The organism is Pseudomonas lopnurensis, assembly GCF_015070855.1.
GTDB classification, from domain to species: domain Bacteria; phylum Pseudomonadota; class Gammaproteobacteria; order Pseudomonadales; family Pseudomonadaceae; genus Stutzerimonas; species Stutzerimonas lopnurensis.
The window spans coordinates 22237-79181 of the sequence record NZ_JADDIX010000008.1 but is presented as its reverse complement, the minus strand read 5'-3'; the positions used below and the strand labels follow the sequence as shown (position 1 = coordinate 79181).

The 56945-nt window shown below is 58.8% G+C and carries 55 protein-coding genes and 1 tRNA gene; 30 read left to right on the top strand and 26 right to left on the bottom strand.

Annotation, left to right across the window (positions count from 1 at the left end; translation table 11 throughout):
* The first annotated feature begins 14 nt into the window (after positions 1 to 14).
* The 3 genes from IN820_RS01615 to IN820_RS01605 all read left to right on the top strand — a co-directional run bounded on the left by IN820_RS01615 (position 15) and on the right by IN820_RS01605 (position 4118).
* Positions 15 to 1286 (top strand): YeaH/YhbH family protein, encoded by a 1272-nt coding sequence (locus tag IN820_RS01615; protein WP_193679301.1) that lies wholly within the window; start codon positions 15 to 17, stop codon positions 1284 to 1286.
* 10 nt (positions 1287 to 1296) lie between these two features.
* Complete coding sequence (locus IN820_RS01610) at positions 1297 to 2841, top strand: SpoVR family protein (protein ID WP_193679300.1); 1545 nt, start codon at positions 1297 to 1299, stop codon at positions 2839 to 2841.
* A 92-nt stretch (positions 2842 to 2933) separates the two neighbouring features.
* A complete protein-coding gene (locus IN820_RS01605; protein ID WP_193679299.1) occupies positions 2934 to 4118 on the top strand; it encodes a multifunctional CCA addition/repair protein in 1185 nt (394 codons plus the stop codon).
* A gap of 19 nt (positions 4119 to 4137) precedes the next feature.
* Here the strand turns inward: IN820_RS01605 and folK are convergent, their stop codons facing one another.
* On the bottom strand, positions 4138 to 4680 hold the full coding sequence (gene folK, locus IN820_RS01600) for a 2-amino-4-hydroxy-6-hydroxymethyldihydropteridine diphosphokinase (protein WP_193679298.1): 543 nt from the start codon (positions 4678 to 4680) through the stop codon (positions 4138 to 4140).
* Positions 4671 to 5024: a dihydroneopterin aldolase gene (folB, locus tag IN820_RS01595; protein ID WP_193679297.1), complete on the bottom strand. Its 354-nt coding sequence runs from the start codon at positions 5022 to 5024 to the stop codon at positions 4671 to 4673. The genes folK and folB overlap by 10 nt, the downstream gene beginning before the upstream one ends.
* Before the next feature lie 75 nt (positions 5025 to 5099).
* Between folB and plsY the strand changes: the two genes are divergently transcribed.
* Complete coding sequence (plsY, locus tag IN820_RS01590) at positions 5100 to 5669, top strand: glycerol-3-phosphate 1-O-acyltransferase PlsY (RefSeq protein WP_193679296.1); 570 nt, start codon at positions 5100 to 5102, stop codon at positions 5667 to 5669.
* Here the strand turns inward: plsY and tsaD are convergent.
* A complete protein-coding gene (tsaD, locus tag IN820_RS01585) occupies positions 5666 to 6706 on the bottom strand; it encodes a tRNA (adenosine(37)-N6)-threonylcarbamoyltransferase complex transferase subunit TsaD (protein ID WP_193679295.1) in 1041 nt (346 codons plus the stop codon). The two genes, plsY and tsaD, sit on opposite strands and share 4 nt — an antisense overlap.
* 198 nt (positions 6707 to 6904) lie before the next feature.
* Between tsaD and rpsU the strand changes: the two genes are divergently transcribed.
* From rpsU to IN820_RS01520, 13 genes are all read left to right on the top strand, one after another.
* Positions 6905 to 7120 carry a 30S ribosomal protein S21 gene (gene rpsU, locus IN820_RS01580; protein WP_003290642.1) on the top strand — a complete coding sequence of 72 codons (216 nt, stop codon included), beginning with the start codon at positions 6905 to 6907 and terminating at the stop codon, positions 7118 to 7120.
* Positions 7121 to 7258: 138 nt separating this feature from the next.
* Positions 7259 to 9202, top strand: a complete 1944-nt coding sequence (dnaG, locus tag IN820_RS01575; protein WP_193679294.1) for a DNA primase — start codon at positions 7259 to 7261, stop codon at positions 9200 to 9202.
* 67 nt (positions 9203 to 9269) lie between these two features.
* Positions 9270 to 11123, top strand: coding sequence for an RNA polymerase sigma factor RpoD (gene rpoD / locus IN820_RS01570; RefSeq protein ID WP_193679293.1), 1854 nt, complete (start codon positions 9270 to 9272; stop codon positions 11121 to 11123).
* Positions 11124 to 11234: 111 nt separating this feature from the next.
* Positions 11235 to 11894: a Crp/Fnr family transcriptional regulator gene (locus IN820_RS01565; protein WP_193679292.1), complete on the top strand. Its 660-nt coding sequence runs from the start codon at positions 11235 to 11237 to the stop codon at positions 11892 to 11894.
* A 74-nt stretch (positions 11895 to 11968) separates the two neighbouring features.
* A complete protein-coding gene (cowN, locus tag IN820_RS01560; protein WP_193679291.1) occupies positions 11969 to 12265 on the top strand; it encodes a N(2)-fixation sustaining protein CowN in 297 nt (98 codons plus the stop codon).
* Positions 12266 to 12323: 58 nt separating this feature from the next.
* Positions 12324 to 12400, top strand: a tRNA-Ile gene (locus tag IN820_RS01555).
* A gap of 181 nt (positions 12401 to 12581) precedes the next feature.
* A complete protein-coding gene (locus IN820_RS01550) occupies positions 12582 to 12992 on the top strand; it encodes a hypothetical protein (RefSeq protein ID WP_193679290.1) in 411 nt (136 codons plus the stop codon).
* A gap of 206 nt (positions 12993 to 13198) precedes the next feature.
* Complete coding sequence (locus IN820_RS01545) at positions 13199 to 13780, top strand: restriction endonuclease subunit S (protein WP_193679289.1); 582 nt, start codon at positions 13199 to 13201, stop codon at positions 13778 to 13780.
* Positions 13773 to 15248: an N-6 DNA methylase gene (locus tag IN820_RS01540; protein WP_207793463.1), complete on the top strand. Its 1476-nt coding sequence runs from the start codon at positions 13773 to 13775 to the stop codon at positions 15246 to 15248. Before IN820_RS01545 ends, IN820_RS01540 begins: the two co-directional genes overlap by 8 nt.
* A 256-nt stretch (positions 15249 to 15504) precedes the next feature.
* Complete coding sequence (locus tag IN820_RS01535; RefSeq protein ID WP_193679288.1) at positions 15505 to 16494, top strand: Abi family protein; 990 nt, start codon at positions 15505 to 15507, stop codon at positions 16492 to 16494.
* 359 nt (positions 16495 to 16853) lie between these two features.
* Entirely contained in the window at positions 16854 to 17909 is a 1056-nt protein-coding gene (locus IN820_RS01530; RefSeq protein ID WP_193679287.1) for a DUF3800 domain-containing protein, read from the top strand.
* Positions 17910 to 17936: 27 nt separating this feature from the next.
* Positions 17937 to 19667, top strand: coding sequence for an ATP-dependent nuclease (locus IN820_RS01525; protein WP_193679286.1), 1731 nt, complete (start codon positions 17937 to 17939; stop codon positions 19665 to 19667).
* Positions 19654 to 21072 (top strand): UvrD-helicase domain-containing protein, encoded by a 1419-nt coding sequence (locus tag IN820_RS01520; protein WP_193679285.1) that lies wholly within the window; start codon positions 19654 to 19656, stop codon positions 21070 to 21072. Before IN820_RS01525 ends, IN820_RS01520 begins: the two co-directional genes overlap by 14 nt.
* Before the next feature lie 96 nt (positions 21073 to 21168).
* On the opposite strand, the gene IN820_RS01515 is transcribed toward IN820_RS01520, so the two are convergent.
* The 8 genes from IN820_RS01515 to IN820_RS01480 all read right to left on the bottom strand — a co-directional run bounded on the left by IN820_RS01515 (position 21169) and on the right by IN820_RS01480 (position 31074).
* Positions 21169 to 22503, bottom strand: coding sequence for a phospholipase D family protein (locus IN820_RS01515; protein WP_235989044.1), 1335 nt, complete (start codon positions 22501 to 22503; stop codon positions 21169 to 21171).
* 9 nt (positions 22504 to 22512) lie between these two features.
* On the bottom strand, positions 22513 to 22971 hold the full coding sequence (locus IN820_RS01510) for a 3'-5' exonuclease family protein (RefSeq protein ID WP_193679284.1): 459 nt from the start codon (positions 22969 to 22971) through the stop codon (positions 22513 to 22515).
* Between the two features lie 97 nt (positions 22972 to 23068).
* Entirely contained in the window at positions 23069 to 24835 is a 1767-nt protein-coding gene (locus IN820_RS01505; RefSeq protein ID WP_193679283.1) for a hypothetical protein, read from the bottom strand.
* A 290-nt stretch (positions 24836 to 25125) separates the two neighbouring features.
* On the bottom strand, positions 25126 to 25374 hold the full coding sequence (locus IN820_RS01500) for a hypothetical protein (protein WP_193679282.1): 249 nt from the start codon (positions 25372 to 25374) through the stop codon (positions 25126 to 25128).
* Positions 25371 to 25784 carry a hypothetical protein gene (locus tag IN820_RS01495; protein WP_193679281.1) on the bottom strand — a complete coding sequence of 138 codons (414 nt, stop codon included), beginning with the start codon at positions 25782 to 25784 and terminating at the stop codon, positions 25371 to 25373. The genes IN820_RS01500 and IN820_RS01495 overlap by 4 nt, the downstream gene beginning before the upstream one ends.
* The gene (locus IN820_RS01490) at positions 25777 to 26481 is read right to left on the bottom strand and encodes a hypothetical protein (RefSeq protein ID WP_193679280.1); all 705 of its coding nucleotides are present in this window, start codon (positions 26479 to 26481) and stop codon (positions 25777 to 25779) included. The genes IN820_RS01495 and IN820_RS01490 overlap by 8 nt, the downstream gene beginning before the upstream one ends.
* A 169-nt stretch (positions 26482 to 26650) precedes the next feature.
* Positions 26651 to 30733 carry a MobF family relaxase gene (gene mobF, locus IN820_RS01485; protein ID WP_193679279.1) on the bottom strand — a complete coding sequence of 1361 codons (4083 nt, stop codon included), beginning with the start codon at positions 30731 to 30733 and terminating at the stop codon, positions 26651 to 26653.
* On the bottom strand, positions 30733 to 31074 hold the full coding sequence (locus tag IN820_RS01480; protein WP_193679278.1) for a hypothetical protein: 342 nt from the start codon (positions 31072 to 31074) through the stop codon (positions 30733 to 30735). Before IN820_RS01480 ends, mobF begins: the two co-directional genes overlap by 1 nt.
* Before the next feature lie 315 nt (positions 31075 to 31389).
* Here IN820_RS01480 and IN820_RS01475 point away from each other — a divergent pair, with 315 nt between their 5' ends.
* From IN820_RS01475 to IN820_RS01460, 4 genes are read left to right on the top strand one after another with little or no spacing between them, the layout of a single operon-like run.
* Positions 31390 to 31890, top strand: a complete 501-nt coding sequence (locus tag IN820_RS01475) for a hypothetical protein (protein WP_193679277.1) — start codon at positions 31390 to 31392, stop codon at positions 31888 to 31890.
* Between the two features lie 9 nt (positions 31891 to 31899).
* Entirely contained in the window at positions 31900 to 32691 is a 792-nt protein-coding gene (locus IN820_RS01470; RefSeq protein ID WP_193679276.1) for a hypothetical protein, read from the top strand.
* Positions 32688 to 33299, top strand: coding sequence for a hypothetical protein (locus IN820_RS01465; RefSeq protein WP_193679275.1), 612 nt, complete (start codon positions 32688 to 32690; stop codon positions 33297 to 33299). Before IN820_RS01470 ends, IN820_RS01465 begins: the two co-directional genes overlap by 4 nt.
* Before the next feature lie 30 nt (positions 33300 to 33329).
* Positions 33330 to 33836, top strand: coding sequence for a hypothetical protein (locus tag IN820_RS01460; RefSeq protein ID WP_193679274.1), 507 nt, complete (start codon positions 33330 to 33332; stop codon positions 33834 to 33836).
* Between the two features lie 48 nt (positions 33837 to 33884).
* Here IN820_RS01460 and IN820_RS01455 read toward each other — a convergent pair whose 3' ends face one another.
* The 5 genes from IN820_RS01455 to IN820_RS01435 form a co-directional block, all read right to left on the bottom strand.
* Entirely contained in the window at positions 33885 to 35036 is a 1152-nt protein-coding gene (locus IN820_RS01455; RefSeq protein WP_193679273.1) for a hypothetical protein, read from the bottom strand.
* A 130-nt stretch (positions 35037 to 35166) separates the two neighbouring features.
* On the bottom strand, positions 35167 to 35406 hold the full coding sequence (locus tag IN820_RS01450) for a hypothetical protein (protein ID WP_193679272.1): 240 nt from the start codon (positions 35404 to 35406) through the stop codon (positions 35167 to 35169).
* A 28-nt stretch (positions 35407 to 35434) separates the two neighbouring features.
* The gene (locus tag IN820_RS01445; RefSeq protein ID WP_193679271.1) at positions 35435 to 35755 is read right to left on the bottom strand and encodes a hypothetical protein; all 321 of its coding nucleotides are present in this window, start codon (positions 35753 to 35755) and stop codon (positions 35435 to 35437) included.
* A 92-nt stretch (positions 35756 to 35847) separates the two neighbouring features.
* Entirely contained in the window at positions 35848 to 36474 is a 627-nt protein-coding gene (locus IN820_RS01440) for a hypothetical protein (protein ID WP_193679270.1), read from the bottom strand.
* A gap of 234 nt (positions 36475 to 36708) precedes the next feature.
* Positions 36709 to 37125: a hypothetical protein gene (locus IN820_RS01435; protein WP_235989043.1), complete on the bottom strand. Its 417-nt coding sequence runs from the start codon at positions 37123 to 37125 to the stop codon at positions 36709 to 36711.
* A 178-nt stretch (positions 37126 to 37303) separates the two neighbouring features.
* On the opposite strand from IN820_RS01435, the gene IN820_RS01430 reads away from it, so the two are divergent.
* Positions 37304 to 37852 (top strand): N-acetyltransferase, encoded by a 549-nt coding sequence (locus tag IN820_RS01430; RefSeq protein WP_193679269.1) that lies wholly within the window; start codon positions 37304 to 37306, stop codon positions 37850 to 37852.
* A 590-nt stretch (positions 37853 to 38442) separates the two neighbouring features.
* Here the strand turns inward: IN820_RS01430 and IN820_RS01425 are convergent.
* The 7 genes from IN820_RS01425 to IN820_RS01395 all read right to left on the bottom strand — a co-directional run bounded on the left by IN820_RS01425 (position 38443) and on the right by IN820_RS01395 (position 44583).
* The gene (locus IN820_RS01425) at positions 38443 to 39672 is read right to left on the bottom strand and encodes a hypothetical protein (protein ID WP_193679268.1); all 1230 of its coding nucleotides are present in this window, start codon (positions 39670 to 39672) and stop codon (positions 38443 to 38445) included.
* Between the two features lie 242 nt (positions 39673 to 39914).
* A complete protein-coding gene (locus tag IN820_RS01420) occupies positions 39915 to 42107 on the bottom strand; it encodes a hypothetical protein (protein ID WP_193679267.1) in 2193 nt (730 codons plus the stop codon).
* Positions 42100 to 42636 carry a hypothetical protein gene (locus tag IN820_RS01415; protein ID WP_193679266.1) on the bottom strand — a complete coding sequence of 179 codons (537 nt, stop codon included), beginning with the start codon at positions 42634 to 42636 and terminating at the stop codon, positions 42100 to 42102. The genes IN820_RS01420 and IN820_RS01415 overlap by 8 nt, the downstream gene beginning before the upstream one ends.
* The gene (locus IN820_RS01410; protein WP_193679265.1) at positions 42623 to 42814 is read right to left on the bottom strand and encodes a hypothetical protein; all 192 of its coding nucleotides are present in this window, start codon (positions 42812 to 42814) and stop codon (positions 42623 to 42625) included. The genes IN820_RS01415 and IN820_RS01410 overlap by 14 nt, the downstream gene beginning before the upstream one ends.
* A 380-nt stretch (positions 42815 to 43194) precedes the next feature.
* Positions 43195 to 43614, bottom strand: coding sequence for a hypothetical protein (locus tag IN820_RS01405; protein WP_193679264.1), 420 nt, complete (start codon positions 43612 to 43614; stop codon positions 43195 to 43197).
* A gap of 14 nt (positions 43615 to 43628) precedes the next feature.
* Positions 43629 to 44153 (bottom strand): DotI/IcmL family type IV secretion protein, encoded by a 525-nt coding sequence (locus tag IN820_RS01400; RefSeq protein WP_193679263.1) that lies wholly within the window; start codon positions 44151 to 44153, stop codon positions 43629 to 43631.
* Between the two features lies 1 nt (position 44154).
* Positions 44155 to 44583, bottom strand: coding sequence for a hypothetical protein (locus IN820_RS01395; RefSeq protein WP_193679262.1), 429 nt, complete (start codon positions 44581 to 44583; stop codon positions 44155 to 44157).
* 302 nt (positions 44584 to 44885) lie between these two features.
* Between IN820_RS01395 and IN820_RS01390 the strand changes: the two genes are divergently transcribed.
* From IN820_RS01390 to IN820_RS01380, 3 genes are all read left to right on the top strand, one after another.
* Positions 44886 to 45620, top strand: a complete 735-nt coding sequence (locus IN820_RS01390; RefSeq protein ID WP_193679261.1) for a TraX family protein — start codon at positions 44886 to 44888, stop codon at positions 45618 to 45620.
* Between the two features lie 609 nt (positions 45621 to 46229).
* Positions 46230 to 46430 carry a helix-turn-helix transcriptional regulator gene (locus tag IN820_RS01385; RefSeq protein ID WP_193679260.1) on the top strand — a complete coding sequence of 67 codons (201 nt, stop codon included), beginning with the start codon at positions 46230 to 46232 and terminating at the stop codon, positions 46428 to 46430.
* Positions 46431 to 46450: 20 nt separating this feature from the next.
* Positions 46451 to 47398, top strand: coding sequence for a replication initiation protein (locus IN820_RS01380; RefSeq protein ID WP_193679259.1), 948 nt, complete (start codon positions 46451 to 46453; stop codon positions 47396 to 47398).
* Here the strand turns inward: IN820_RS01380 and IN820_RS01375 are convergent.
* Positions 47395 to 48720, bottom strand: coding sequence for a tyrosine-type recombinase/integrase (locus IN820_RS01375; protein WP_235989042.1), 1326 nt, complete (start codon positions 48718 to 48720; stop codon positions 47395 to 47397). The two genes, IN820_RS01380 and IN820_RS01375, sit on opposite strands and share 4 nt — an antisense overlap.
* A 494-nt stretch (positions 48721 to 49214) precedes the next feature.
* Between IN820_RS01375 and IN820_RS01370 the strand changes: the two genes are divergently transcribed.
* The 4 genes from IN820_RS01370 to IN820_RS01355 all read left to right on the top strand — a co-directional run bounded on the left by IN820_RS01370 (position 49215) and on the right by IN820_RS01355 (position 53299).
* Positions 49215 to 51005 (top strand): SLC13 family permease, encoded by a 1791-nt coding sequence (locus IN820_RS01370; RefSeq protein ID WP_193679258.1) that lies wholly within the window; start codon positions 49215 to 49217, stop codon positions 51003 to 51005.
* 91 nt (positions 51006 to 51096) lie between these two features.
* Positions 51097 to 52374 (top strand): bifunctional O-acetylhomoserine aminocarboxypropyltransferase/cysteine synthase, encoded by a 1278-nt coding sequence (locus tag IN820_RS01365; RefSeq protein WP_193679257.1) that lies wholly within the window; start codon positions 51097 to 51099, stop codon positions 52372 to 52374.
* A 73-nt stretch (positions 52375 to 52447) separates the two neighbouring features.
* Positions 52448 to 52885: a thioredoxin TrxC gene (gene trxC, locus IN820_RS01360; protein ID WP_193679256.1), complete on the top strand. Its 438-nt coding sequence runs from the start codon at positions 52448 to 52450 to the stop codon at positions 52883 to 52885.
* A 123-nt stretch (positions 52886 to 53008) separates the two neighbouring features.
* Entirely contained in the window at positions 53009 to 53299 is a 291-nt protein-coding gene (locus IN820_RS01355) for a hypothetical protein (protein WP_193679255.1), read from the top strand.
* Between the two features lie 13 nt (positions 53300 to 53312).
* On the opposite strand, the gene IN820_RS01350 is transcribed toward IN820_RS01355, so the two are convergent.
* On the bottom strand, positions 53313 to 54212 hold the full coding sequence (locus IN820_RS01350; protein ID WP_193679254.1) for a LysR family transcriptional regulator: 900 nt from the start codon (positions 54210 to 54212) through the stop codon (positions 53313 to 53315).
* A gap of 249 nt (positions 54213 to 54461) precedes the next feature.
* Here IN820_RS01350 and IN820_RS01345 point away from each other — a divergent pair, with 249 nt between their 5' ends.
* Positions 54462 to 55667 (top strand): MFS transporter, encoded by a 1206-nt coding sequence (locus tag IN820_RS01345; protein WP_313027195.1) that lies wholly within the window; start codon positions 54462 to 54464, stop codon positions 55665 to 55667.
* Positions 55668 to 55726: 59 nt separating this feature from the next.
* On the opposite strand, the gene hemE is transcribed toward IN820_RS01345, so the two are convergent.
* On the bottom strand, positions 55727 to 56791 hold the full coding sequence (hemE, locus tag IN820_RS01340; RefSeq protein ID WP_193679252.1) for a uroporphyrinogen decarboxylase: 1065 nt from the start codon (positions 56789 to 56791) through the stop codon (positions 55727 to 55729).
* Positions 56792 to 56945: the final 154 nt, after the last annotated feature.

Below are 56945 nucleotides of genomic sequence, written 5' to 3'. Positions count from 1 at the left end.
CCGGAGGGGCTTCTATGAGTTATGTGATCGACCGTCGCCTGAATGGCAAGAACAAAAGCACGGTGAACCGCCAGCGCTTCCTGCAGCGGTACCGTGGTCATATCAAGAAAGCGGTGGAGGAGGCCGTCGGACGGCGCTCCATCACCGACATGGAACATGGCGAACAGATCAGCATTCCCGGCCGCGACATCGACGAGCCGGTGCTTCACCACGGCCGCGGCGGACGCCAGACCATCGTTCACCCCGGCAACAAGGAATTCATCGCCGGCGAGCGCATCCCGCGGCCGCAGGGTGGCGGGGGCGGCCAGGGCGCCGGCCAGGCCAGCAACAGCGGCGAAGGCATGGACGACTTCGTGTTCCAGATCACCCAGGAGGAGTTTCTCGACTTCATGTTCGAAGACCTGGAGCTGCCCAATCTGGTCAAGCGCCACCTCACCGGCACCGACACCTTCAAGACGGTGCGCGCCGGCATCAGCAACGAAGGCAATCCGGCGCGGATCAACATCGTGCGCACCCTGCGTTCGGCCCATGCCCGGCGCATCGCATTGTCCGGCAGCAGCCGTAGCAAGCTGCGCGAACTGAAGGCCGAACTGGAACGGCTGCGCCTGGAGGAGCCGAACAACTTCGGCGACATCAAGGCTGCGGAGGAAGAAATCGAACGCCTCAAGGCGCGCATCAACCGCGTGCCGTTCCTCGACACCTTCGACCTCAAGTACAACCTGCTGGTCAAGCACCCCAACCCCAGTTCCAAGGCGGTGATGTTCTGCCTGATGGACGTCTCCGGCTCGATGACCCAGGCCACCAAGGACATCGCCAAGCGCTTCTTCATCCTGCTCTACCTGTTCCTCAAGCGGAACTACGACAAGATCGACGTCGTCTTCATCCGCCACCACACCAGCGCCAAGGAAGTCGACGAGGAAGAGTTCTTCTATTCGCGGGAAACCGGCGGCACCATCGTCTCCAGCGCGCTGAAGATGATGCAGGAGATCATGGCCGAGCGTTATCCGGCCAACGAGTGGAACATCTATGCCGCACAGGCCTCCGACGGCGACAACTGGAACGACGATTCGCCGCTGTGCCGCGACATCCTGATCAACCAGATCATGCCCTTCGTGCAGTATTTCACCTATGTCGAAATCACCCCGCGCGAGCACCAGGCGCTCTGGTACGAGTACAACCAGGTGGCCGAAGCCTTCTCCGAGGCGTTCGCCCAACAGCAACTGGTGAGTGCCGCGGACATCTACCCGGTGTTCCGCGAGCTCTTCCAGCGGCGGATGACCAGCTGAGGTGCGCAGCATGAAACGACAGCCCATTTCCACCGGCTCGGAATGGACCTTCGAACTGATCCGCGCCTATGACCGCGAAATCGGCCGGATCGCCGAACGCTACGCGCTGGACACCTACCCGAACCAGATCGAGGTGATCACCGCCGAGCAGATGATGGATGCCTATGCCTCGGTCGGCATGCCGCTGGGCTACCACCACTGGTCCTACGGCAAGCAGTTCCTGCATACCGAGAAGCACTACAAGCGCGGCCAGATGGGCCTGGCCTACGAAATCGTGATCAATTCCGATCCCTGCATCGCCTACCTCATGGAAGAGAACACCATGTGCATGCAGGCGCTGGTGATCGCCCATGCCAGCTATGGCCACAACAGCTTCTTCAAGGGCAACTACCTGTTCCGCACCTGGACCGATGCCAGCTCGATCATCGATTACCTGGTGTTCGCCAAGCAGTACATCACCCAATGCGAGGAGCGCCACGGCATCGAAGCGGTGGAAGACCTGATCGACTCCTGCCACGCCCTGATGAACTACGGCGTCGACCGCTACAAGCGGCCCTACCCCATTTCCGCCGAGGAAGAGCGGCGGCGGCAGAAGGATCGCGAGGAGCACCTGCAGAAGCAGATCAACGATCTCTGGCGGACCATTCCCAACTTCGGCGAAAAGGGCGACGAGCGCGAACGCGACCAGCGCTTCCCGGCCGAGCCGCAGGAGAACATCCTCTACTTCATCGAGAAACACGCGCCGTTGCTGGAACCCTGGCAGCGCGAGGTGGTGCGCATCGTGCGCAAGATCGCGCAATACTTCTACCCGCAGCGCCAGACGCAGGTCATGAACGAAGGCTGGGCGACGTTCTGGCACTACACGCTGCTCAACGACCTCTACGACGAAGGCCTGGTCACCGACGGCTTCATGATGGAATTCCTGCAGTCGCACACCAGCGTGATCTACCAGCCGGGCTTCGACAGCCCCTACTACAGCGGCATCAACCCCTACACCCTGGGCTTCGCCATGTACCAGGACATCCGCCGCATCTGCGAACATCCCACCGAAGAGGACAAGCGCTGGTTCCCGGACATCGCCGGCAGCGACTGGTTGACCACGGTCAAGTTCGCCATGGCCAACTTCAAGGACGAGAGCTTCATCCTGCAGTTCCTCTCGCCCAAGGTGATCCGCGACCTCAAGCTGTTCAGCATCCTCGACGACGATCGCAGGGACGAGCTGCTGGTGCCGGCGATCCACGACGAAAGCGGCTATCACACCATTCGCGAGCTGCTCGCCGCGCAATACAACCTCGGCAACCGCGAGCCCAACGTGCAGGTGTGGAACGTCGATCGCCGCGGCGACCGCTCGCTGACCCTGCGCCACCAGCAGCACGACCGCAAACCGCTGGGCAGCTCGACCGACGACGTGCTCAAGCACCTGCACCGGCTCTGGGGGTTCGACGTGCACCTGCAGTCGATGCAGGACGACAAGCTGGTCAATACGCACCACATGCCGCCGCGCGGCAGCGATCCGGAGACCGAAAGCCGCTTTCCCGGAATGAATTTCGCCTGAACGCGGCGCGCGCCCGCAGCACCCCGCCACTCGAGACAATGGGTGGCCTGGGCGCGCTTATCCTTTATCCTCCGTGCCAACGGAGGTAGAACATGCAGATTTACAAAGTCGGCGGCGCGGTGCGCGATCGCCTGTTGGGCCGCGCGGTGAGCGAAGTGGACTGGGTGGTGGTCGGTGCCAGCGCCGAAGAAATGCAGGCCAAAGGCTTCCGCCCGGTCGGTGCCGATTTCCCGGTCTTCCTGCATCCGCAGACCGGCGAGGAATACGCCCTGGCGCGCACCGAGCGCAAGAGCGGCCGCGGCTACGGTGGCTTCACCTTCTACGCCAGCCCCGACGTCACCCTCGAGGACGACCTGATCCGCCGCGATCTCACCATCAACGCCATGGCCGAGGATGAAGCCGGCCAGCTGATCGACCCCTACGGCGGCCAGCACGACCTCCAGGCGCGCCTGTTGCGGCACGTTTCCCCCGCCTTCGCCGAGGACCCGCTGCGCGTGCTGCGCGTCGCCCGCTTCGCCGCGCGCTATGCCGAACTCGGCTTCAGCATCGCCGAGGAAACCCGCGCGCTGATGCGCCAGCTGGCCCGCTCCGGCGAACTGTCGGCGCTGACGCCGGAGCGCAGCTGGAAGGAAATATCCCGCGCGCTGATGGAGCCACGGCCGGACGTGTTCATCCAGGTATTGCACGACTGCGGCGCCCTGGCCGAACTGCTGCCGGAAGTGGATGCCCTGCTCGCGCACGACCGTGGCGAGCACCTGTTCGGCGTGCTGCGCCAGTGCGCGGCACACGGCCAAGGGCTGCCCGTACGCTGGGCCTGCCTGCTGCAGGGCTGCGCCGCGACGACGCATGAGCCGCAGGAGGACGAGCGAGTCGAAACCGGCCTGCGCCTGATCGAGGCGGCGAACCAGCGCTGCAAGGCCCCTCGCGACTGCCAGGAACTGGCCCTGCTGGTCGGGCGATACCAGGCCCATGCCCTCCATGCCCCGGACCTGCCGGCCGAAGCCCTCCTCGACCTGCTGCAGCATTTCGACATCTACCGTCGCCCCGAGCGCTTCGAGCAGTTCATCACCGCCTGCGAAATGGACGTCCGCGCTCGCCCGGACTTCAAGCATCACGGCTTCCCCCAGGCCGCCTATCTGCGCGGCGCGGCCGCCGCAGCCCGCGCGGTGGCGGTCAAGCCGCTGCTGGAACGGGGCTACCAGGGCGCCGAACTGGGCGAGGCGCTCAAGCGCGAACGCCTCGAACGGCTCAGGGGCTACAAGCAGCAGAACGCCTGAGCAATGCGCACACCAGTGCTCAGACCTGCAAGGGCGGATGGCTGCGCAGCAAGTCCGGCGAGGTCAGCTCGACGCCACGCCACTGGAACGGCACCGGCCAGAGCTGCTGGTCGATGGACGATCGATCCCACAGTTCGGCGAAGCTTTCGCCGAGCGCGGGGTGGTGCCTGGCGGGCGCCAGCAGGGCGAGCGGCCAGAGGACGAAGGCATTCTTCAGAATCTCCGCGCGCGGCAGCAGCAGCCCGTGGAAATTGCCGACCAGATCGCCATAGAGCAGCACGTCGATATCCAGCGGCAGCCCCTTGCGCTCCGGCGCATAGCGGCCGTTGTCCGCCTCGATGAATTTCAGCCTGCGGTCCAGTTCCGTCAGCGGTAGCGCGGTGTTGCCGGCCACCACCAGGTTGTAGAAATTGTCGCCCTTGTAGCCCACCGCCAGGCTCTCGAAGACCGGCGAGCAGCGCATGTCCAGCAGCAGCTCGGCCAGCGCATCGAGGCCGGCATGCAGGTGGCTTTCGCGCTGGGCATTGCTGCCCAGGCCGAGCAGCACGGGGATCAGCGACATCCGCGTTCGATCTCCACGCCCAGTGCGCGTGCGCGCGGATTGACCCCGGGCTTGGTCACCCGCAAGCGCAGCCAGACGATGCCGAACTCGCTCATCAGCATGGCCGCCAGGCGTTCGGCAAAGGTCTCCACCAGCTCGAAGCGGGCCTCGCCGGCGAAGCGATCGATCGCCGCAGCGACCCGGGCGTAATCCAGCGCCTTGCCCAACTCGTCATGCTCGGCGGCGGGACGAATATCCCAGCCCAGCGTCAGATCCAGGTGCAGGCACTGACGGATGCCCCGCTCCCAGTCATAGGCCCCGATCACCGTATCCACTTCCAGACCTTCGATGAAGACTGTATCCACGCAACTTTCTCCTACGGCACGACAAGCTCGATACGCATCGTTAGACTCAGGAGCTTCCTGCCCCGGATGGATTCCATGTTCTGGCTGCTGACACTGCTCGCCTACCTCATCGGTTCGCTGTCATTCGCCATTCTGCTCAGCCGCCTGGCCGGAATGCCGGACCCGCGCGCCGGCGGCTCGGGCAATCCCGGCGCCACCAACATGCTGCGCCTGGCCGGCAAGCGCCTGGCGATCTGGACGCTGTTCGGCGACCTGCTCAAGGGCCTGCTGCCGGTATTGCTGGCGGCCTCACTGGGCCTGGCCGTCCAGCAACAGGCCTGGATCGGCCTGGCGGCGGTGTGCGGCCATCTTTACCCCCTGTACTTCCGCTTTCGCGGCGGCAAGGGCGTTGCCACCGCCGCCGGCACCCTGCTCGCGCTTTATCCGCCCGCCGCGCTGCTGGCGATCATCGCCTGGCTGGCGGTGTTTCGCCTGACCCGCACCAGCTCGCTCGCCGCGCTCATCGCCCTGCCGCTCTGCCTGCCGCTGCTGGCCTGGCAACAACCGGCGGCGCTGCTGCCGATGAGCGTACTGGCGGTATTGATCGTCTGGCGCCATCGCAGCAATCTGCGCGACCTGTTCGCGGGGCGGGAAAGGCACTTTTAAACAGCGGCAAGCTTCAAGCTCGGTAAAGTTTCCATCGACCAGCGCGGCTGCACCGTGATGGCCGGACCGTCCCGCTGGCCGGCGAGCAGGCGCTGACAGCCAGCGTAGGCGATCATCGCGCCATTGTCGGTGCAGAAACGCGGTCGCGCATAGAACACCTGCCCTTTCAGCTCGCCGAGCATCTTCTCCAGCGACTGGCGCAGCGACTGGTTGGCGCTGACCCCGCCAGCGATGACCAGCGATTTCAACCCGGTCTGCTTCAATGCGCGGCGACACTTGATGGTCAGCGTCTCGACCACCGCCTGCTGGAAGGCCAGGGCGATATCGCAACGGGTCTGCTCGGATTCGTCACCCGCGGCGCGGCATTGCTGCCAGGTATTGAGGGTGAAAGTCTTGAGCCCGCTGAAACTGAAATCGAGTCCCGGACGATCGGTCATCGGCCGCGGGAAGACGAAGCGACCGGGCGTGCCCTGCTCGGCCAGTCGCGCGATTTCCGGCCCACCGGGATAGCGCAGGCCCATCAGCTTGGCGGTCTTGTCGAAGGCCTCGCCGGCGGCATCGTCCACCGACTCGCCAAGCAGCTCGTACTGGCCGATGCCATCCACGCGGACCAGTTGCGTATGGCCGCCCGATACCAGCAAAGCGACGAACGGAAATGCCGGCGGCCGTGCTTCGAGCATGGGCGCCAGCAGATGGCCTTCCATATGGTGCACACCCACAGCCGGCACGCCCCAGGCCAGCGCCAGCGCCTGGGCGCAGGAAGCGCCCACCAACAGCGCACCGACCAGCCCGGGGCCGGCGGTATAGGCCACCGCCTCGATCTGCGCCGCCTTGCGCCCCGCCTCGTCCAGCACTTGGCGGATCAACGGCAGCATGCGCTTCACGTGGTCGCGCGAAGCCAGTTCGGGAACCACGCCACCATAGACGCGGTGCAAATCGATCTGGCTGAACAGCGCATCGGCCAGCAGGCCCTGCTCGCTATCGTAGAGCGCGACGCCAGTCTCGTCGCAGGATGTTTCCAGCCCCAGCACCAGCATGGGTTCCAACCTTCAGGCAGGCGAATGAAGCCGTGCATATTAATCGCCCGGGCCAAGCACCGACCAGCGCTTTTCGATAAGGGGGCTTTGCATTCCGCAGTTGGAGCGGGTAACATCCGCAACCCTTAAAACCAGCGTGCTTGCGAGTCATTTGCCGAAGCGCGTTGCCACCGGTAATCAAGTGAAGGTAAGTCCTGGATGCCCGCTGTCAAAGTTAAAGAGAATGAACCCTTCGACGTAGCACTGCGTCGCTTCAAGCGCTCCTGCGAAAAAGCCGGCGTCCTGGCCGAAGTCCGCTCGCGCGAGTTCTACGAGAAGCCGACCGCCGAACGCAAGCGCAAGGCTGCTGCCGCCGTCAAGCGTCACGCCAAGAAAGTGCAGCGCGAGCAGCGCCGCAGCGTTCGCCTGTACTGATCCGGTACGGCTGACGCGCATCAAGCCCGGCTCAGGCCGGGCTTTGCATTGCACCAGACTCCGCTTCGCCAGTCGGCGAATGGCCGGAGTTTTTTTTCATTTCCGGCCCGAACACGGCGAGCGTATTCTGATACCCCTATGGCCGGACTGATCCCGCAATCCTTCATTGATGACCTGCTCAACCGCTCCGACATCGTCGAAGTGGTCGGTTCGCGCATCCAGTTGAAGAAGACCGGCAAGAACTACAGCGCGCTCTGCCCCTTCCACAAGGAAAAGACTCCCTCCTTCAGCGTCAGCCCGGACAAGCAGTTCTACTACTGTTTCGGTTGCGGCGCCGGCGGCAACGCGCTCGGCTTCGTCATGGACCACGACCAGCTGGACTTCCCCCAGGCGGTCGAGGAGCTGGCCAAGCGCGCCGGCATGGAAGTCCCGCACGAGGACAGCGGACGCCGGCACAAGCCGCGCCAGCCGGTCGATTCACCGCTCTACCCGCTGCTGGCCGCTGCCGCCGAGTACTACCGCCAGGCGTTGAAGAGCCACCCGACCCGCAAGGCGGCGGTGGAATACCTCAAGGGACGCGGCCTGTCCGGCGTGATCGCCCGTGACTTCGGCCTGGGTTTCGCCCCGCCCGGCTGGGACAACCTGTTGAAGCATCTGGGCGGCGACCCCCTGCAGCACAAGGCCATGATCGACGCCGGCCTGCTGATCGAGAACGCCGAGAACGGCAAACGCTACGACCGCTTCCGCGACCGCGTGATGTTCCCCATCCGCGACAGCCGCGGCCGCGTCATCGCCTTCGGCGGCCGTGTGCTGGGCGACGACAAGCCCAAGTACCTGAACTCGCCGGAGACACCGGTGTTCCACAAGGGCCAGGAACTCTACGGCCTGTTCGAAGCGCGCCAGGCCAACCGCGACCTCGACGAAATCATGGTGGTCGAGGGCTACATGGACGTCATCGCCCTGGCCCAGCAAGGCCTGCGCAATGCCGTCGCCACGCTCGGCACCGCCACCAGCGAAGAACACCTCAAGCGCCTGTTCCGCATCGTGCCCAGCGTACTGTTCTGCTTCGATGGCGACGCCGCCGGGCGCAAGGCCGCCTGGCGCGCCCTGGAAGCCACCCTGCCCAACCTGCAGGACGGACGCCGCGCACGCTTCCTGTTCCTGCCCGACGGCGAGGACCCGGACACGCTGGTCCGCGCCGAGGGCACCGACGCGTTCCGCGCGCGCATCCAACAGCAGTCGCAGCCGCTGGCCGACTATTTCTTCCAGCAACTGAGCGAAGAAGCCGATCCCCGCTCGCTGGAAGGCAAGGCCCATCTGGCCACGCTGGCAGCACCGCTCATCGAAAAGATTCCTGGCGCCAACCTGCGCGCCCTGATGCGCCAGCGCCTCACCGAACTGACCGGCCTGAACGGCGAGGCCCTGCAACAAATGACGGCCGCCTCGGCTCCATCATCTGCCGGCAGCGCGGCCCAATACGACGACAACATCTACTACGATGCCAGCCCGGCATACGACGAAGCCGCCTATTTCGAACCGCAGGAAGCGCCCCAGCCGTCGCGCGGCGGCAAGAAGGAATGGAAGAAGGACTGGAAAAAATCCGGACAGCGTCCAGACTTCAAGCCACGAGGCCCACGTACGCCCGCCACGGTCGAGCCGCCGGCGCTGTCCACTCTGCGCACGCTTCTGCACCACCCCGAACTGGCGCAGAAGGTGGAGGATGTGAGTCATTTCGCCGCAGAAGACGATACCTATGCCCAACTGCTGGTCGCCCTGCTCGGCACCCTGCAGAAAAATCCCAAGCTGCGCAGCCTGCAACTGATCGCCCGCTGGCACGGCACTGACCAGGGTCGTCTTTTACGCGCCCTGGCCGAGAAAGAATGGCTGATTTCGGCCGACAACCTTGAACAACAGTTTTTCGACACCATTAACACCCTTGCCGCCAGACAACGCGAACGCAGCCTCGAAGGGCTGCTGCGCAAGGCTCGCCAGGGTGAACTCAGCGCAGAGGAAAAAGATCAACTGCGTAGCCTACTGAGTCGCAACACGACACCCGCTACATCGACCTCAACTGGCGCGTGAGGTCCTAGCTCGGCTATAATGCTCAGCTTGTTTTCAGCCCGCCAGAACCTTCAGTGGATAGGGTTATATGTCCGGAAAAGCGCAACAGCAGTCCCGCCTCAAAGAGTTGATCCAGCGTGGCCGTGAGCAGGGTTACCTGACTTACGCAGAGGTCAACGACCACCTGCCGGAGGATATTTCCGATCCGGAACAGGTGGAAGACATCATTCGCATGATCAACGACATGGGCATCAACGTATTCGAGGTTGCCCCGGATGCCGATGCCCTGTTGTTGGCCGAAGCCGATACCGATGAAGCCGCCGCCGAAGAAGCCGCAGCGGCCCTCGCCGCGGTCGAGACCGACATCGGCCGCACCACCGACCCCGTGCGCATGTACATGCGCGAAATGGGCACCGTCGAACTGCTGACCCGCGAAGGCGAGATCGAAATCGCCAAACGCATCGAGGAAGGCATTCGCGAGGTGATGAGCGCCATCGCCCATTTCCCCGGCACCGTCGACAGCATTCTCGCCGATTACGAGCGCGTCACCAGCGAAGGTGGCCGCCTGTCCGACATCCTCAGCGGCTATATCGACCCCGACGACGACGGCGCCGCCGCGCCCCAGGAAGTCGAACCCGCCGCGCCGCAGACCACCGCGAAGCCGGCGGCCGACGACAAGGACGACGAGGACGAGGACGATTCCGACAGCGAAGAGGAAGAAGGTGATGGCGGCCCGGACCCGGAAGTCGCGCGCGCGCGTTTCGGCGCCGTTGCCGAACAACTGGAGAAGGCCAACAAGGCGCTGAAGAAGCACGGCCGCGCCAGCCAGCAGGCCACCGAGGAGCTCGAAGCCCTGGCCATCCTGTTCATGCCGATCAAGCTCGTACCCAAGCAGTACGACGCCCTGGTCGAGCGCGTGCGCAGCGCCCTGAACCAGATCCGCGCCCAGGAACGCGCCATCATGCAGTTGTGCGTGCGCGATGCGCGCATGCCGCGTGCCGACTTCCTGCGCCAGTTCCCCAACAACGAAACCAACCTCGGCTGGGCCGAGCAGTTGGCCACCGGCAAGAGCAAGTACGCCGAAGCCATCGGCAACCGCAAGGACGACATCCAGCGCTGCCAGCAGAAGCTGATCGAGCTGGAGCAGGAATGCGAGCTGGCGATCGCCGACATCAAGGACATCAACCGCCGCATGTCCATCGGCGAGGCCAAGGCCCGCCGGGCGAAGAAGGAAATGGTCGAGGCCAACCTGCGCCTGGTGATCTCCATCGCCAAGAAGTACACCAACCGCGGCCTGCAGTTCCTCGACCTGATCCAGGAAGGCAACATCGGCCTGATGAAGGCGGTGGACAAGTTCGAATACCGCCGCGGCTACAAGTTCTCGACCTACGCCACCTGGTGGATCCGCCAGGCGATCACCCGCTCGATTGCCGACCAGGCGCGCACCATCCGCATCCCGGTGCACATGATCGAGACGATCAACAAGCTCAATCGCATCTCCCGCCAGATGCTGCAGGAAATGGGTCGCGAGCCCACTCCGGAAGAACTGGGCGAGCGCATGGAAATGCCCGAGGACAAGATCCGCAAGGTATTGAAGATCGCCAAGGAGCCGATCTCCATGGAAACCCCCATCGGCGACGACGAGGATTCGCACCTGGGCGACTTCATCGAGGACTCCGCCATGCAGTCGCCGATCGACGTGGCGACCGTGGAAAGCCTCAAGGAAGCCACCCGTGAGGTTCTCTCCGGCCTCACCGCCCGCGAAGCCAAGGTCCTGCGCATGCGCTTCGGCATCGACATGAATACCGACCACACCCTCGAGGAAGTCGGCAAGCAGTTCGATGTCACCCGCGAGCGCATCCGCCAGATCGAAGCCAAGGCACTGCGCAAGCTGCGCCACCCGACGCGAAGCGAGCACCTGCGCTCCTTCCTCGACGAGTGAAACGAAGCCCCGGTCCTGCCGGGGCTTTTGCTATCCGCCGACTGAACGACCACCTGCATCATCCCGCCAACCGCGCTATCCTCCGCTCTTCCCATGACGGACCGAACGGCCATGCACGGACCCGACAGCTCACACCGCCAAGCCCTGGAACAGGCCGCCCTGCTCCAGGGCTTCCGCCAGCGCAGCCTGGTCGAAGGCGAACTGCTCGGCAGCCCGGGCGGTCCACGCGACAGCGTGTTCATCGTGCGCAACGGACGCATCCGCGTGTACCTCGCTTCCGAAGACAAGGAATACACCCTGACCTTTCTCGAGGCCGGAGACATCTACAGCACCCACAGCGGCGCCTATCTCCAGGCGCTCAAAGCGAGCGAGGTGCTGATTGGCGAAACGGCCCTGATGAGCCGCATGCTGGCGCTCCCCGGCGCAGCACCGACCATTATCCGCGTCCTGGGCCAGACCCTGGCCAACTCCCTGCAACTGATCGAAGATCTCGCCTTCCGCGACGTCGAAGGCCGCCTGGCACGCTTCCTCGACGGCATGCTCGCACGCAGGGGGCGCCCGCACGAGGGCGTGCAGCGCCTGGAACTGGACCTGAGCACCGAGGACATCGCCCACTTGCTCGGGACAACCCGGCAAACCGCCTCCTCGCTGATCAGCCGCCTGGCCCGGCAGGGCATTCTCAGTCGAGTCGCCCCTGGCATCTTCGACATCCACCGTCCGGACCTTCTGAAACAGCGCAGCCAACAGACCGGCAAGGTGTCGGCTGGCTGACAGACGCCTGCGCAGACACCCCTTAGGATCAGCGCTACCCCAACCGATCGTCCAACCGGACAAGGAGGAAAGCCATGTCCAGCGTCGTGACCTATCGCAGCGTCGCCGGCGACCAGCCACTGCCCTACATCGAATGCGACCGCAGCATCCGCACCATCTACTCGCGCATTCAGCACTACATCAGCCAGGACGATGGCAGTTGCCCCCTGTGCCGCTACTTCCGCGACAAGATCGGCAACCGCAACGGCTTCGAGCCCGATGCCCGGCTCATCCTCCACGCACAGATCAACGTCATCCACGAACTCTTCGAGCGCAACGGCGATCACGAAATCGCTCTCCTGCTGCAGCGAGTGGAAGACGACTGCTGCTGAACCCCAGCAATCAGTTGGCGCCCCAGGACCCGACCGGTATAATCCGCCGGCCTTCTGGGGGCCTATAGCTCAGTTGGTTAGAGCAGAGGACTCATAATCCTTTGGTCCACGGTTCGAGTCCGTGTGGGCCCACCATATAAATCAACGACTTAAGCCCACCGCAATGGTGGGCTTTTTCGTTTATGGCTATTTTAGTCCCCACCTTGGTCCCCATTTCCTTTCCTGCCGATCAGCTCCCATGACTCCAGGCAGATAGCTGAACACTGTATAGCGAGCTAGTTTTAGTACCGGTCAGCACCAATGGGATAGGAAAAGGATGAGTAATGCGAAAGTCAGCAGGATGATGGATCGAATAGCCCTCGGCGGTCTCGCCGGGGCTTATGCACATTGTTTTGAGCACTACAGCGATCACCGTCAGGCAATGAAAATGACTTGCAAGGCGGCGATTCGTGCTGGTTACCGGCCCGCTGCATGCTGGGTCAGCGCAGTAATGCTGGCCACAGGAAAACCAAATCACGCGGTCGCCTTCACCAAGGGATCCTCTCCCTCTTTTTTGATTGCCCAGGTTGGCGGCGTTGGGATTGATCACGAGCTCGATGTCATGTTTGATCCAGGAAACGGCGATCCTGGCTGGAAGCTGATCGAAGGTGAGGCCGGCGATCAGTACCAAGCTTGGGCCCAGAATCGCGAGCCGGATGGCATCGAGTATGAAATAACTTGCCAATGAGGAGATGGTAAGCACTAACGCTGAGCAAGCGCCGTTCGCCTCGATTCTATTAGAGCAACCGTCAGCCTCGGACCATCACCCCGCTCCCACGCTTGATGGCCGATCACAGACCCAGAACCAGCCATGCGCAGTAGAATCCTTCTGCTTGCAAGCCTTCCGCTGGATGCATATACTCCTCTCACCGTAAAACTGTAGAACTCTTCTGCATGAATATCTCCAAGCTTGCCCATGTCCGTACAGCCGTTGTGTTCCGCAACCAGCCGCCCCAAGAGGAGCAGAATGGCAATGTGCGTGCATTGGCGATCAGGGATTTGGTCGCAAGCAAACCGCTTCAATGGAATGAACTACCGCGGATCCTCCTAGATGAGGGGCACCTCTCCCATTGCCTGCAACCAGGTGACGTCGTAATCCCCTCGCGGGGCGACTATTACAAAGCGTGGCTTTTTGAGGGCGCTAGCGAGCCCGTATTTCCCCTAGGGCAATTGAACGTGATCACGCCCGGGCCGCAACTGGATGCTCGCTACCTCGTTTGGTACCTCAACCAGAAATCAACGCAGACTAGGATTAGCTTGATGCTGACCGGCACTAGCATCAAGGCACTTACAAAGGCGGCGCTGCTTACTCTGGAAGTGGAGACGCCTCCCCTGCTCAAGCAGAAGCAGATCTCAGAGTTGGATCACACCAAGCAGCAAATTGTCGCCATCCGACATCGCTTGAGCGAGCTGGATCAAGCAGAGATCGCCCACGTGACAAAGCAGCTTCTGCAGGACGGAGCTCGTCATGCCTGATCTGCAAATGCTGAATGCCATTAACGCAGCCATATCGAGCGTGTTGAGCGTCTTCCGAGGAGTTTGTGACCCTCATGACAGCGTAGAGTTTGCTATGGCAATGCTCATGCTGAAGTACCTCACCGACACGGGTCTAGAGGACTCTCCCGAGAACAAGAAACTTGCTAGTGGAATGCACTATTTCGTACCCGAGAAGGCGAATTTCTACGGCTTGCATGCAGCTAGGAGTCAGCCTGGCAATGGGGCACGTATTGATAACGCTCTCGAACTGATCGACGCCTCCAACAGCGGGTTGGACAAGATGTCTCTGTTCGTATCATTCGACTCGCCCAGGCTCGGCAGCGCAGACCAGAAAGACCGCATCCTTTGTCGGTTGCTTGAGGCGTTCAGAACCCCAGCACTCGACTTTCGCGTGGTTCCTAGTGGCGACATACAGGGTGCCGCCGCAGCTGCGTCTGAAGCCATTCTGAGACACACCGGAGAAGCTAGCGGCAAACGTGGCGGGGAGTATTTGACGCCACCTGAGCTTTCGCAGTTGATCGCCCGTCTAATGCAGCCCTCTGAGGGGGAGAAAATCTACGATCCCTTCTGTGGCGCTGCCTGGACCCTGACCGCCTGCAATAAATTTGCACGCCAGAATTCGAGTGGCAAAGGCTGCCTGTTGTACGGCCAGGACGCGAACGGCAACACATTGGGCCTAGCCAAGATGAACTTGCTCCTTCATGGCGAAACAAACTGCTTGCTCGCATGGGGAGATACCTTACGCAATCCTAGTTTTCTCGACGCGGATGGCCAGTTGAGTAGGTTCGACGTTGTCGTGTCTCATCCGCCTTTCTCGCTACGTGAATGGGGACATGAATGGGCAGAGAATGATCCATTTGGCCGCTACTGGCGCGGCGTTCCCCCTCGGGCATCAGGCGACTTCGCGTGTATTAGTCACATGATTGCGAGCCTTGCGCCTGAGCGCGGTCGCATGGCTGTGATTGTCTCTCTCGGCGTGCTGTTCCGAGGCGGCGCAGAGCGCCAAATTCGGGAGCACCTCGTTAAGGAAAACCTAATTGATGCGGTAATTGCCCTACCGCCCAAGATGCTCGCCAACACAGGCATTCAGACGGCGATTCTGGTACTGCGTAGGAAAAAGGCAGATGACGGGATCTTGTTTATTGATGCCGGCCGTAGCTACCAGCAAGGGAAGATTCTGAACGTCTTGCGCGAGCCAGATCTGGATCAGATCGAAACGACCTACCAGGCTCGGATAAATGTCGACCAATATTCGAAGCTGGCCTCTCAGGCCGAGGTAGCTGGCAACGACTACAACCTTTCAGTCGCGCGCTACGTAGAGATTCTTGAGGAGGAAGAAGAACTTGATCTTGCGAGTTTGAGGGCTGAGCGCGCCACACTCAGATCTGAGTTGGAGCGTCTGGAAGAAAAGCTAGCGATCCTGCTGGAGGAGGCCGGCCATGCTTAGAGCACAGAGCTGCCACGACCGCTTCCACTTGTGTGTATCTCGACGCCTGATCTCCGTCCAAACCTGGCCTCACGAACCATCTAGCCCAAACGCCTGCGAGGCAAATACAACAAGCATGTTCGATCAGAACCTCACCAATACAGCCGCGATTCAAACGTGCACTCAGACCCCGTCAAAGCTGTCCCTGGGCAACAATCGAAGCTTCTTCGGTGCTGCCGACGGTGCTGTGGAAGAAGTAGGCAAAAGGAAGTAGCTAATGACGGGATACCTCAAACCCTGGATGAGCTTCGAAGACCAGCTGAACCAGCTGATCCAGCGGGGCATGACCATCACCGACCGAGCGCTGGCACTGGAATACCTTAGCCGAATAGGCTATTACCGGCTGAGTGGGTACTGGTATGCCTTCAGAGAGCGAAACGACGTGGTTATGCTCGATGGAGGGAAGAAACCGAGCAAGCTGAAGGTGACGAAAGTCCTCACGGACGATTTCAAGCCGGGTGCCACTTTCCAAAATGCCGTGGATCTTTACGTCTTCGATAAACAACTGCGCCTCCTAGCAATGGATGCTCTGGAGCGAATCGAAATCGGTTTGAGGGTAGATATTACCCACGGCCTCGGCGTCCTGGATCCGTTTGCCTACATGCAACCTGGCCTGCTCCATAAGGACTTTTGCGGGAGGATTCTTGCGAGTACGGGAATCAGCCGGCATCAAGATTGGCTGACCCGCCATAACCAGCTGATCTCCCGCTCAAAAGAGGACTTCATTCAGCACTGCAAGGCAAAGTACGGACTTCCATTACCGCTCTGGATTGTTGCGGAGGTTTGGGACTTTGGCACGATGTCCACTCTGTTCAGCGGGATGCGAGAAGCCGACCAAGATGCAATCTCGGCAAAGTACGGCATCTCAAACGGGCGAACCTTTGCGTCCTGGCTGCGAAGCCTTAACTACCTTCGCAACGTCTGTGCTCACCACAGTCGGCTATGGAATAGAAACATTATCGACCAGCCGAAGCTACCGCCGGTGGGAGAGGTCCCCTGGGTCGCGCCCTTTGTAGGGAACGCCCATGCCCTTGCACGGTGCTACCTGCTACTTTGCATAACGCGCCATCTGTTGCGAACGGTAAATCCTCGTTCCACTTGGCCGCAGCGGATGAAGCAGCACCTGCAGCAGTTCCCACAGTTGTCCCACTTGGGGCTCAACGATGCTGGTATGGGGACGCACCCAGGCTGGGACACCGCTTGGTGAAAATTTCAGGCAATAAAAAACCCCTCAGCAGCTTCATCACCGGAGTGAGTCAGCCGAGAGGGGCCGTGTTGAGTCCAATACTAGAGATCGGGTTAGGTGACGTCAACTCCATTGACAGTCTGCCAAATCGATTGCGCCTCAAAGCGTAGCGGCTATGCGCAAGTGGTAAGACGACCTAGAGGCTTATGCTAGAGCTGCTTTCAAGGAAAGAATGTGGTTGCAGCCTAGCCCCAGGCTGCGCTAAGTCCGGATGTTGGATTGCGCCCAGTGAACTGGGCGGCTCCGCACCAGCCTTCGGGCATGATCAGTTCGCGACTACAGCGACGTTACTCCATCTATGACACCTGGGAAGAACACGCATGGAATGCTTCCACATCGACGAGAGTGGCTACACCGGGTTCGATTTGCTCAACCCTGAACAGCGCTTTCAGGGTGCCACCGCCGTGGCCATTACCGATGACGAGGCGGCGCAGCTGATTCGCGCTCATTTCCCCAAGCTGCAGGCACCGGAGCTCAAGTACCACGCGCTGGCAAAGCGGCCTGGCTATCGGCAACCGCTGCTAGACCTGCAGCGGGCCGTGCTGGCACAGCAGAAATGCGTAACCTACATCTGCGACAAGCGCTACCTGCTGCTGCTCATGTTCATGGACTACGCAGTCGAACCGTTCTACTACGAGCGTGGTATGGATTTCTACCAAGACGGCCAGAACTACGCGCTAGCTTCGCTGCTGTACACCGTCGGTCCGACCTTGCTCGGCAAAGCGACCTTCAATGAACTACTCGCGGCCTTCCAGCGGGCGATCAAAGAAAAAACTCCGCAGGCTTTGGAAGCGTTGGTCCGAGCAGTCAGGATGTTGGACTGGCAACAACTACCCGAAGCGCTCGGCCCGCTAGCACTGGCAGCACCTGAATGCCTGTGCGCGATTGCCACGCCGGGCGTCTCAACCGACGCGGCGATGGTGGTACTCCAATCGCTGATCAACCGGATGGAGGTGATGGCGGCGGGACCGTACCGGGTCGAGCACGACCAATCGAAGAACCTACTCACGTACCACGAACTGCTGCAGCGCTATATCGACCACCAGGATGAGGTCGAATTCAGGCAAACGCAGATCGCGGGCATCCGCTTTCCGCTCAAGCTGTCTTCCGTGACCCAGGTCGACTCGAAGACCAGCCCCGCCGTCCAGATCGCTGACGTCATGATCGGGGCTGCCATCGAGGCAGCCAACGGATTAACCGGCCGACGCGCGCCGCTGCTGGACCCGCAGGTCGTGATGTCGCTCTACGCAGAGGATCAATTTATCCACATGTTGCCGTCGATCGACTTCGATGAACAGAAACGATTCCGTGAGGGGTGTCAGGCGGCGGAAATGATCGATTACTTCGCCAAGCACTTTGGCACCAAAACCTCCTAAGGCCGCATGCCATCATAGGGGCACCCAATGGCAAGAATCAGAAAAATCGAGATCGCCAACTTTCGCAGCATCCAGCGGTTGGTCTGGTGCCCGATGCCCGGTATCAACTGCTTGATCGGCCCGGGCGACAGTGGCAAGTCCACGGTATTGGACGCAATCGACCTGTGTTTGGGGGCTAGGCGAAATATCCAGATCTCCGATGCCGATTTCTTCGGTCTGGACATCACGAACCCGATCAGCATCACGCTGACGCTGGGCGACCTCGATGACAGCATGAGGACGCTAGAAAGCTTCGGTGCCTTTCTGCGCGGCTACCACACCGCCACTGGTGTCGTCGAAGACGAACCATCCGCTGGCGCGGAGGTTGTGCTCTGCCTGAACCTGACGATCGCCAGTGACCTGGAGCCGTCCTGGACCCTCATTTCCGACCGCGCCGCCCAGCAAGGCCTGGTGAAGTCACTAGCATGGAAAGATCGCGTGGCGCTGGCGCCCACGCGGATCGGGGCTCTTGCGGACTACAACCTGAGCTGGCAACGGGGTTCGGTTCTAAACCGCATCTCGGAGGAGCGGGCCGATGCCTCGGCGGCCCTGGTCAAGGCGGCGCGGGATGCGCGCTCGACCTTTGGCGACCAGGCCGAACAGCAGTTGGGCGAGGCGTTGGGTATCGTCGCCACGACCGCCCAGGAACTGGGCGTCCACATCGGCGCGAAGGCCAGAGCGCTACTCGACTCGCATTCCGTGTCGTTCGGCGGCGGCACCATTTCCCTGCACAACGAGGGCGGTATTCCGCTTCGCAGCTTGGGGGTCGGCTCCACCCGTCTGTTAGTCGCCGGACTGCAGCGCAAGGCGGCCAGTCAGGCGTCGATCGTGCTGTCGGATGAGCTGGAATACGGCCTGGAGCCGCACCGCATCGCGCGGTTCCTAGGCTCCCTCGGTGCGAAGGAGGCGGCTCCGCTGCAGGTATTCCTAACCACGCATTCGCCTGTGGCACTCAGGGAACTCTCGGGGAGCCAGCTCTTCGTGCTGCGCAGCGGCCCCCACGGCCACGAGGCTCGGGTGGTCGGGACTGACAATGACATCCAGAGCACCATTCGCCTGTACCCCGAGGCTTTCCTGGCACGTTCTGTGATCGTGTGTGAGGGAGCCAGCGAGATCGGGCTCCTTCGAGGCCTGGATCTGCACCGGATAGAACAGGGAGGCGTGTCCTTGGCGGCGCAGGGCGTTGCCATGGTCGACTGCGGTGGCGGCGATGCAGATCGTCCGTACGCGCGCGCAGCGGTTTTCCAGTCCTTGGGCTATCGGGTCATGGTCGTGCGCGATGACGACAAACAGCCCACGGCCACCATCGAACAGGCATTCCTTCAGGGCGGCGGTGCCGTCGTTGCCTACCGCGCAGGCAGGGCGTTAGAGGACGAGTTGTTCGGCAGTCTAACGCCGGTGGCCTGCCAGAAGCTGATCAACTACGCATATGAGCTACATGGCGACCTGATTCACGAGCACCTTCGCACGGTCTCGAACAACACGCTTACCATCCAAGCCGTCTGGGACGAGATTCAGAACACCAACGCGCTATCGGTGCCAAGCCGAACCCTGCTCGGGCAGGCGGCACGCATCCGTAAGGCTGGCTGGTTCAAATCCATCTCCTGGATGGAGGACGTGGCGAGAACCATCGTGGCACCTGACCTACCTCTGTGCGATCCGGGCTTCAACGCATTGATGACCCAGGTATCAGGGTGGGCTGCTCATGGGCCCCGTTGAGATCGACCTGCGTGCGATCGCACGTGGCACGGTCACGGCACCGGCCGGCTGCGGCAAGACGCAATTGATCGCCCACGCGCTGGCCGGCCACCGAGGCAGCAAACCCATCCTCGTGCTCACGCACACGAACGCCGGTGTGGCAGCCCTGCGCGGCCGGCTCGATCGAGCAGGCGTGCCGCACAGTGCCTATCGATTGAGCACGATCGACGGCTGGGCTATCCGCTTGATCGCGAGTTTTCCGGGCCGTAGCGGCCACGACCCCGACATCCTGCGGATCGCCACGCCGGCTCACGACTACCCGGCGGTCCGGGAGGCGGCCTGGAAGTTGCTGCAGGCCGGGCACGTCAGCGAGGTGCTGAAAGCGTCCTATGCGCAACTCATCGTCGATGAATATCAGGACTGCTCGGTGCCCCAGCACTACATCGTCTACTTTCTCTCGCTGATCCTGCCGACCTGCGTGCTCGGCGACCCGATGCAGGCCATCTTCGGGTTTCGCGGCAATGCCCTGGCCGATTGGAACCAGCAGGTGTGCGCGCATTTTCCGGTTGTGGCCGAACTGGCTACGCCATGGCGATGGCGCAATGCCGGCGCTGAAGCGCTCGGGCTGTGGCTGCTAGAGGCCCGGCGTTTGCTGGCCGCTGGGCAGCAGGTAGACCTGCGCACTGGGCCGGCAGCGCATGTAATGTGGACTCAAGTCACGCCACCCAACGATCACGCACAGCGACTGACCGCAGCTCGGACGGCACCGCCTACTCCAGATGGCCACGTGCTGCTCATCGCCGATAGCCGCAATCGTGCGATCCAACAGAATTTCGCGAGCCAGACACCAGGGGCGTCGACCGTTGAGGCCGTTGATCTGCAAGACCTCATTACCTTCGGTAGCAGCTTTGACGTGGCTTCGCCGGATGCCCTGGGACAGCTTCTTACCCTAGCGCAGAGCGTCATGACCAACGTAGGTGTACCAGAGCTCACACGGCGTCTGGATTCGTTGGCGCGAGGAACCGCCAGGAATCCGCCATCCGAAGCGGAGAGCCGTGCCTTGGAATTCCTGCGCGTACCGTCTATTGCCGCCGCCGCTGCGCTGCTGTCGGAGCTGCGCGCTATGCCGAATGTGCGCGTGCACCGGCCCGCCATTCTCTACGGCGTGCTAAAGGCGTTGCGGGAAGCCGCGCCAGGAACCGTACCGCTGGCGGAGGCCACCAGGCGCGTGCGGGAAGAAAACCGACTGTTGGGCCGACCGCTGCCCAAGCGTGCAGTGGGCAGCACTCTACTGCTTAAGGGGCTGGAAGCGGAGGTGGCCGTGGTGCTGAACACAGAGGGCATGAGCGCACAGCACCTATACGTGGCCATGACCCGCGGGTCGATGAAGCTGGTGGTGTGTAGCCCCAATGCCATGGTTGGATAGTTCAGAGATGTGGAATGACAACAGAGAAGCAGTTCGGAGAACAGAGCACGAAGGAGACGCCTGAGCGACCTCAACACACGAGCACTATGCACGCAGCTACTCGTCAAGCCAGTAGACGTAGTTGAACAGAGCGTCTACCTCAGAGAGATTTTCCAACTCTAATTGAGTTTGAACCTCCCTGGCGTCTCGGCAGAATTGCTCGTAAAGCTCGGGGGTAACATTGGTTTTCAACGGCCGCAGGGGATATTGATCGTAACCGGCGACTATCAACCCGCTCACCGCATTCTGGTTCATCACCGCATATCGCTGGTTGTCCAAGGAATGGAGGATCTCCGTCAGGACATTAATGCCCGCTCGATCAATACCCACGAAGTGCCTGTGCAATAACTCAAATGCTTGGGCGGGTGTTGCGCGGTTCAGCTCCAAGACCTCTGCAAGGGCGCAGATGAAGAGACTTGAGTTCTGCGACACGATACGCTTCCCGCGATGCAGTCCTCCAGAATGAAAGCATTCGATCAGACCTTCGTAAGCTTCGAGAAAATTATCGCGGGTGACCTTACCTAATCCAGCGATATCTTTAACTCGCCGCCTCGCCATGAGCCGATCTCTAGCACGGTAAGTTTGTTGGGCCGCAAACCCATAAGGCGAATCGTCAGCCTGCATGTCAGCCAGCCGGTCAGCCAACACCTCCAAGCTGTGCAAGTCACCGCGGCTGATTTTTTCCGCACGTCGACTTGCCATCTTCCGCCAAGCCTCGTGAACGGCATGGAGTTTTGCATACCCATCAATGCGCGCCGTCGTTGCACGAGTGAGCGCACCCTCTTCGATCAAGCCACCAAAGTGCTCTTGGACAGATGCCATCAATGCACCGTCGCGATCATTGACGACGACCGATGCCTCGTAATTGTTGGAGAAGCCACCAGCAGTCAGGTTGGCGGAGCCGACGATTACTCTGTGACCTCCCGGCTCGCGCACCGCGTAGATCTTGGGATGGAAGGTTTCTTCCGCTGAACTCAGGTAGAACTCAAGTTTGTTCTGGGAATTCTTTTCCACCTTGAGCAGCTCATACAGCATCGCGGGATCGGTCACGAACAGACTCAGGCCAACCGCCACCCGAGCTGTCATCCCGCGAGCGATCGCCTGCTTAAGAGGCTCTAGGATAGCCTCGCTCGCGGAAGACTTAGCAAACGCAACCATGCACTCCAAGTGTTCAGCATTAGCCAGTAGCCCGATGATCTCGTCGCCATGACCTGAGTCATAGCCATTCAATAACAGCTTGAATCCTTGTGCCATTTTATCGCTCACAGTTTTTGCCACAGACTTGGTGTCTTCGAAAATGACGATCTTTTGACTGCCCAGATGGAGACGCTCACGAAAAGCCTTCAGCCTAGCCGTGTACAGAAAGTCACTAATTTGTGATGCTCCGTGCATGGCTTGTCGTCATGCGAGGTTGGATCTCTCCACAAATTGAGCCAGCATCCGGGCATCCTGAAGGGCATGGTGGGGCGGTTCCTCCCCATCGGCAGAAACCTCGATGTCGCAGCGGATCCTCCCCGCCTCTACTCCTCCTGGTAACCCATCCGGGCCTGCCAGCCAAATCAGCAAAGGCCAATCCCAGTCAGGCGCATCGCTGATGATCTCCACCGGACCGAGCCGAAGGAGGAAATCCAGTAGTTCTATTCGCGCCCGCTCTGTCGTGCGCCCATAGGCCGCCTGGTCCAACTGTGGCAGCACAATCTCCCGGACGAAATCGGAGCAGTCACCCTCTTCCCAGGCATCAGTCAGTTCGACATAGAACTCGGGGCCACCTGGTACAACTAGGGCAAGACTGATTAGCTTGCAGGTGTAGCGGTTCAGATTAGTGAATTCGGTGTCCAAGTAGACCCTGTATTTCGTCATCCGAGGTTGCTCCGTTGAGCTATGCACCGTGCATAGGTCTTCGCCACCATTCCGATCCGCCGACCTGCCGCCATTGAATCGTTCGGCAGCGAACGGCTCATCCCTCGCTCTTTTCGTGGTCTCCGAAGAGCAGACTCCCAGTGCACCAAACGGCGTGGCCGAAGTTGCGGATCAATTGCTCGCCCTGTCGCAGATATGACGCAGTGGTGTCGATGCCGGCGAGCTTGAGGGCTTCGCCGATCTTCGAGCTCGTCGGGTGCGCGTCGCCAAGGCGCATGTCGTAGGCGCCGGCGATAGCAGCGAAGACCTCGCGCGCACGCGCCTCTCCGGCCTTCTGGGCCAAGATACTCTGAAGCAATTTGTTAGAGCCCAGTTTCTCCTTGTCAGGGTGGTTGGACAGCTTTCGAAGAGAGCGAACGTCGAGTCGATCTGAGAAGATGCGAACGAGTTCCTTGGCCAACCGCAAGAGCGAAGCCTGATCTTTGCTCGAAAAGCGAGAGACGTGCTGCATCGACGCGGCATCGTCAATCTCGTGCGAGAACAGCGACACGCCGAAGGCCTTGCGGAACTCGGCTTCCAGCAGCCGCATGCACCCGAATAGCATCTCTTCCACGGCATGGGTGTCTGCCGGCTGCGCCTTGACCTGAGAGGCCAGGAGCTCGGCACTGACCTTGCCATCCGGCGCAACGTTACTCGCGGCCCAGAGGAACTGCTCCCAGGCGGGCAGCTTGGCGATGTCGTAGGCGTAGACGGTGATGAGTTCCGAGGCGTTGATACCGAAATGGGTTGAATACCCCGAGGTGGATTCGATCGCTCCGGTTTCAGCCGTGTACCACTTCAAGGAGAAGCCTCGATGGCTCAGGAGCTCGTTGACCACGGACGGGCGGAACCAGAGCCATCGTCCGACGTCTTCGTCGTTGAGCTCGGCCGAGAACTTACGCGAGCCGTCCGTGTCGACGATGAAGTGCGGCAGGTTCTGATCCTCGTCCCCGCGCACACGCGTGCTCGTTCCCTGATGTTCGATCCATTCGTCTCGCCAGAACTCACCCTCGACGCGCACGCCGGGGTAGCCGCTTCTATGGCCCTTGGCGCTCTCTGAGGCGGTGTTGTCGTTCGTCTCGGGCCTCATGACCGGAGCGTCTTCCTCCTCGTCAACGTCGGTGCGCCACACACGAAACGACGCCCAGCTCCCGCCGAACACAGCGTTCAGCGCCTTGATGCGCAGATCGTACCGTCCACCTTCACGCTCCTCCTGGATCTCGGTCAGGCTGGCATAGGGGCTGTCCTTGAGGTCGGCCACGTTCTCGACGCGCTGGCGGTAATAGGAGAGACGAAGGGATAGGCCGCGAGCGGCCAGGTAATCAATCAGGAATTCCCGCTTGATCTCGATCAGGCGATGGCTGCCATCGCTGTCCACCGTCTCCCTGGCGACCACGACAAAGTCCTCTTCCGGCCTGACCCAGTTCGGCCCCTCCTTAATCAGGCGAAGCGCGACCACCAAGTCCGGATTCAGAATCCACTGTCGGCCTCCGACCACGGGCTGCGGATGCTCGAAAACGAGGTTGGTCCCGATGGGCTCCTTGTCGTTGAACTGATACTCATCGATAGGCGAGTAATGGCCGTCCGAGTAAGCATACGGCGCCACGGTATACCCAATGCCGATGTCGCTCCAACTCAAGCGCTCGGCAAGCTCGTGATGCTGCTTGGGAAAGGCGACGGAGCCACAGGCGAATACATCTCCGACATACCCCACTTCCTTCACGTTGCCCTTCTCGTCATTTAGCGACGCACGAAGGGGGATCCAGGTCGCCCGAGAAAACGGACGCCGAATTTCAGAGGTTTGAAGAATCCAGGCTTCGGTCATAGATCAATTCTCTAAGTGATCTCAGCAGCCACTACTTTAATCCAGCAATGACTGATCAGGTCGAGTTCAAATAGGAGGGCTACAGTGACCTATGCACCGTGCATAGGTGGACCACATAGAGCTTCGTAGGCGCTTGCAGACTCCGAGTTGACGCCTGTCCGCGAGCCCAATACCCTAGCCGACAAGAATAACCCCCACGCCTCGGACCGGCCTGCCGGCACTGCGCACCAGGGGGTTAGTTTTTTTCGCAGGACATGCTTTGAGAGCTGCATCAGTTTTCGCCGTATCTATCATGTCGCCCGCCCCCGTCTCTCCTCCGAAGAGGTAATCTGCTTGTCGATGGCATCAGCCATCGCATGAGCAAGCGCCTTCGCAACTCCACCGGCCATTTCAGCCAGCACATCGACAATTCGGATCTGCTCGCGGGGATCGCTCGGAGCAATCGCCTTTGCGACTGCGGCAGGGTTGGATAGCACTGTCTGCAGCGCGTCGAGATCGTTTTCGTTCAGGTCGAGATTCAAGGTGATTCGGCGCGTCATGGCTTTTCCTTGTTCAGGGGAGCGCTCATTGGCCAGATGAGAAGGCCGGTGACCATCGCCTCAGCGAGCTCCTGAGCGTGCTCCGACCAACAAAAGATTTCGATAGTGATGATCCCGCTATCGCTGGCCTCCTGAGCTGCGACGATCAGATCGACCTGCAGAGCAATTGGCACCGGGCGCTCGCTGAATGCTACGAGGCTCCAGCCTGGTTCACGGCCGATGCCGATTGGCTCCGGCGTGATGTAGGCCTCGACGATTTCTGCCGCACCGGTGATTGCCTCCAGGGCTCGCATAAATGGCGCAGCCAAGGGGTCACCGGCACTCGATTTCAGCCGGGCCAGCTCGATTTCGTGGCGATGAATCTGCAGATCCCGCATCTGCTGCGCGAGCAGATTCTCTTGATCAGACATCCTCAAGATCCTCCAGAGCAGAGGCCAGCCTTGCATGCTCCTGGTCCCAAAGGCTCAAGAAATTGTGCCAGTCGGACACATACGAGCCATTGAGCTGGCGCGTTGAACCGATTGAGGCAAGTGCAAAGCGGGTAGCCCATGGCTCAGGTATATCGATGTCTCGCACGTATGGGATGTAGCCCTCCACAACGGTGACCGGCACAAGGGCTTGCACTTCTCCTGTCGACAGATGCGCAGCTTCACCGATCGGGCGTTCTCGGTCCTGCTGAAGGATGGCGGACAGCTCGCGCAGAGCTGCTCGGCGCACCGCGAGATCGAATGAGCTCAAGGCTCTCAGAGCAGTGCGCCGCCAGCGCTCGCGCTCCTGGAGGCTGTAAACAGACAGCTGCTCAGCGCTGGCATCCACCATCTGGGCGCAGAAAAATGCTGCCGCCGGGAGTCTGGTCATCCGCGCCTGGGCATCCCTATCGGCCCCGACAAACGCAACGCGCAGACCGAACAGTGCCGATGTGTTCAGCGCATCTCGCGCGGCTTTCAGCGCGTAGATGATTTCTGACAGCTCAAATCGTTCAGTGTGATCGACCAGCAGATAGATCGGCGCGCGGAGACGGGCGCTCGCCGCCTCCAGGGTTGCCGAGAGCGTATGCCCCGGCGCCGTTCCGAGCTGATCGCCGATCTGCTCAATCGCCAGTTGCATGCTGTCCGCCTCGGTCAACATCGCGACCGGCCGTCCAACGGCGTGCAGGACTTCTGCGATGGCCTGGGCGGTGCCAGCAGGCGCGTGGATGAATAGACCTGAGCCGGTGTCGGCGATCTGATTGAGCAGCGGCGATGCAGCCGCCGCACCGTTAGTCCTGGGGTTGGCATTACATTGACCTCCTCTGTGCTGGGGTTTCCTGCGTCTCCTCCTCCACCGCCGCCGGTTTCGGTGCAACCGGCGGCTGAGGGGCTTCGGCCTGCTGATCGGACTCGGCCTGCTGCGGCTGGCTTTGCTGTCGCCGGAGCAGATCGTTTGGATCCTCTCCATCAGCCATTTTGTAGTCCTCCCGGCGGTCAGCGACCTGCAGGTTGGGAGCTTGCTCAGCGAGCAGTTGCTTCAATGCTTCGGTATGCCGGGTGCCTGCATCGTCCTGGTCATAAACGAGATCGACCTGCCGAGCAACGGTACGGTCGGCCAGGCCACGCAGCGCGCGGGAGGTATCGTCGGCAGGGTTCCCGCCAGAGCTGACGTAGAGCGTGCGGGCGCGCTGCTCGGGGGTGTCGAGTTGATACAGGCTGAGGGCATCGAGCCCGCCCTCAGCGACCTTGATTCGTTCAGGGTTCACGCAACTTGGATTGGCGATGTAGATGCCCCGCTCGCTCTTCGAGAAAAGCGCTGGGCCATCCTGCTTACGCTCGAAACCAGTGAATTTGCCGTCTTCGCGAACATGCGGAAAAACGGCGCTTCCGTGCCGGTCAGTGCGCCATTTCGTTTCGGCGAGAGCCTGCTCGGAGATTCCGCGCGATGCAAGGAAGGCGTTGGGCTGATCGGTGGTCTGCCTGTACTGTTTGAATGCTGCAGCGCGGCGAAACTCGGCCTGCAGCGCCTCCTGCTCGCGCCGCTGCCCGGCCAGGGCGGCACGCTCCGCAGTCGGCGTCCCCTGGTACTTGATCCCGGATTCGAAGTCGCGTCCGAAGGCGATTTTCCGCAGTTCATCACGGGTTTCGAGGAAGCTCGCGCCGGTGGCGTGCTGATGGAGGTGAAAAACGTCGCCACCGACGCCTGAACCCTTCCCTGCCTTTGTCGCCACCCAGCTCGGCTCGCCTCGCGCATTGGATTTGAGGGTGATCTCGTGCATGGGGTCAGCCTTATCGAGCGCCTTGTTTTTCATGCGGACACGGGCGCCCGATCCGCTCACCTGGACGTACCCCAACCGCTCGGCGTGGGCGCACAGGTCTACGCCGTCGCGGATCGCTTGGGTCTCGCGTTGCTGCTCAGCTTTAGTCCAAAGCCTGCGTGGTCTCACTGGAGCCAGCGGCGTCAGATCGTGAGTTTTCTGCCCAACCGGCTGCGTCGGCAGTGGCTCCGCGAGCAGTGCAACGCGCTCAGCACCGGCTGGTAGATCATAGGGCTTGCCGGGCTTGAGGCGGGTGTCTGCGGGCTGGTCGATCAGACCGGAGACAGCAAAACCCCGGGCGGCTGCTAAGTCGTGGTCGGCCTGAGTCGCGGGCATCACGCTGATTTCCGGGGCCTTCTTCGGCTCGGCCTGCAGCTGGCCGGGATACTGGAAGCGCTCGCCGGTTTTCTCCAACAGGTCTTTTGTGCTCGGCTGTTGGGCCTGGATCGGCTTGTCCGGGTGCAAACCGGCCTCGGCATTGGCGCGAATCAACGCGCGGAATTCCTTGTCAGCATCGAGCGCACAGCGCTTGGACCTGAAGGCCACAGTGTTGCGGCCCAGCGTGTTAATCGCGTCTTGGTCGTTCTCGATATAGAAGCCGCAGGCCTGGCGAGAACGGGTGAAGGCCACGTAAGCCAGGCGTCGATCGGTCGAGTCCGAGGTTAGGTAGAAAGCGCGATCGACGGTCAGCCCCTGCGACTTGTGCACGGTCATCGCGTAAGCGTGGTCAAGGGAGGCGTACTCCGACAAAAGCCAGCTCACTTCCGTCCCGGTGCGGTCGAGGCGCGCGGTGAGCCTGGTGTCGTAGACTGGTTCGCCATTTTCGTCGATGTCGATCTGCACGCGCTCAATAGCGGTCAGGGTGGCCCGATCACCGTTGTAGGCGGGTTCGCCATCAATCTTCTGGTTCTTACGCAGCATGATCCGGTCGCCTGGGGCTAGGTCGAGGTCTGCGTAATCGCCTCGGCCCGTCTCGACCGGCACACGAAGTTGCTGGGCCCTATCCAGCTCGCCGGTCGAAAAACGGTGCTCGCGCACCTTGGAGTTCAGGGCTCGAACAGACTGATTACGGTCGGCCAGGAGCAGAATACTTTTCCACTCAGTGCCAGCCGCGCGAGCCTCCAGGGCATCGCGCATCATGAGGTCGATCGGCTTATCTTTGATGCCTTCGGCCGGCATTTTCAGCAGGCCGCGGCTCACCATCATGCTCAGGGCGTCAAGGCCGCCCTGTTCTGCTGGGCCTTCAAACCAAGCCTGCGAGATTGCTCTGTCGGCGGGGTCTTTTTGACGAGCGATTTCGATGAGCTCAGAGCAACCAACTTCTTGCGTGAGCATGTCCAGACTTGACGCCGAGCCGACAGCTTCGAGCTGACGGCCGTCCCCGACCAGAATCAATTTCGCGCCGGCCGCATCGCAATACCCAGCGAGCTTGTGCAGAGTGCGCAAGTCGGCCAGACCGGCCTCATCGCAGACGATCACATCCGTCGGCCGTAGCTTCTCTCGAAATTTCTCGTTGTCGTTTTCGAGGCGCATCAACAGGGAATGGATTGTCCTCGACTTGATGCCCGCGGAGTTTTCCAGCTCGGCGGCAGCTGCCCCCGAGGGGGCCAGACCGATAACTCGGTTGCCGCTCGACTCGTAAGCGAGGCGCAGGGCGGTCAGGCTGGCTGATTTCCCCGTACCGGCGGCCCCCTGGAGGATCTGAAAGCGTGAGCCAGAAGCGCAGTGCTGAACAGCCGCGCGCTGCTCTTCACGCATCCGGAAACCCTTTTCGTCCTCGAAGCGGGAAATCGCTGCAGAAACGCGCTCACCCGGAATGGCGAAGCGCTCCGTAGACACCTGTGCGGCGTGAGCATACGAGAGCAATTCCGCTTCAAGCTGGCGGTAAGGCTCAGTCGTGAACTCCCGAGGACGACCTTCTTCTGGCGGAAGTTCGATCACGCCGAGTTGCTGGACTAATCCGACTCGGATCGAGGGAATAGCCTGCTCGCCGCCGTGCAGGATCGACAACTGCGCTGCCGCACGGTCCAAGGCGGGAGCACCGAACACTGAAGCGTTCCGGAAAACCAATTGCTCAGCAAACAGCCTAGTCTGAGGGGTCAGGTCTCCTCGCTGCAGCTCCTGCTGCAAATTCGCCAGTTGCTCACGCCATTCGGCGCGCAGCTCGTCACTGTCTTTCTCCTTTTTGCCTTCCCTCGTCCGTTTCGCCGCACCTCGGGCTGAGTCGGCGCCGCTCGCCCCCATCTCGGCGAGTGCCTGCAGGATTTCGATTCGGCGAGTGGAAAATTGGAGGACAGTTTCGCGAGAGATCCCCGCCACCCGCAAGCCGTTGCGCTCCAGGTCAACTTCTAGGTGTCGAGCAACCTGCGGCAGGTCACGCTGCAAAGCACGGGCGAGGTAGGAATCGAAAAGAGCCGCGAACTCAGTTTGCCGCCGGAACAACTCACCACCGTCGAGCGGACGCCATCTGCCATCGGCACCGAGACAAGCGTTGGGGATTTCGGCGTGAACGTGGAGATGCGGCTCCTGATTGCGATTTGTGAAATGAAGGTAGGTCGCCGCGACCATTCGGCCATTGTGCCGATCACAACCGCCGGCTCCGGTTCGATAGCCGACATAGCCCTGTCGCTCCGCGTAGTCGAAGACGCTGCGTGAGGCTTCCATCATTGCCCGCTCGACAATCATCTGATCCTCGCGGGGCAGCGAGGCATATAAAAGCGAGATTGTCTTGTCAGCGTTGAAACTCGTTGAGTAGCCCGCTAGCCCAGTGCCTCGATCCAGTTCGCCTTGGCGACGTTCGGAAACGTAGCGCTCTCTCATGCGCGGGTTAGTGCCCGACATGAGCGCTGCGTAGTCGCCGTCCTGGGGGGTGACGCCTAGCCCCAGCGCTGCGCTGGCACTGCCAGCGTACTCGGCGACCAGGGTTCCAGCACCCGGAGCGTGGTAATAGTCCTCGCCACCGCTGCGCGGCTCACTCGCGTCGTCCCGGACTTGGCCCTCTCCGCGCTCGAAATACGCGGCGCGGGCAGCGATGTCGCCACCCGCGAATTTGTCGATGGTGAAGATGGCCATCAGTTGCCATCCCCCAGGGCCGCGGCCATAACCTCGGCAACCGCGCGCTGCGCGCCAATACGACTCGCGTCCGCGAGCCGATCCCCCAGAAGGGAGAATGCGCTTTCGATTTCGGCGCGGACCGCGAGAGCGGCTTCAGCATCCAGGCCGACAGTTTTGGCGTCGTGTAGGCGCAACTCGCCTCGCATGAGGGCGATCAGATCTGAGGTCGGTACGGCCTCAAGAATCGCTTGCATGACCCCTGATTTCGGCACGCCGGCGTCACGCACCAGGCGCTCGAACGCCTGCCGGGACCGCTCACTGCGAATGGTCTGCGTGTGGTTTTGTCGCTCGAAAGCCATCTCCTTCCCTCTCCGCCTGGGCCGCTACTACGCCTGTAGTAATCACCTGCACACCCAAAGTGCCCGATTGGCGCGGGCTTACACGGCAGCACCTCGCGAAGCGAGTGCAGCCGTGTTCAAGCCTCCGCCTCTAAACTACACAATCTTTATAGAATATCAACACAATACTATTGATCTATTTTTATCTTTTGCTATCTTTATAGAAACGCGACAACGTTAGGCAAGCATCCTGATAGCTATAGAGGCATCGCGCAGGAATCTTTAGAGATTCTCGATAAAATCGATGCGTACCTTTGTACTTACAGGAGAAACCTAATGCTCAAGCGCCCCGAAGACGAAGAAAACATCGATGCATACCTGCGCGAGATGGCAGAGGAGGAAAAGGCGGTGACAGACCGACTACGGGCCCTGATCGCGCAAAAGAAGGCAGAGGCCCTTGAAGGGACGGACTCCGCACGTACTCGTGGGCACGCGACTCGTGTGCTCCGACCGCGAATGGCAGAGCTGAGATCCATGATGCTGCTGGGGCTTTCGTTGAAAGAGATGCTCGACCTACTGGAACAGGCAGGCGTACTGGTCAGCTACCACAGCTTGCGCACCTTCCTGAAAAAGCATCTCCCGGCAGAGTACCGCGAGTGTATGGCCATCGGATCGTCGAAAGGCATCAACCCTTACTCCGGAGAAGAGCAATACCCAGACGCTCAATTTGAAACCCTGCCTGCAACACAGGCACCGGCCGCCGCGGAACAGGCGAAACCTGAAAACGTGAACTCGCTCATCGAGCAGGTGCTCGGGCGAAAAGACCACTCAACGTAGGAGTAACCCATGATTCGAATTCTCTGCACCTCGACCAAAGGTGGCGTAGGCAAATCCACCATCGCCCAGCAGGTGGCCACGACATATCTCCTAGATCGCGAGGGCACTGGCACGCTGATTGAGCTCGACGACCAGAACGTCGACTCGCGCTGGATGAAAAGCTCGAAAATCGAATCGCGTCAGATAGTAGTGGACGGTGATGCCAGCTTTGCCGTCCTCGATCTGTTTGAGGAGTTCGCCGGTAAATCTTTCGTCCTGGATATCGGCAACCAGACCGCCGAGGCAGCGCTTACCGCCATGGGCCGCAACGGCCTGCTCGGTCGGTTCGACCTGATCCTTGTGCCGGTCAAAGACGTAGGCCAGGACGTAGAAAACGCCAAGCGGACCATCAACAGAATCCGTGAAGATGAGCCTGCTGCAAAAATTGCTTTGGTCCTTAATGGGCTAAGCCGCAAAACCCAAGATCCTAACGACCGTCGCATCCGCGCTCTGTACGGCGACGTTTTTGACCTCGGCGAAGATCTCAATGTACCGGTTCTCATCATGCCCGGTGTTGAAGGGTATGGCCTGTCGCGCAACTTTGGGAAAACGTTGCTGGAAATCGCCGCCGGAGCAGACGCTCTGATCGCCCAGCTCCGCGAGCAGAGCCTGATCCTTGATCGCGATGGGAAAGGTAAAGACGCACGGCGCTGTATGGTGCTGGTCGAGGTAGTAGCAATCGCGAAAGAAGCAAGCACCTGGATCAAGCAACTGCATGGCAAGTTCGACGAGCTCCGGGGAGCCGACCAGGAGGCTGCATGAGCACCCTGAGCGATGACAGCATCCAGAGCATCTTCGACCTGGTACACGAGCTCCGAACGCTAGTTGTACGCCTTGAGGGCGTGGGGACGCAGCCCGGCCTGCTGGAGCTCACGGAGTCGCTAGCGTCGAAAATTGGTGCCGCTGGTAACAGCGTCGGGCTATACGCCGATCGCCTAGCTGATGCTGCACAGTTGCATGAGCAGCTAAAAGCTTTGCCACGACAACTGCTTCGCCCAGAGGAGTCCCAAGCTTTCCGGGAATCTCTTGAGCGCGCATTGCTTTCTGATGCGACACGAATCCTTCGTGTCGCTTACGAGACGGCAATGACCACTGGTTGCCTAGATGCGGTTGAAAATGCGCTCACAGAAATGCAAAAGCGGATAGACACGACTGAGCTGGAAAAGACGGCAAAGGAGTTGACTGCAGCTCGTCAGCAAAACTCGGCACTGAACAACCAAATAAGTCTTCTGAATGCTCGATCTGCCGAGCTATTGAAGGCAGCAGGTAAGTGGCATCTAACGAACTTTGTTACAGGTGTGATCCTTGGAGCCGTGCTGTCCATGCTCTATCTAGCCCCTCAGATTCAAGACTTTCTGACCTCTTACTAAACCCGATCCACGAACGCACAAGGAATTTGCATGAGCAATCATGACGAAGTTTGCCGCGCGCACACCAAAAAGAAACGCCCATTGATTAATACCAATGAAACTGCAGCAGAGCTTGCCAAAATTTTTATTGGTCAGGCGAGTACATACCAACTAGAAGGTCTGCTCGGCATGTATAATCTAGAGCAACCAAGCCAGGTCACGATGTATATCGGATTAATCGCGGCCACCTATAGAATTGCGCTGCTCGAAGCTGAAAATCGGTCTCTTCGTATCATGGCCGGAAATCCGGCGGCAGATGACAGCATTAAACTCTTCCCGGAAGTAAACACCTTTATGGACGCCATGAACTCAGATCTGAGGCAGGTGCAAGCAACCGGTCGGATGCCCAACTTGGTGCATTTTGAACAACGCGTGCGAAACGCAGAGACTAGATCAAAAATTGCTGATGCAGGTCGGGCACTAGAAATAGAAACTGCTGGATTTGTTGCTGCAAAAGCAGCGAAAGGAAACTCAGCAGGCATCCAAATTAAAGAGTGATTCTTAATCGCGCGAGCCCGACTCTAACTTATCCAGATTGATGCCTTGTCACTCTGCTGTTACTAGATATCTGCGCAATCGATTTTTAATAGAAACCTTAGTTATAGGTGCGTCGAATCTAAAATCCACAACATCAACTCCATTTTCAGTACATAGCCTCCTCTTTAACTCATCTCGCTCAACGACCCGTCGGTACGCCTCTTCCCCCCCAAAGACAGCAATGGGCCTGTAGTGCTGTTCACCCTGATGCTCAATTGCCAATTTGAGCTCTGGGAGATAGATATCGATTCGCATCCTTCCAAGCCATTCGGGAGATGCTTCCCGCAGGACTTGGTTGTCTGGAAATAGGTCGCGAACAAGCCCATAGAGAGCTGACTCTCGCTGCCAGCGGCTTAAACCTAAGACATTCATGACCTCTGCTTGCGCCGTTCTACTGTCAACCCGAAGATCAAACATTACTTGGTCAACGTAAGCCTTAAAATTGGTCTCAATGCTCGATCCGTATCTCTCATCCTCAGGAGATATCCGAGCCACACACAGATGACACAAACTCGCTTTGTAGTCGCACTGAGCGAGATACTCACGTAAAGCGCGAGCATGGTTTCCTTCATTTTCACAAGTCGCTACAGCTGCACTATGAAAAGGCCTAGCACACTCACAAAGTATGCGCTGACCGGACAGCATATGATTGAATGAAACAATGCGGTGGCTCCAAGAGCCTGCTAAGGGATCAAAATTTGCGATTAAGGGCTGAGACAGCGTGCTATTAACTAACCGATCCAATATTACTTGAATCACCTCGACGCCAACTCTGATGTGATTGATTCGCAACACATGATTCGTCTGTTTCTTCAGTTCTTTTTTCTTAAGCTGTGAGATTCGTGAGACTCCCCAGCCATAGTCAATCGGCACTAACTCGATGCCTATCGAGCAAAGATCAATTTCTTCAAAGCTGTTGACTGGCTTGGTAGCCAATGTGATTTCCGAATACCAAGTTTCGTACCCAGATTTCAGCAGCTCTGGCAACGAAGCGTATCGCCGCTTGAAATACATTGAGTGAAACTTCACCTTGGGCGGTTTGATGAGAATGCTGGAGAATGCATCAGAAAACACTTGGTACAGATGAGTCTCTAGGGCACGTTCAATAGCCAGCACTGGTGTCATACCAGGTACAGCCAGATCACTGACCACCTGATCCACGAGCTTCGCTCCGTCCAGCCGAGCCATTACCATCCCTAATCCTCTAGCCTAATTCCCTCGAAACACTCCATCGCAGCCTGATCGACGGAACATAGCCTTAAGCGCAAACGTCAAATCGTCTGTCGTTTCTTTATTTCCCAGCAGCCCTCATCCTGTGTGCCACACTCTTTAGATACTCGACTAGGTCATCTATCTGCTGAGGTGAAGTGGCAATCGGATATTCCCCATGTGTGGCACGAAGCACATCATGGTGATCCACCCAAAATAAACTATTATCGATGTACTCAACATATTGCTCCCTCGACAGCTCATCCATCGTCGGAATGTCGATAACATCAACGCCAATTTCTAGAGAAAACTCGATTTTCATTTCTACTCCTGGCTGAGAGCAATGCTCTTTAAGCATCACAAGCTGGCTCGCCTCGCATTGCTTTCTGATAATCCTCGTTGGATAACCCTGGTCGAATAGCAGTAAATCCATTTGAGCCGCAGTCAATACTAAATCCTAGATCCCTGACAATCTCATAAGGAACATCGGACTCTTCGCTGATTTCCATCCAGTGGTAAGAGCGTATAGCTTCCTGCTGGGCCTGGATAAGTCTATTTGCTGCTTGTTCGATGCGAGAAGCATAGCGATTCGTTTCCGCTGCCTTAGCTTGCTTCTTTGCATTCGAGCCACGATAAGTATCTCGACGTACATGGACAGGATACGTAACCAACTCTGACTCCTTAAGTTCTTAAATCGGAAACTCCGGCAAAATACTAACAAAGCCCGGCAAGGTTTTACTTGCCGGGCATTTCCATGGGTATCTCAGCGGGCCGGCCAGTAGGTGTTGCCCTTGGGAATAACCCCGGGCGTCCGGCCGTAGCGCTCGGCAACGATTGCTGCAAGAGCGGGATAAATAGTCTCCAGGTGGGGGACCATCATGGCCGTGTACTCTTCAAACGACGGGTGCTTGGCCCAGTAGCCGTCCGAAACTGCATCGTGGAATGACCTGTCGAACCAGCCTCGGGTGATCATGAGAAGACCCGCAACGCGGTCTTCGACTTGCTCTGCATGGTTAGCTTGCTGGTAACCGTCCTTCTTCATCCGCTCGCGCTCGGCGTAGGTTCCAGGCCGGTAACCCAGTTTTTCATGTACCTCCATGAAGCGCTCGTGCAGATCGCGGTGCTCTTTCAGATCCGGCTTGTGATCCGCCGCGAAACGAAAGTCGCAGTACCGACAATGGCTGACACTGTTCGATCCTGGCATATCAACATCCCGGTTGATTACCTCGTCGAATTGACGGTTAAGCTCGTGGTAGTTGCGCACACGTGCAAGCTCTGCGGCAGCGATGTCGAGGCGCTTCGCATGCGGCAGTTCCGGGTATGTGTGCTTGAGGTGTTTAGCGTGACGCTTGACGTTCTGGATGTCAGCGAAAGTGAGGGTATGTTGCATGCATCAGCCTCCAAGGGCTGGACCTGGTGTCCACTACGAGATCCCAATACAGGGCGGTTTGGTACAGTCACGGTAGTGCTTTGGCTTTGCCACTGTGGACGGCGGGCACCTACCGGGTGCCTGGCAATACGATAGAGAGATGAATCAGCGAGGGCAAGAAGAATACCCACCTTAAGGCTCAGGACATTTACTACACGTGAATCTACTGTCTGCTTAGCCTTTGCAGATATGGTTTCAGGATTGAGGCCTTTCCTCGATTGCGTACGACGCTAGAAGCAAGGCCATATCCTCAAGGTGCTCGTCGTATTCGCTCAGTAGCACCGGATCTGATGAAAGGCCTGGAAGGTAGTCAGGGCCGTACTCTGCGGCCAGAGCCCCTCTGAGCATCCAGTCGAGATATAGGGGGCGCAGCACCTTCTCGGCCAGCCCGGGTTTACCGTCAGGCCAATAGAAACAGTGTTCGGTGGTTGAGACGAAAGCGCATCGCTTCCCCCAGATTACATAGTCGACAGCCCAGAAGATCCCGATAGCATCCAGGTGGATCGCAAACCACTGCGAGCCGCTGGGTGCTATCGATGGCCATGCTCGCCATGATTGGAAGTACGCATTGTTGGCCAGGCCGGCGAACGCCGAGCCAGGATAGTAAGTCATTCGATCTCGACCGATCTGCAGAACCGGGACAGTGCTCTCGATGTGATCGAGAAGTAGATCGGTGAGGTGAGGTTTCATTACCTGGATGGTACTGGCCCACACTGCCCCGCTCAATTCGTAGCCGGCTCGAAAATTCTCGATAAAATCCTCTACCACCACTTTGTGCTAGGGCGGGTGCATGACCGTTTTTGATCCCCTTCGCGACTTCTTCCATCGGCGCCGAGCGACCCAGCTGACCGAACATGCATCGACCGTCCAGTTGGTGGTCGAGCGCTCCGAATCTCTACGGGGCCACTTCGTTTTTCCGGGACCAGATATCTCCGCGGTGATCCAGCTTGATGGCCAACGGGTGGGTCGGATCAATTACGGTGTGAGCCCGCTCGATGACCGGGTGTACATCAGCGATCTCCATATCAGCTCAGCGCATCGACGGTGCGGCATCGGTCTGACCGCGCTCTGGCGGCTTTGGTCCCAATACCAGGTACCACTGACCCCAATGCACGAGGTCGGAACCTCCATCGAGTTTTGGGCCAAGGTGCGCAAGCGATTTGCCGGAGCCGGTGCCGAACTCACACGCGACATTCGCACCTCTGACCACGACGCCGAACAGCAGCGCTGGATGCATCTGGTACCGGAGCCTGAGCACGAACGCCTGATTCGAGAACTAAAGACATCCCCTGAATGGCCGGCCATCGAGGCCGAGATGAAGACCAGGTACGGTTCATGAATAACTTCTCGTGGTCAAAAGCTTCCTGAATGAATGGAGGTAGCGCCCGGTATACCTGAGTCGGCTCCAGTCGAGCCAGAGCCGGGGTTGAACCAAAGGAAGTAACTCTTCCAGCACCTGAACCCAGAACTGCACCTGCAACTAGCAGACGGGCTCAGGTGCTTGATTGGTAAGCAGTGGCCCCAGAGGGTGGTGCCAGGGAGCACCACCCTCTGGAGGTCTTTGTTTTAACCTTCCCCAGGGTTGTAGATCCGCTTTCAACTATCAGGCTTCGTCGGCATCCACTTCCCCGGTGCCGCCGCAGTTCGTGCACTCGTCGACGTCTATGGTCTGATCGCCATAACATGTATGGCATTGAGCGAAGGGCTTGTCGTCCGTTGGGTCATACCCTGTTCCAGCGCAGTCTGGGCATTCGATTTCGATTGGGCCGCCACGACCGCGGCATACGTCGCAAATTGAAGCTGTCATTTGGTGAACCTTTTGATCCGAGCATAAGTCGAGCTTCGAAGAGCGAGCTTCGGAGGAAACCCGCTGAACGAAGTGCGTATACGGTGGTGGGCTGGTTTCCTGGTTACCCAGGATGCCCAGCTTTAGCGGTAGGACGCCTGTCGGCGGTTTGCCAGGGCAAGTTCAGCCGAGGCCTGACAGAAAGCTTCTGCTTGGGGATACCGAGATATCTTCTCGCGCAAAGCGAAAAGCTCCTCGTTTCCCTGACCTTGAAGCGCTGGAAGCTCAGGTGCCAGAATGGACATCACGCATGCTGCGAAGCCTTCGAAACCAAGCCGCGCGGCATAGGTACCGGCAGCAAGGATTTGCCTGGTCAGCTGGAAGACCTTATGAGGATCTTGAGCCTCGCGCAGGGCATTGATCTTGATGATGTTATAGGTCTGGAATAGTTCCGCATGGGACTCAGCGGTCGTGAAGATCCCCGCGCGATTAGGGGACGCCTCGTACTGCTTCAAAACCTGGTCGATGACCTCTTCAGCTCGTTGCAGGCTAAGCCGGTTCGGTGCAAGCACGTGCTGATACATCCGTGCCAGCTGGACGCCGGCATAGATGACCCCGCTCTCCCACACTAGCTCCAGGATGTTGGCGGCACGGCTCGTCTTCGAGAACTCCTCGGAGTTGGCCAACGAGATGGCAGCTATGCCCAGATTCTCACGCATCACCGGCCAGGCGAGCGTGTTCCAGATGTTCGGAGTCAGGGAGGCCTCATCCCCGACCTTCAACAGTGCGAGCGCCTCATACACCACCGCCTTGGGCAGTACTTCAGAGCCCAAGCTCGCGTCCTCCAACTGGGGGGACAAACGACTGAACCACTCAGGAAGCTCACCAGCGCTTTTGGCTTTCAAGGCACGATGAATGGTGTGTGCAAGCTCATCGTAAGTACGTGTAGTGGGTTGCCACATGTCGATGAACTCGCGGCAGTGCGAGTCCAGGGGCGAGGGTGGTACCAAGCCGAGGGCTGAAGACTTTTCCGAGATGAAGGCGTTCAGCATGGAGGCTTGCTGCTCACGCCGCTGATCAAGCTCGGCGAACCCCAAGTGCTCATCCACAGGGATAGCGAGTTTTGGCAAGTCCCTGAAAAGCTCACAGCCGAGGGTTGCGGCCACGATAGTTTTGGTCGCGGGCAGCACTTTTTTTCCGGCTTTGCCTTGAGCTTTCCGCTGCTCATGCTCGTCTTCGCTGAGCTTCTGCTCGAACAAAGTGAGAAAACGGAATTTCGAGTAATTTGCCTCAAGGAGCGTACGAAGGCGCTTCTCTGAGCCATTCATGACTTCAGAGTCAAAAAGGCGAGGGGTGACGTAAGCTTTTTGCATTGTAAACCTCAATAAATTGATCGAGCAGGGTCAGATGGGCCGCAATCGCGACTGATTTCATCTGGCTCGGAATCGATCGATTCCAGTTGAGGGTAGAGCCGTCACCTAGAAAAATCCTAAGCTAGGTAAGCGCCTGAAATCAACTGTAAGTCTGCTATAAGGTTCGTAGCGCCTGCCATGTGGACCTCCAACCAATCATGGCAGCGCTTCTGCTCGCACCGACTTTTCGTACAGAGCCCGGCTTATCCCCCACCCTGCGGCGGGTTCGGATTGCGAGACGGAGCTACCGCCCTGCTGATCGCGCCGGTCAGTACCTGGCGCGCACTTGTCGACAAACCACCCATCAAGTTTTGAGGTGCGTTCTCGTAGGGGTTCAGGCCCGGTTCGGAGAACGAAATCATGTTAAGCACGGTACGCGGGAACGTAGTGATCAACTGGGCCGAGGTGACGACGACATTCCAGCTCAGCAGAATGATCACCACTACCAGCAGCAAACCGCCAATCAGGATCCCGCCGAGGCTTTCCAAGGGCCGACCAACTTCCGCAGTACCTGGATCAAACATACCCCATAGCCCCATGGCTAGGGCCTGCACCATCGCCAGACCGATGGCACTGATCACGATCGCAGCGGCCAAGCCACCAACGGCTAGGGCCGGGTAAAGGCCAATGAAAATAAGTGCGTTCCACCCCTTGGCCGACATCTGAGACGTGTGCTCTTCACCCTTTGGAGCCGCGAAACCAGCGCTCCAGAGCGTCACCCCGAAGAACGTGGTAGCCACGGCGACCAACCAACTGATCGCGCCCATCAGACCATAAACCGCGAACAACAGTGGCATGACGTAGCCAAGGATCCCGCCGGCAATGATCATGACACCGCCGATAGACTTTGGCAGAGTCCCGTCAGTAAGCGATTTAAGCCCTGGAATGTACTGGGCGATTGTTCCACCAGCGAAAAAGCCGATACCAGTACCGACCAGCGACCGGCCCCATGCGGCGATTGTGTGAATGTTCTGAATGCTTGGACCAGTCGTTTCTTTCAGAATATCCAAACTGAATACACGGGCTAACAGCGACTTTGTGGTGCTTCCAGTATTACCGGGTTGAATTTGAGCAAGGGTTTCTTGTTCAACGACTTTCGATAGCACTTCACCGCCGGTTAGTGCCGACAGTGACGATTTCGGCATCATTTTGCTTGTTGCACCCTCCGCATAGCTTGCGGCACGGCTAAAGTCGCTTGCAGCTCGCAAAACGAATGTACCGCCGAGCATCCAGCCCCAACTCTTCACTTCATCGAAATATGGTTCAGCACGCTCTGCCTGGTCTCCCGCCAGGGTATTTGCAATGGTGGCTTCAACAGTTTTGCTGTACCAATCAGCAGTCTGAGCAGTCCAGTTAATAGACTTTTCGAAATACTCTTTATGCTCTGCTTGAGTAACGCCACCGTCTTGAACCGACTTCGCATAATTCAAGGCATGAGAAACAAGTTGAGTCCAAATTTGACGCTGTGCAGCCGCAATGCCCGCTTCAATTGAAGCGACGTTATTCGCTTTGACCTGAGCAAACTCGTCAGAGCACGTCATTGAACTCATCCAGCCCAATTGGCAAAACCATCCCTCGGTTTCGAGTTCACGACCGATAGTCTCGTCAACGGCGTCGGAGTCGATCAGTCCGTTAGCGCCGAGTGTCACTGAACGAGCAAGCGCGTCTGTAGGAGCAATTAGCGGGATCGGCAACGATCGGCCAGCAACACTGAGAAAATCCTCAGCCGCTTGCAACTCGCCAGCGCCTGCAGGGTGAGCATTGCCGTAAACCTCATTCCAGCGGTTTCGCAGAGCTACCAGAGCGAGCTGTTCACCCGTGAGGCCAGCAACGATTTTTTCTTCACTTGGATCCTGGAAAACAGCAAAGCCCGCAAGTTGGGCAGCTGCCAGCTTCCAGCTGTTGAGCATGTCTAGGGCAACACCTGGATCAACGTCGACGCGGAATTTCGGATCGTTGAAAAGGTTATGGCGGTGCATCAACTCAAAAGCATCGTGCTGCATGGTGTCACCGAACTCGGCAGCCATTTTTGAAACGCCGCCGACAAGGGCATGACCAGTTGTCAGGGTGATAGCCACCCCCCCAGCACTCGAAACAGGAACAACTGGCGCGACAAGGATCAACGCGACCACAACTCGCAGCGGGTAGAAGAATGCCTCGTTACCATCTTTCGCCCCGAAGAAGTTACCGTTGTTCTTCAGACGAAAGATTCCCAAGAACATTGCCCATGAGGCAAGCACGCCAAACATCAACAAACCCAGTTGCGAGAATGCTGCGGCGAAGATAGTTAAGGGGGTTACGTCAGATATGTTGTCGGAGATAGCTTCAGCTTGGGAGCCATCAAAAATCCATCTGCCGAACATCCAAGAGAGGACAAGCTGAGAAAAGCTATTCATTGGAAGCCTCCAGGCGAACCTTGTAATCGTCCGGCAACGTGCGGCCAATTAATAATGACGGATTTTTCAAAGTGCTCTTCAAGAACTGCATAACAGGAGGAGCTGACTGTGTGTATGCCATGTTCAAGCGATAGGCATTTTGAAAAAGGAGCATCAGCAAGAAGTTAAGAAAAATAACATTTGCGACAATAACCATTGAACCTGCATCAAGATTCGACAGCAGATTACCTACAATCAAGCCAATACCGAGCACGAGAAGCAAATTTGTGAAAAGTGCACTCTTGTACTTTCTCCGCACGCTCTCAGTCGTGATTTCGTACTCACGGCACATTTCATCCCACAAGCCTTTGTCATCCTGTTTTGCCAGCGCGTTAGCCTCCGCGGCTTCACGTCGAACTTCCTGAACTCGCCTCCAGAGGCCGCGCAGAAAATTGATTGGAAGGCTGACCGAAGTTTTAACTTCACGAACAGCGTTCTTAGTTTGTGCGTAGCCTGTCAAATAAGCTGCGACAGTTTTAATTTTGCTCATGAGTCACCTCGGGAGAGTAAACGGGAGGAACAGGGGTTTCAGATTCAACTGCTTTAACGTGTTGAACCGGATCGACACGATTGGCTACTTCGCGCCCAGGCACAACAAGACCGAAATAAATAATCAAACCAATGCCGATGGCCCGGGGAATTTTTACTTGGGCGTCTTTAAGCAGCATCTTGAATCTCCCGGCTCAGTATCTTTTCAACTGTGACTGCGAGAGCTGCAATGACATGCGCGTCATGCTCGCAACTCGGTGGAAGCTCTACAGCTTTAACCTGAATCTCGCGTAAGGCTGCAAGTGCGCGCTGCATATCTGGTAGCGACATAAATAAAAGCTCCGAACACACTTAGAATTAACCAACAACCAGATAGTAAGCCCCTCCTTCCCGTACATCTAATTGCATTTCCCTAAAACACAAAATGCTTTTGCAATTACGCGAACATAAAAAATCAACGAATAACGAATAATCTCGAACCGAACCCTATAAACTTAATTAACTCTACCTATCGCCCACAAAAAAGCCCCTCGCAAGGGGCTTTGAGAACAGCCTCAATCTAGTATTTACGAAGTATTCCCGTCGTTTTATTGAAAAATTCTTGTGGGTGCTCGCCGTGTGTTTTGGTTTCATCTTCTGCCACGTAAGCCTTCCATACTCCAGCTTCATAAATAAACTTAAACCCTTTAGAGGTTGCAGCACTGTACCCACCGATATTATCGATCGGACGAATCTTCTCGACACCATCCACCACAAGCGACAGATAGCCTGTGTCAGGGTTACTTTCCTCATACCAGAAAGTCAGTTCGATGCGGTCAGCTTTCGGGGTACCAATCGCTTCCTCCAGGTACTTGGACGCTTTCTCGCTGTAAACAGCGTCAGTGGTGGCTGCTTTCGGCATGACTTTATTTCCTGTCGACTCACTACAACCAATCAGGGCGGTAAGAACCAGAACTACCAAGGCAATTTTGCTTTTCATGATGTCAGTCCTTTTTAATTCTTGATGCTCAAGCGGATCGCGTGTATTGCGTATCCAACAATTCTGTCGTTTTGTCTCACGCGGATAACATCCGTCTCAACGAACCCTCTCTGAGCTCGATCAGCGTTACCGTTGAAAACTATCGCTACCGGGGTTCGCACGGTAGCGGTGTAGCGTCGCCAGTCTCTGTTATTTCCAATAGCTCTCACTTCCTCATGCAGTACCTGACCGGCACCAACATTTGCAGAAAGGACGAGTCCACCTTTAGCAGTCTTGAGTTGATCCATGATCCCAACTCGTTCAAGGCTCGATCGCCAGTCGATGAAAGCTCTATCAGTCATGCACGCCACATGGAAATCCTGCAGCTGACGCTGATACGCTCCGTAGTTCAGCTCAAAGGCCTTCGCTACACAGTCACGGCTGAACTTCAGCAGCGGGAGCGGATGAGGCTCTGGCTTCGGCTTGTCGCTCGCCGCCTCGGCTTGGGCGGTGGTCAGCAGGATCGCCACGGCAGCCAGAGCTACTTTCAATCGATTCATATCAGCAGCGCTCACTGATGAAAACCAATGCGTCATTAATTGATGCGAAACTACCCCAGTCCGTGGGGCGATCCCAGGCGCCGCCATCTAGACAGCGGACAATGTATCTAGTACCAGACGGGACTTCACGGGTCTCGATGTACGGGCGACACGACCACCGCTCAAGTTCCTCTGAAGGTCGCGTACTAATGTCTTTATTACCAAAATTAGGTGGAAGAGCCGGATTGATCAGCACTCCATCCTCAACTTTCTCTGCGTAAAAGACAGACCCGGACTCTTGAAAAGTAAACCGACTAAGTGGACGGGTAGCTGAGTTTTTGAGCTCTACCTGACATTGAATTTCGCTTAAGAAATGGTGAGCACGCTCACGCATTATCTCCAGTTCATTCAGATCCAGTTGACCCAGTACAACATCGTCAAAGAAATTCATAAACCGCTCCTGTTAGTCGAATGAATGGAACAAGGCGTTCCGAAGGGCCAGATTTAACTAGCGTCATTCTGAGAAACAGCGAGCATCCGACAGGACGTTTCTTTTTATTGCCGCCGCCTCCTCATCGCTGCTCAAAGAGGCATTGGTACGCAGGCTTTGCTGCGCGAATTCCATGATTAAATTATGGCAACAGGAGACAAGTCCTGCAAGTAAAAAAGCTGCACGAGCAATGAGATTTATATATCATAAATAAACAACCAATATACTTTACAAGCATCATACATTTGATGACTGGTATTCCAATGAAAAATTTCGAACGAGATAACTCAATTGATCTAATAAAGTGGATCGCACTGATCACCATGATTATTGATCACTCCTGGTACATTCTGACGCCTGACTTACAAGAGCCATTTCGCTGGATGCGGACAATTGGACGTCTTGCATTTCCGCTCTTCTGCCTCGTAATCGCTGCTAATGTTTATCGGCAGCCGATAGGATACTCAGGCGGATTGAAATATCTCGGCGGCATTCTTCTATTTGCACTTATTAGCCAGCAACCTTATTCGAGATTTTTCGAGGGGGATTATTTAAATATCCTCTTCACCTTAGGTCTTGGACTTGTTATCACCCAGGCGGTACACCATCGGACACCATCACTGATCACTGCTGGCGTCACTGCGCTTGCCGTAGCAGCAGTCTACAGACCAATCCTGAGCTACGGCCTAGTCGGCGTACTCCTGCCTGCCGTTCTTCTTACTGCTCTTCACACACGCGAGCTTGAAACCCGAGTCGCCACCTGGTCGCTTGCAGCTCTGATCACAGCTATTGCAAACGCAGGCGCCGGGATCCTGATCATGTCGGATCTACCGGCCAGGGCACAGGCCGGTATCTGCGCCGCTGCACTGGCGCCGCTGCTCGGCCTGGCGCTACTGCAAGTCCGCGTGCAGTCGATCAGGCCGGTCGGCAGCTGGATGTACCCTCTTTATCCGATTCATATGCTGCTACTCAGCTCGTTATCACTCGCCTGGATCTGATGCGGCGAAGCCGTCACACAGGTTCTCAACCCGTCCCCTTCCCTTCTGGGGGCTTCTCGCGCCGTAGGCGCATTCAAGCGGAGGCAGAGCCTCTGCGCTGTCTACCTGCTTCTTATGTATATACATGTAATACATGTAAGTGAAGCGAAACTGCTCTGTAGCCCTAGTGCCGCAAGGCCTCTAGAAATCGATCGGCGCAGCTAGTACGAACTTTTGCGCAGCTAGTACGAGTCTCGGCGCAGCTAGTACGAATCGCCAAAGCGGGTTGGCGCAATTAGTACGAACCCTGTGCATAAGCCAGTGCAGCCCCTTTAAATAGAGGCTTTCCGGTGTATCTGGATTGAATTTGAGGCTTAGCGCAAAGCTAAGCGCTTTCGCAGTTAGTACGAACCCTGTGGATAAAATCGATCAGATCATCTTTTTTATAAAACCAGACGAACGGTAGCGACCTATAAAAATCAACAGGTTACGAAAAGAGACCCTTATTAAAGTTTTACTCACACAATTTCAATAATAAAACATTAAGAACTTTAAAAACTCAGCACTCATTGACTGCGTATCTCGGAATAGCAAAATTGACTTAGACCCAAGCAGTTCCGAGAGATGTTTATGAAAAACCAAAAACGACAACCGCTTTCCACCATCGCGGAAATCTGCGAATACCTGCACATCGGAAAGACAACTTTTTACCGCCTTTCCGCCACGCCTGGCTTTCCTGAGGCCATTCGCTTTAACCAGCGAGTAGTTCGCTACGATCTTGCAAAAGTGATCGACTTTATCAAGTCAGACACACTGAAAGAATCGGCCTGATTTTTTGGGCGCTATCCGTCATGAGTAATCTAGGTGGCGTACACGCTAAAGAGTTGAGGTCAAACTTGGCTGCTAGTTCGGCTTTCAAAATACTTCAAAGCCATGCTGATAGGCTGGCTTCAAACAGTGAGCTTTCCAAGAACTTGCTCAAAGAGCTTGAGGCCGGTCTGTTACCACCGATTCCAGAAGTCATCAAGATTCCATCATTGCCCCAACGAGCTTCAGCGTTACCCACGGCCTGGGTGCGTACGTCGCTCTTTGTTAATCAGCCACAAACAAAAGCCAAATTTCTGATAAACCAAGTTCTAGAAAGCTACGACACCATCAGAATCGAATACACTGGCGAGCAACTCAACATGTTCGACAATGATGTATATCTTGAAGTTATACGTCTAGCTCAAGGGCGTGCACCGGGCGAAAAAATATTATTCAACAGACATTCCTTCTTGCGCGCACTAGGAATATCTGGAGGAAAGAAGAACTACGACGCCTTGCATCAGTCCCTGCAAAAGCTTAAGGGAAACACCATCAAAATAATAAACCTTAGGACCGGCGACTCATTCAGTCTCATTGATCGATTATCTTGGGATGAGGAAATTGGTTACTGGTGGTTTTCGATAGGTGGCATTGTAATTGACATGTTCAGCGCCGAGCTTTCTTACATTGACCTTGAGATCCGTAAGAATCTGACAACTCCCTTATCGAAGTACCTACAAAATTACATGTCAGCCGGACTACCAGGTGAGCGCGAGGTAAAAGTCAATAACCTGATGAGATTAAGTAGCACCACTAGCCAGCTTAAAGATTTTCTTGGAAAGGGAAGAGGCCTCACTAAGGCTCTGGATGAATTAAAAGCAGTTGGCTTCCTTGCCAGCTACGCCATTCATAAAAACAAGAACGGCGAATATATTGTCAGATGGAACCGCAGTGCTCACCAAAATTCCAAGCGCCACGCAAGCGGTTACTAGCCGAGGACTTTACTAAGAGCCACTTCGAATCCAGCCATAGCCTTTAACTTCTCTGGTAAGTAGGCTTCCGGATTATTGCGATAGTGCTGTCCAACCACACCAGTCTGGCCGTGTGACTGCAACAGGTCACTCTGACGATCATCTACACCACTACGCTGCATCAACTGCGCGCACGTACGACGTAGGTCACGAGGCGTAAACTGTGGGATCTGCTTCCCCTCGATCTTTCCGTGCTTTGAGGCAAGCCAATCGCGGATTGCGTGAGAGAAGCTGGTAGTGGCGAATGGCTTCTTCCCATAACTTGACCACGGCCATTCGAAACCGCCTGTGATTGGCTCAATCTGTTCAAGCAGCTCTATAGCCCGATCAGTCAGGGGCACCAAGTGAACTCGTTCGATCTCCCCTCGCCCTTTTCTGTCGATCACCCGGAGGAGCCGCTTTTCTTTGTCGTAGCTTGACCAGGGCTCGCGCGCAACCTGTTCAATGCGCTGCCCTCCTAGAGCGATGACGAACTGGAATAGACGGCTGATGACCGGACCGATACCGTCGGTTTCGGTGATCGTCGACCAGAAATGCTTCAACTCGATATCAGAAAGCGCCCGGGTGCCAGGCTTGCTTGTGCTGGGAACTAGAACAGCGTCGACTGGATTCGAATCAATCGAGTAGTTTTTGTTGCTGGATCGGCCAAGTGAATGCTCAGCGGTCATCCCATACTGAAACGCAGCTCGCAGGAACGAACGTACTTTATCGGCCTGCCTCGTCGCGCCTCTGTTCCAGATCGTTTCCAGGACTTGCCGAATATGCTGCGGCCGAATCTCTGAGGCACGAAGTGCTAGTACTTGAGGGTGCGCCTCTAGGAGATCGACCTTCAAGATGCGCTCATACTCCCGGACTTGGTCATCGCGTACCTTCCCCCGCCGGCCCTCGATGTACTCACGAAACAGTTCTTCGAAGGAGCCCTGGACGCGCAACGCTTGGATCTCACGTTCGCGCTCAATCCGTGCTAATTCAGCCTGATTCTCAAGATCCTGCAGGTGTGCTCGCACATCGCCATGGTCGACCGCTACCTTTGCTAACTCGCGCGCTCGTTCTCTGATCTCGGGCAAAGTCAGACCAACACCCCGGGCGTTTAGCTTGCAGACCCCAATCTTGATCAAGCAATCTTTGCCTTCCAAGCGATAGCGATAGAATGCCATCGGTGGCGACTCGCTCTGGCGTTTGAAAATCAGCGACCCCATGCCTCGACCAGGCAGGCTCTCTGTCAGCTTTCCACCGCCAGGCTTCATTCCCCTGAGTTTCTGTTCGTTAACTGTACCGACCATTTTTGCCAGTCCCCGGAAGCCCCCGTTTCAGTCCCCACTTTGCGCAGGACTCAACGGTACTAACTGAAACCATGCGGCACAAGAAAAACCGTTTAGACCAGTAAAATATGCGAATAGGCAATCCACACGAAACCATCGGATTCTATGAGGAACTACTAAGCACCTCCCTCATAATCCTTTGGTCCACGGTTCGAGTCCGTGTGGGCCCACCACCTTCCAAGCCGCGCACTGCGCGGCTTTTTCGTTTCACCGCAGCCGCCAACTGCTCCGGGATGCATCTCCTCCGCCTCGATCCACAGCCGAGCCTGCAATAAAGCTCGAAGCTCACGAATGACGCCTGCGTCAGCGTTCCGCCATCCGAAACAAGGGCAAATAACCAAATGGAATATAAACAGCATTATTGGTTTCTGGACTGTCTAAGTTCGGCGCACTATCGTGCGCGCGGGGCCGCTGTGCCGCCCTGCTGTTTATGAGCCGTCATGCTAAGGACCTTCATGCTCCCGGATTCGCTGCCGCTGTTGTTCGTCTGCGCCTTGCTGATCTGGGTGCTGGTGTGTTTCGTGCGCGAGAGCTGGAGCCCGGACATCGTCGTTGCGATTGCCGTGGCAGTGCTGCTGGCCACCCAGTTGCTGACGCCCGGCGAAGTATTGGGGGTGCTGTCCAATTCCGCTCCCGTCACCATCGCCTGCATGTTCATCATTTCCGCCGCTCTGGAGCGCACCGGCTGCATCGATGCGCTGGGCAACTGGCTTGGTGATCTGGTGGGAACCAGCCCGACGCGCGTGCTGGCCGGCCTGACGATCACGGCGCTGGTGATTTCCGCCTGCCTGAACAATACGCCGGTGGTTGCGATCCTGACGCCGGTGGCGATATCGCTCGCCAAGCGCGCCGGCACCACCCCATCGAAGCTGCTGATTCCCTTGTCCTACGCCACCATCCTCGGCGGCACGCTGACCATGATCGGCACCTCGACCAACATCCTGGTCGATGGCGTGGCGCGCAAGGCCGGCCTCGAGCCATTCGGCATGTTCGAAATCACCGGTGCGGCCTTGATCCTCGCCGGCGCCGGCATGCTCTATCTGCTGACGATCGGCAAACGCCTGCTTCCCGAGCGCGACACGCTGTCCAAGCTGCTCGGGCCGCGCCTGGACCGCACCTTCATGACCGAGCTGCGGGTCCCTACCGGCTCGCCGGTGCTCGGCAAGACCCTCGGCGAAGCCAACCTCAATGGCGGCAGCGGCCTTCAGGTATTGCAGGTCAGCCGTGAGAACCAGCACTTCAGCCGCCCGGCCCACGACTTCACCCTGCAGGCCGGCGACCTGCTGATGATCCATGGTCAAGTCAAGGACGTGGTGGAGCTGCGCGAAAGCGGCCATCTGACCTTCAACCGCGGCGACGCCTTCGAAACCATCAGCAGTGAAGACGTGATTCTCGCCGAGGCGATCGTCGGTCGCGGCTCGCGCTACAGTCACCGGCCGATGCGCGACCTCGACCTCTCCGCCCGCTACGGCATCAATGTACTCGCCGTGCACCGCCAGGACGAGAATATCCAGGGCAATTTCGACGATTTCCAGCTGCAGTTCGGCGACGTCATGCTGGTCGAGGGCACCCCGGCGCAGATCAAGCGCTTTGCCGACAACGGCGAGCTGATCAGCCTCAATGCGGTGCAGGAGCGCGCCTTCCGGCGCGACAAGGCACCCATCGCGATTCTCGCCACATTGGCGGTCATGCTGCTGGCCGCGTTCGGCGTCATGCCCATCGAAGGGCTGGCGATCATCGGTGCCGCCACGGTGCTGGCGACCCGCTGCCTGGATGTCGAGGACGCCTACAAGGCGGTGGATTGGAAGATCCTCAGCCTGATCTTCGGCATGCTGGCGATCAGCATCGCCATGGACAAGGTCGGTCTGGTTCAGTTGATCGTCCAGAACGTGGCCACGCTGACACCCTGGGCGGGGCCGCTGTTCATGCTCTCGTTCATCTACCTGCTGACCTCGCTGCTCACCGAGATGCTTTCGAACAACGCGGTGGCGGTACTCATCACCCCGATCGCCATCGGTCTGGCGCAGCACCTGGGCGTCGACCCGCGCGCCTTCGTCGTCGCCGTCATGTTCGCCGCCAGCGCCAGCTTCGCCACACCGATCGGTTATCAGACCAACACCTTCGTCTACAACGCCGGCGGCTACCGCTTCACCGATTTCCTCAAGGTCGGGATACCGCTGAACCTGTTGCTATGGCTGGTCGCCACGCTGGTCATCCCGCTGTTCTGGCCGCTCGCTCCGCTATGACCAAAGGGCTTGCGCTGGGTCATTGAAGGCTCGCGCGTTCCCTTTCATGCTCCGGTACTTTCTGCCCATCGAACAAGAACAGGAGCACCTCATGAAACTGGAAACCTTGGCCATCCACGCCGGCTACAGCCCGGACCCGACCACCAAGGCCGTGGCCGTACCGATCTATCAGACGACCTCGTACGCCTTCGACGATACCCAGCATGGTGCCGACCTGTTCGACCTGAAGGTCCCGGGCAACATCTACACCCGCATCATGAACCCCACCGCCGACGTGCTCGAGCAGCGCGTCGCCGCATTGGAAGGCGGCGTGGCGGCATTGGCGGTGGCGTCCGGCATGGCCGCGATCACCTATGCCATCCAGACCGTCGCCGAAGTCGGCGACAACATCGTCTCGGTGGCCAAGCTCTACGGCGGCACCTACAACCTGTTCGCCCATACCCTGCCGCGCCAGGGCATCGAGGTGCGCTTTGCCGCCCACGACGACATCGCCGCGCTGGAGGCGCTGATCGACGACCGGACCAAGGCGGTGTTCTGCGAGTCCATCGGCAACCCCGCCGGCAACATCATCGATCTCGCCGCGCTGGCCGAAGCCGCGCACCGTCACGGCGTGCCGCTGATCGTCGACAACACCGTCGCCACGCCGATGCTCTGCCGGCCGATCGAGCATGGCGCCGATATCGTCGTGCATTCGCTGACTAAGTACATGGGCGGCCACGGCACCAGCATCGGCGGTATCGTGGTCGACTCCGGCAAGTTTCCCTGGGCGCAGCACAAGGAGCGCTTCGCACTGCTCAACACGCCGGACGTTTCCTACCACGGCGTCACCTACACCGAGGCATTCGGCCCTGCGGCCTTCATCGGCCGCTGTCGGGTTGTGCCGCTGCGCAACATGGGCGCGGCGATTTCGCCGTTCAATTCGTTCCTGATCCTGCAGGGGCTGGAAACCCTGGCACTGCGCATGGAGCGACACTGCGAAAACGCGCTCGCGGTCGCCCAATATCTGCAGGCTCACCCGCTGGTGGCCTGGGTGCAATACGCCGGACTGGCGGACCATCCCGAGCACGCGCTGGCACAACGCTACATGAGCGGCAGGCCGGCAGCGATTCTCTGTTTCGGCATCGAAGGTGGCATGGAGGCCGGCGCGCGCTTCATCGATGCGCTCAAGCTCGTGGTGCGCCTGGTCAACATCGGCGACGCCAAGTCGCTGGCCTGTCATCCGGCGAGCACCACGCACCGCCAGCTGAATGCCGAGGAGCTCGCCCGGGCCGGCGTGTCTCAGGATCTGATCCGGCTGTCCATCGGCATCGAGCACATCGATGACATCCTCGCCGATCTAACCCAGGCTCTGAGCGCGTCAAAGGGCTGAACCCGCCCCGAGCCCAGCTTGATATCCGCCGACGAGGCTCCACATTATCGGCATACCGCTGTGGAGCCTCGCCATGACTGACACGCTGATCGTCCCCTGCGCGCATTGCGCAAGCCTCAACCGCATCCCTGTCGAGCGGGTGCATGACGCGCCACGCTGTGGCCGCTGCAAGGCCGAGGCGCTACCGAACAAACCGTTCGACCTGCAGCAGAGCCAGTTCGCCAACCAGATCAAGGGCGACGTGCCGCTGCTGGTGGATGTCTGGGCCAGCTGGTGCGCACCGTGCCGCAGCTTCGCACCAACCTTCGCCCAGGCCGCCAGCCAGCTGCAAGGCCGCTGCCGCCTGGCCAAGCTCGACAGCGAGGCCAACCCGCAACTGTCGACGCAGCTCGGCATCCGCTCGATTCCCAGCCTGATCCTGTTTCGCAACGGCCGCGAAGTCGCGCGCCAGAGCGGCGCCATGCCCCTGCCGCAGCTGTTGGCCTGGCTGGCGCAGCAGGGCATAGAGTAGTTCCACGCCCGGCATGGCAGGCTCCAGCAATAAAAACCACGGGGAACGTTCCAACGCCGGCCGGAACGATTGGTGACCCCGTCGAGTCCACTGCACATCAGTGACCTTCGACGGGAGCCCCTCATGTTCGGCAAGTCCTCGCATACCTTCGAAATCAACTACATCTACCAGAACGATCCGCGCGCCGTGACCTATGACGCCGATGTCGACAGCCTGTCCCAGGGCGAAGCCGCGCGCCATCTCATCGAGCTGCACAATGGCGACGCCGAGAACAGCCTGGTCATGCCGGAGGCCGACGCCGACGAGGCTCGGTTGCTGGAGCAGGCCGAGGTCATGAATATCACCGACATCCGCGTGACCCGCGTTCACAAGCACGAGAAGGGCGATACGCCTGGCCATTACAAGCAGCCCTGAGGGCTTGACCACCTTAGCGCCGGCCCAGCGCCTCGCGCGTAACCAGCTCCATGAAGGCCTGGGCCAGCGGCGACTGCTCCTGACGGCGCTTGACCAGCCAGACGGCAGTCGTCGCATCCTTGTCCAGCAGGGTGCGATAGCGCACGCCATCGATGCGGATACGCCGGAACGAAGCCGGCAATACCGAGACGCCCAGCCCTGCAGCGACCAGTCCGATGATGGTGAGCGCCTCGTTCGCTTCCTGGGCGATGCGCGGGCTGAATCCCGCCTGCCGTGCCAGATTCAGTAGCTGGTCGTAGAGTCCCGTACCGTAACTGCGTGGAAAGAACACGAAGGGCTCCTCGGCCAGCTCGGCCAATGTCAGCCCCTCCTCTGCCGCCTGCGCCAATGGGTGATCGGCGTGCATCAGGGCTACCAGCGGCTCGCTCAATAGCTCCACCGTCTGCAGTCCCGACGGCAAGGCGAAGGGACGGATCATGCCCACCTGCAGCGTCTCGTCCTGCACCGCATCGACCACTTCCTTGCTGGTCATTTCCTGCAGGGCGAGATGGACGGCGGGAAACGCCTGGCGGAAGGCCAGGATCGCCCGCGGCAGGATCGAGGTAAAAGGTGCCGACGAGGTGAAGCCGACCTGTAACTCACCGATCTCGCCCTGCTCGGCCCGCCGCACCACATCGACGGACTTGTCCACCTGGGCCAGCGTGCGCCGTGTCTCGTCGAGAAAGAGCCGCCCCGCATCGGTCAGCGACACCCGCCGGTTGCTGCGATCGAACAGCAGCACGCCCAATTCCTGCTCCAGCGCCTGGATCTGCTGACTCAAGGGTGGCTGCGAGATACGTAGCCGCTCGGCCGCCCGTCCAAAGTGCAACTCCTCGGCCACTGCCACGAAGTAGCGAAGATGACGCAGCTCCACATGCCCTCCTAATGAGTCGAAAAACATATCATTTTGGTCGAATAATATATTGGATAGCTCAAATAAAGCTCCCTATCATTTCCCTCACCAACCCAACCAAAGCATGTACGCCCGCGCACGGACCCTACAACTGCCGGTGTAACGGCGGTCTTTGGTCTGAAACAAGCGAATCCCATAGAGGCCGAAATCTTGAACAGCACGCAGTGCGCCACAGGAGCGCCGGCACAAACAGGCGAAACTTGCGCGCCGATCAGCCATACCGAAAAAGGCACCCCGCGCTTCGCGCGTACGGCGCTGGCCCTGTTCGCCGGCGGCTTTGCCACCTTCGCCCTGCTTTACTGCGTCCAGCCGATGATGCCCATGCTGTCCCAGGCGTTCGGCATCAGTGCGACACAAAGCAGCCTGATCCTTTCGCTCTCGACCATCACCCTGGCCGTCGGCCTGCTGATAACCGGGCCGATATCCGATGCCATCGGGCGCAAGCCGGTCATGGTCGCGTCACTGCTCGCCGCTGCCGTGTTCACCGTCGGCAGCGCGCTCGCACCCAGCTGGCATGGCGTGCTGCTGATGCGCGCCCTGGTGGGCCTCGCGCTTAGCGGACTGGCCGCGGTGGCGATGACCTACCTCAGCGAGGAAATCCATCCTCAGCATCTGGGTCTGGCAATGGGGCTGTACATCGGCGGCAATGCCATTGGCGGCATGAGCGGGAGATTGCTGAGCGGCGTACTGGTCGACTACCTGTCCTGGCACAGTGTGCTCGGTGTGATGGGCGGCCTGGCCCTGCTGGCGGCGCTGCTGCTCTGGCGCTTCCTGCCGCAGTCGCAGCATTTTCGCCCGCGCCCCTTGCGTGCGCGGGGTTTGCTACAGGGCTACGGCATGCATTTCCGCGACGCCGGCCTGCCTTGGCTGTTTCTCCAGGGCCTCCTGCTGATGGGCAGTTTCGTCACGCTGTACAACTACATTGGCTACCGCCTGATCGCCGAGCCCTTTCACCTCAGCCAGACCCTGATCGGCCTGTTGGCGGTGCTCTATCTGTCGGGCATCTACAGCTCGGCGCAGGTGGGCGCGCTCGCCGACCGCTTCGGCCGCCGCCGGGTGTTCTGGATGGTGATTGCGCTGATGCTTGCCGGTCTGAGCCTGACGCTGTTCGACCGATTGCCCATGGTGCTGCTGGGCATGCTGCTGTTCACCTTCGGTTTCTTCGGCGCCCATTCGGTCGCCAGCAGCTGGATCGGTCGCCGCGCCAGGCAGGCACGGGGGCAGGCGTCTTCGCTCTATCTGTTCAGCTACTACCTGGGCTCCAGCATTGCCGGAACGCTGGGCGGCGTGTTCTGGCATGCCGCCGGCTGGGATGGCGTGGGCCTGTTCATCGCCTCGCTGCTGCTGGTTTCCCTCGCCGTGGCGCTGCACCTGGCTCGCCTGCCAGCCTTGCCGGAGCCACAGACCGCGCGCTGACGCAGAACCCACAACGCCCCGCACAAGCGGGGCGTTGTCGTCTGCATGCTCGCAGCCGCTCAGGCGTGGTATTGCGCGGACAGCTCGTGCACCGACTCGATGAACGCGCCGGCATGCGCCGGATCGACTTCAGGCGTGATGCCATGGCCCAGGTTGAATACATGGCCATTGCCATGGCCGAAGCTGGCGAGAATCCGCGCCACCTCGGCACGGATGGCGTCGGGCTTGGCATAAAGCACGCTCGGGTCCATGTTGCCCTGCAGCGCAACCCTGTCGCCGACACGACGACGCGCTTCGCCGATGTCGCAGGTCCAGTCCAGACCCAGCGCTTCGGCGCCGACGTCGGCCATGGATTCGAGCCACAGCCCGCCCCCCTTGGTGAACAGGATCACCGGCACACGGCGGCCGTCATGCTCGCGAATCAGGCCATCGACGATCTTGCGCATGTAGGCCAGGGAGAATTCCTGGTACGCCGCGGCCGACAGGCTGCCGCCCCAGGAGTCGAAGATCTGCACCGCCTGGGCACCGGCGAGGATCTGGCCGTTGAGATAGCGGGTCACCGAGCGGGCCAGCTTGTCCAGCAGCGCATGCATCGCCTGCGGATTCTCGTAGAGCATCGCCTTGGACTTGCGGAAGTCCTTGGAAGAGCCGCCCTCGACCATGTAGGTCGCCAGGGTCCAGGGGCTGCCGGAGAAGCCGATCAGCGGCACGCGGCCATTGAGCTCGCGGCGAATGGTGCGCACGGCGTCCATCACGTAGCCCAGATCCTTTTCCGGATCGGGAATCGGCAGGGCCTCGATGTCGGCGGCGCTGCTGACGACCTTCTTGAAGCGCGGACCTTCGCCGGTCTCGAAGTACAGGCCGAGGCCCATGGCGTCCGGCACGGTGAGGATGTCGGAGAACAGGATCGCCGCATCCAGCGGGTAGCGATCCAGCGGCTGCAGGGTCACCTCGCAGGCCAGTTCCGGGTTCATGCACAGGCTCATGAAGTCGCCGGCCTTGGCACGGCTGGCCCGGTACTCGGGCAGATAGCGGCCGGCCTGGCGCATCATCCACACCGGGGTGACGTCGACGGGCTGCTTGAGCAGGGCACGAAGGAAGCGGTCGTTCTTCAAGGCGGTCATGGCAGGGTTCCAGCAAAAAAGTGCCGTGCATTGTCGCAAAGCGGAAAACAAAAGGCACGGCGAGCGCCGTGCCTTTTATCCAGGGTCTTGATTCAGGTCAGACACTGCAAGCTGCAAGCTGCAAGCTGCAAGCTGCAAGCTGCAAGCTGCAAGC

Excerpts from the sequence above, each read along its gene's own strand:
- IN820_RS01615 (WP_193679301.1), top strand. The coding sequence starts at position 15 with ATGAGTTATGTGATCGACCGTCGCCTGAATGGCAAGAACAAAAGCACG.
- IN820_RS01610 (WP_193679300.1), top strand. The coding sequence starts at position 1,297 with ATGAAACGACAGCCCATTTCCACCGGCTCGGAATGGACCTTCGAACTG.
- IN820_RS01605 (WP_193679299.1), top strand. The coding sequence starts at position 2,934 with ATGCAGATTTACAAAGTCGGCGGCGCGGTGCGCGATCGCCTGTTGGGC.
- folK (WP_193679298.1), bottom strand. The coding sequence starts at position 4,680 with ATGTCGCTGATCCCCGTGCTGCTCGGCCTGGGCAGCAATGCCCAGCGC.
- plsY (WP_193679296.1), top strand. The coding sequence starts at position 5,100 with ATGTTCTGGCTGCTGACACTGCTCGCCTACCTCATCGGTTCGCTGTCA.
- tsaD (WP_193679295.1), bottom strand. The coding sequence starts at position 6,706 with ATGCTGGTGCTGGGGCTGGAAACATCCTGCGACGAGACTGGCGTCGCG.
- rpsU (WP_003290642.1), top strand. The coding sequence starts at position 6,905 with ATGCCCGCTGTCAAAGTTAAAGAGAATGAACCCTTCGACGTAGCACTG.
- dnaG (WP_193679294.1), top strand. The coding sequence starts at position 7,259 with ATGGCCGGACTGATCCCGCAATCCTTCATTGATGACCTGCTCAACCGC.
- rpoD (WP_193679293.1), top strand. The coding sequence starts at position 9,270 with ATGTCCGGAAAAGCGCAACAGCAGTCCCGCCTCAAAGAGTTGATCCAG.
- IN820_RS01565 (WP_193679292.1), top strand. The coding sequence starts at position 11,235 with ATGCACGGACCCGACAGCTCACACCGCCAAGCCCTGGAACAGGCCGCC.
- cowN (WP_193679291.1), top strand. The coding sequence starts at position 11,969 with ATGTCCAGCGTCGTGACCTATCGCAGCGTCGCCGGCGACCAGCCACTG.
- IN820_RS01550 (WP_193679290.1), top strand. The coding sequence starts at position 12,582 with ATGAGTAATGCGAAAGTCAGCAGGATGATGGATCGAATAGCCCTCGGC.
- IN820_RS01545 (WP_193679289.1), top strand. The coding sequence starts at position 13,199 with ATGAATATCTCCAAGCTTGCCCATGTCCGTACAGCCGTTGTGTTCCGC.
- IN820_RS01540 (WP_207793463.1), top strand. The coding sequence starts at position 13,773 with ATGCCTGATCTGCAAATGCTGAATGCCATTAACGCAGCCATATCGAGC.
- IN820_RS01535 (WP_193679288.1), top strand. The coding sequence starts at position 15,505 with ATGACGGGATACCTCAAACCCTGGATGAGCTTCGAAGACCAGCTGAAC.
- IN820_RS01530 (WP_193679287.1), top strand. The coding sequence starts at position 16,854 with ATGGAATGCTTCCACATCGACGAGAGTGGCTACACCGGGTTCGATTTG.
- IN820_RS01525 (WP_193679286.1), top strand. The coding sequence starts at position 17,937 with ATGGCAAGAATCAGAAAAATCGAGATCGCCAACTTTCGCAGCATCCAG.
- IN820_RS01520 (WP_193679285.1), top strand. The coding sequence starts at position 19,654 with ATGGGCCCCGTTGAGATCGACCTGCGTGCGATCGCACGTGGCACGGTC.
- IN820_RS01515 (WP_235989044.1), bottom strand. The coding sequence starts at position 22,503 with ATGCACGGAGCATCACAAATTAGTGACTTTCTGTACACGGCTAGGCTG.
- IN820_RS01510 (WP_193679284.1), bottom strand. The coding sequence starts at position 22,971 with ATGACGAAATACAGGGTCTACTTGGACACCGAATTCACTAATCTGAAC.
- IN820_RS01505 (WP_193679283.1), bottom strand. The coding sequence starts at position 24,835 with ATGACCGAAGCCTGGATTCTTCAAACCTCTGAAATTCGGCGTCCGTTT.
- IN820_RS01500 (WP_193679282.1), bottom strand. The coding sequence starts at position 25,374 with ATGACGCGCCGAATCACCTTGAATCTCGACCTGAACGAAAACGATCTC.
- IN820_RS01495 (WP_193679281.1), bottom strand. The coding sequence starts at position 25,784 with ATGTCTGATCAAGAGAATCTGCTCGCGCAGCAGATGCGGGATCTGCAG.
- IN820_RS01490 (WP_193679280.1), bottom strand. The coding sequence starts at position 26,481 with ATGCAACTGGCGATTGAGCAGATCGGCGATCAGCTCGGAACGGCGCCG.
- mobF (WP_193679279.1), bottom strand. The coding sequence starts at position 30,733 with ATGGCCATCTTCACCATCGACAAATTCGCGGGTGGCGACATCGCTGCC.
- IN820_RS01480 (WP_193679278.1), bottom strand. The coding sequence starts at position 31,074 with ATGGCTTTCGAGCGACAAAACCACACGCAGACCATTCGCAGTGAGCGG.
- IN820_RS01475 (WP_193679277.1), top strand. The coding sequence starts at position 31,390 with ATGCTCAAGCGCCCCGAAGACGAAGAAAACATCGATGCATACCTGCGC.
- IN820_RS01470 (WP_193679276.1), top strand. The coding sequence starts at position 31,900 with ATGATTCGAATTCTCTGCACCTCGACCAAAGGTGGCGTAGGCAAATCC.
- IN820_RS01465 (WP_193679275.1), top strand. The coding sequence starts at position 32,688 with ATGAGCACCCTGAGCGATGACAGCATCCAGAGCATCTTCGACCTGGTA.
- IN820_RS01460 (WP_193679274.1), top strand. The coding sequence starts at position 33,330 with ATGAGCAATCATGACGAAGTTTGCCGCGCGCACACCAAAAAGAAACGC.
- IN820_RS01450 (WP_193679272.1), bottom strand. The coding sequence starts at position 35,406 with ATGAAAATCGAGTTTTCTCTAGAAATTGGCGTTGATGTTATCGACATT.
- IN820_RS01440 (WP_193679270.1), bottom strand. The coding sequence starts at position 36,474 with ATGCAACATACCCTCACTTTCGCTGACATCCAGAACGTCAAGCGTCAC.
- IN820_RS01435 (WP_235989043.1), bottom strand. The coding sequence starts at position 37,125 with ATGACTTACTATCCTGGCTCGGCGTTCGCCGGCCTGGCCAACAATGCG.
- IN820_RS01430 (WP_193679269.1), top strand. The coding sequence starts at position 37,304 with ATGACCGTTTTTGATCCCCTTCGCGACTTCTTCCATCGGCGCCGAGCG.
- IN820_RS01425 (WP_193679268.1), bottom strand. The coding sequence starts at position 39,672 with ATGCAAAAAGCTTACGTCACCCCTCGCCTTTTTGACTCTGAAGTCATG.
- IN820_RS01420 (WP_193679267.1), bottom strand. The coding sequence starts at position 42,107 with ATGAATAGCTTTTCTCAGCTTGTCCTCTCTTGGATGTTCGGCAGATGG.
- IN820_RS01415 (WP_193679266.1), bottom strand. The coding sequence starts at position 42,636 with ATGAGCAAAATTAAAACTGTCGCAGCTTATTTGACAGGCTACGCACAA.
- IN820_RS01410 (WP_193679265.1), bottom strand. The coding sequence starts at position 42,814 with ATGCTGCTTAAAGACGCCCAAGTAAAAATTCCCCGGGCCATCGGCATT.
- IN820_RS01405 (WP_193679264.1), bottom strand. The coding sequence starts at position 43,614 with ATGAAAAGCAAAATTGCCTTGGTAGTTCTGGTTCTTACCGCCCTGATT.
- IN820_RS01400 (WP_193679263.1), bottom strand. The coding sequence starts at position 44,153 with ATGAATCGATTGAAAGTAGCTCTGGCTGCCGTGGCGATCCTGCTGACC.
- IN820_RS01395 (WP_193679262.1), bottom strand. The coding sequence starts at position 44,583 with ATGAATTTCTTTGACGATGTTGTACTGGGTCAACTGGATCTGAATGAA.
- IN820_RS01390 (WP_193679261.1), top strand. The coding sequence starts at position 44,886 with ATGAAAAATTTCGAACGAGATAACTCAATTGATCTAATAAAGTGGATC.
- IN820_RS01385 (WP_193679260.1), top strand. The coding sequence starts at position 46,230 with ATGAAAAACCAAAAACGACAACCGCTTTCCACCATCGCGGAAATCTGC.
- IN820_RS01380 (WP_193679259.1), top strand. The coding sequence starts at position 46,451 with ATGAGTAATCTAGGTGGCGTACACGCTAAAGAGTTGAGGTCAAACTTG.
- IN820_RS01375 (WP_235989042.1), bottom strand. The coding sequence starts at position 48,720 with ATGGTCGGTACAGTTAACGAACAGAAACTCAGGGGAATGAAGCCTGGC.
- IN820_RS01370 (WP_193679258.1), top strand. The coding sequence starts at position 49,215 with ATGCTCCCGGATTCGCTGCCGCTGTTGTTCGTCTGCGCCTTGCTGATC.
- IN820_RS01365 (WP_193679257.1), top strand. The coding sequence starts at position 51,097 with ATGAAACTGGAAACCTTGGCCATCCACGCCGGCTACAGCCCGGACCCG.
- trxC (WP_193679256.1), top strand. The coding sequence starts at position 52,448 with ATGACTGACACGCTGATCGTCCCCTGCGCGCATTGCGCAAGCCTCAAC.
- IN820_RS01355 (WP_193679255.1), top strand. The coding sequence starts at position 53,009 with ATGTTCGGCAAGTCCTCGCATACCTTCGAAATCAACTACATCTACCAG.
- hemE (WP_193679252.1), bottom strand. The coding sequence starts at position 56,791 with ATGACCGCCTTGAAGAACGACCGCTTCCTTCGTGCCCTGCTCAAGCAG.